Annotated in this window: 63 protein-coding genes, 1 tRNA gene and 1 pseudogene (2 of these 65 only partly in view); 31 read left to right on the top strand and 34 right to left on the bottom strand. The window is 62.6% G+C overall.

The annotated features are described in order from the left end of the window. From F7R90_RS06380 to F7R90_RS06330, 11 genes are all read left to right on the top strand, one after another. Nucleotides 1-355 carry the 3' portion of a carbohydrate ABC transporter permease gene (locus tag F7R90_RS06380; protein WP_158056424.1) on the top strand. It extends 632 nt beyond the left edge of the window, so only the last 355 of its 987 coding nucleotides appear in the window; the start codon falls outside the window, past its left edge; its stop codon occupies nucleotides 353-355. Between the two features lies 1 nt (nucleotide 356). Beyond that, complete coding sequence (locus F7R90_RS06375) at nucleotides 357-1268, top strand: carbohydrate ABC transporter permease (RefSeq protein WP_158056423.1); 912 nt, start codon at nucleotides 357-359, stop codon at nucleotides 1266-1268. Nucleotides 1269-1274: 6 nt separating this feature from the next. Next, nucleotides 1275-2462 (top strand): ABC transporter ATP-binding protein, encoded by a 1188-nt coding sequence (locus tag F7R90_RS06370; RefSeq protein WP_158056422.1) that lies wholly within the window; start codon nucleotides 1275-1277, stop codon nucleotides 2460-2462. A gap of 52 nt (nucleotides 2463-2514) precedes the next feature. Next, the gene (locus F7R90_RS06365; RefSeq protein WP_158056421.1) at nucleotides 2515-2718 is read left to right on the top strand and encodes a hypothetical protein; all 204 of its coding nucleotides are present in this window, start codon (nucleotides 2515-2517) and stop codon (nucleotides 2716-2718) included. Nucleotides 2719-2848: 130 nt separating this feature from the next. Continuing rightward, nucleotides 2849-3922: a Gfo/Idh/MocA family protein gene (locus F7R90_RS06360; RefSeq protein WP_158056420.1), complete on the top strand. Its 1074-nt coding sequence runs from the start codon at nucleotides 2849-2851 to the stop codon at nucleotides 3920-3922. A 625-nt stretch (nucleotides 3923-4547) separates the two neighbouring features. Next, a complete protein-coding gene (gene cyaB / locus F7R90_RS06355) occupies nucleotides 4548-5087 on the top strand; it encodes a class IV adenylate cyclase (protein WP_158056419.1) in 540 nt (179 codons plus the stop codon). A 112-nt stretch (nucleotides 5088-5199) separates the two neighbouring features. Next, complete coding sequence (locus tag F7R90_RS06350) at nucleotides 5200-6411, top strand: methionine adenosyltransferase (RefSeq protein ID WP_158056418.1); 1212 nt, start codon at nucleotides 5200-5202, stop codon at nucleotides 6409-6411. Nucleotides 6412-6633: 222 nt separating this feature from the next. Then, complete coding sequence (locus F7R90_RS06345; protein ID WP_158056417.1) at nucleotides 6634-7830, top strand: tRNA sulfurtransferase; 1197 nt, start codon at nucleotides 6634-6636, stop codon at nucleotides 7828-7830. A 61-nt stretch (nucleotides 7831-7891) separates the two neighbouring features. Then, complete coding sequence (locus tag F7R90_RS06340) at nucleotides 7892-9691, top strand: glycoside hydrolase family 71/99 protein (protein WP_158056416.1); 1800 nt, start codon at nucleotides 7892-7894, stop codon at nucleotides 9689-9691. A 59-nt stretch (nucleotides 9692-9750) separates the two neighbouring features. Then, nucleotides 9751-10332, top strand: coding sequence for a CHRD domain-containing protein (locus tag F7R90_RS06335; protein WP_158056415.1), 582 nt, complete (start codon nucleotides 9751-9753; stop codon nucleotides 10330-10332). A gap of 16 nt (nucleotides 10333-10348) precedes the next feature. Beyond that, the gene (locus tag F7R90_RS06330; RefSeq protein WP_158056414.1) at nucleotides 10349-10804 is read left to right on the top strand and encodes a DUF5804 family protein; all 456 of its coding nucleotides are present in this window, start codon (nucleotides 10349-10351) and stop codon (nucleotides 10802-10804) included. Here F7R90_RS06330 and F7R90_RS06325 read toward each other — a convergent pair. Continuing rightward, nucleotides 10801-11100 (bottom strand): hypothetical protein, encoded by a 300-nt coding sequence (locus F7R90_RS06325; RefSeq protein ID WP_158056413.1) that lies wholly within the window; start codon nucleotides 11098-11100, stop codon nucleotides 10801-10803. The genes F7R90_RS06330 and F7R90_RS06325 overlap by 4 nt on opposite strands. 64 nt (nucleotides 11101-11164) lie before the next feature. Here F7R90_RS06325 and F7R90_RS22510 point away from each other — a divergent pair, with 64 nt between their 5' ends. Together F7R90_RS22510 and F7R90_RS06320 are read left to right on the top strand one after the other, a co-directional pair. Beyond that, nucleotides 11165-11320 carry an alpha/beta fold hydrolase gene (locus F7R90_RS22510; RefSeq protein WP_225741277.1) on the top strand — a complete coding sequence of 52 codons (156 nt, stop codon included), beginning with the start codon at nucleotides 11165-11167 and terminating at the stop codon, nucleotides 11318-11320. Nucleotides 11321-11332: 12 nt separating this feature from the next. After that, nucleotides 11333-12019, top strand: a pseudogene (locus tag F7R90_RS06320) (alpha/beta fold hydrolase); the annotation flags it as partial. Here the strand turns inward: F7R90_RS06320 and F7R90_RS06315 are convergent. Next, complete coding sequence (locus F7R90_RS06315; protein ID WP_158056412.1) at nucleotides 12016-12993, bottom strand: PLP-dependent cysteine synthase family protein; 978 nt, start codon at nucleotides 12991-12993, stop codon at nucleotides 12016-12018. The pseudogene F7R90_RS06320 and the gene F7R90_RS06315 sit on opposite strands and share 4 nt — an antisense overlap. A gap of 127 nt (nucleotides 12994-13120) precedes the next feature. Here F7R90_RS06315 and F7R90_RS06310 point away from each other — a divergent pair, with 127 nt between their 5' ends. Further along, nucleotides 13121-13492, top strand: coding sequence for a thioredoxin family protein (locus F7R90_RS06310; RefSeq protein ID WP_158056411.1), 372 nt, complete (start codon nucleotides 13121-13123; stop codon nucleotides 13490-13492). A gap of 43 nt (nucleotides 13493-13535) precedes the next feature. Here F7R90_RS06310 and F7R90_RS06305 read toward each other — a convergent pair whose 3' ends face one another. From F7R90_RS06305 to F7R90_RS06290, 4 genes are all read right to left on the bottom strand, one after another. Beyond that, the gene (locus tag F7R90_RS06305; protein ID WP_158056410.1) at nucleotides 13536-15647 is read right to left on the bottom strand and encodes a CHAT domain-containing protein; all 2112 of its coding nucleotides are present in this window, start codon (nucleotides 15645-15647) and stop codon (nucleotides 13536-13538) included. A gap of 178 nt (nucleotides 15648-15825) precedes the next feature. Then, on the bottom strand, nucleotides 15826-16605 hold the full coding sequence (locus F7R90_RS06300; RefSeq protein WP_158056409.1) for a hypothetical protein: 780 nt from the start codon (nucleotides 16603-16605) through the stop codon (nucleotides 15826-15828). Beyond that, complete coding sequence (locus tag F7R90_RS06295; protein ID WP_158056408.1) at nucleotides 16602-17330, bottom strand: hypothetical protein; 729 nt, start codon at nucleotides 17328-17330, stop codon at nucleotides 16602-16604. Before F7R90_RS06295 ends, F7R90_RS06300 begins: the two co-directional genes overlap by 4 nt. Then, nucleotides 17317-18033, bottom strand: a complete 717-nt coding sequence (locus F7R90_RS06290) for an ABC transporter ATP-binding protein (protein WP_158056407.1) — start codon at nucleotides 18031-18033, stop codon at nucleotides 17317-17319. Before F7R90_RS06290 ends, F7R90_RS06295 begins: the two co-directional genes overlap by 14 nt. Before the next feature lie 89 nt (nucleotides 18034-18122). Here F7R90_RS06290 and F7R90_RS06285 point away from each other — a divergent pair, with 89 nt between their 5' ends. Continuing rightward, entirely contained in the window at nucleotides 18123-18704 is a 582-nt protein-coding gene (locus tag F7R90_RS06285) for a GbsR/MarR family transcriptional regulator (protein ID WP_158056406.1), read from the top strand. Between the two features lie 27 nt (nucleotides 18705-18731). Here F7R90_RS06285 and F7R90_RS06280 read toward each other — a convergent pair whose 3' ends face one another. Next, entirely contained in the window at nucleotides 18732-20834 is a 2103-nt protein-coding gene (locus F7R90_RS06280; protein WP_158056405.1) for a thioredoxin domain-containing protein, read from the bottom strand. Nucleotides 20835-21539: 705 nt separating this feature from the next. On the opposite strand from F7R90_RS06280, the gene F7R90_RS06275 reads away from it, so the two are divergent. The 4 genes from F7R90_RS06275 (at nucleotide 21540) to F7R90_RS06260 (ending at nucleotide 24735) form a co-directional block, all read left to right on the top strand. Further along, nucleotides 21540-21965 carry a DUF7522 family protein gene (locus tag F7R90_RS06275; protein WP_158056404.1) on the top strand — a complete coding sequence of 142 codons (426 nt, stop codon included), beginning with the start codon at nucleotides 21540-21542 and terminating at the stop codon, nucleotides 21963-21965. A 68-nt stretch (nucleotides 21966-22033) separates the two neighbouring features. After that, nucleotides 22034-22753, top strand: a complete 720-nt coding sequence (locus tag F7R90_RS06270) for a hypothetical protein (RefSeq protein ID WP_158056403.1) — start codon at nucleotides 22034-22036, stop codon at nucleotides 22751-22753. Between the two features lie 80 nt (nucleotides 22754-22833). Further along, nucleotides 22834-24126, top strand: coding sequence for a phosphoribosylamine--glycine ligase (gene purD / locus F7R90_RS06265; RefSeq protein WP_158056402.1), 1293 nt, complete (start codon nucleotides 22834-22836; stop codon nucleotides 24124-24126). A gap of 36 nt (nucleotides 24127-24162) precedes the next feature. After that, the gene (locus F7R90_RS06260) at nucleotides 24163-24735 is read left to right on the top strand and encodes an acyltransferase (protein WP_158056401.1); all 573 of its coding nucleotides are present in this window, start codon (nucleotides 24163-24165) and stop codon (nucleotides 24733-24735) included. Between the two features lie 23 nt (nucleotides 24736-24758). Here the strand turns inward: F7R90_RS06260 and F7R90_RS06255 are convergent, their stop codons facing one another. The 4 genes from F7R90_RS06255 to F7R90_RS06240 form a co-directional block, all read right to left on the bottom strand. After that, on the bottom strand, nucleotides 24759-25535 hold the full coding sequence (locus F7R90_RS06255; protein ID WP_158056400.1) for a mechanosensitive ion channel domain-containing protein: 777 nt from the start codon (nucleotides 25533-25535) through the stop codon (nucleotides 24759-24761). Next, nucleotides 25535-26347, bottom strand: coding sequence for a diadenylate cyclase DacZ (gene dacZ / locus F7R90_RS06250; RefSeq protein WP_158056399.1), 813 nt, complete (start codon nucleotides 26345-26347; stop codon nucleotides 25535-25537). The genes F7R90_RS06255 and dacZ overlap by 1 nt, the downstream gene beginning before the upstream one ends. Nucleotides 26348-26480: 133 nt before the next feature. Next, entirely contained in the window at nucleotides 26481-27044 is a 564-nt protein-coding gene (locus F7R90_RS06245) for a hypothetical protein (protein WP_158056398.1), read from the bottom strand. 347 nt (nucleotides 27045-27391) lie between these two features. Then, nucleotides 27392-27475, bottom strand: a tRNA-Leu gene (locus F7R90_RS06240). A gap of 84 nt (nucleotides 27476-27559) precedes the next feature. Here F7R90_RS06240 and F7R90_RS06235 point away from each other — a divergent pair. Then, nucleotides 27560-27883: a transcription initiation factor IIB family protein gene (locus F7R90_RS06235; protein ID WP_158056397.1), complete on the top strand. Its 324-nt coding sequence runs from the start codon at nucleotides 27560-27562 to the stop codon at nucleotides 27881-27883. Between the two features lie 4 nt (nucleotides 27884-27887). On the opposite strand, the gene F7R90_RS06230 is transcribed toward F7R90_RS06235, so the two are convergent. From F7R90_RS06230 to F7R90_RS06210, 5 genes are all read right to left on the bottom strand, one after another. After that, entirely contained in the window at nucleotides 27888-28379 is a 492-nt protein-coding gene (locus F7R90_RS06230) for a phosphopantetheine adenylyltransferase (RefSeq protein ID WP_158056396.1), read from the bottom strand. Between the two features lie 97 nt (nucleotides 28380-28476). Continuing rightward, nucleotides 28477-29160, bottom strand: a complete 684-nt coding sequence (locus F7R90_RS06225; RefSeq protein ID WP_225741276.1) for a winged helix-turn-helix domain-containing protein — start codon at nucleotides 29158-29160, stop codon at nucleotides 28477-28479. Nucleotides 29161-29205: 45 nt separating this feature from the next. After that, nucleotides 29206-30279, bottom strand: a complete 1074-nt coding sequence (locus F7R90_RS06220) for a glutamate--cysteine ligase (protein ID WP_158056395.1) — start codon at nucleotides 30277-30279, stop codon at nucleotides 29206-29208. Between the two features lie 85 nt (nucleotides 30280-30364). Continuing rightward, nucleotides 30365-31018, bottom strand: coding sequence for a fibrillarin-like rRNA/tRNA 2'-O-methyltransferase (locus F7R90_RS06215; protein WP_158056394.1), 654 nt, complete (start codon nucleotides 31016-31018; stop codon nucleotides 30365-30367). Beyond that, nucleotides 31015-31914, bottom strand: a complete 900-nt coding sequence (locus tag F7R90_RS06210; protein ID WP_158056393.1) for an NOP5/NOP56 family protein — start codon at nucleotides 31912-31914, stop codon at nucleotides 31015-31017. Before F7R90_RS06210 ends, F7R90_RS06215 begins: the two co-directional genes overlap by 4 nt. A 100-nt stretch (nucleotides 31915-32014) precedes the next feature. Between F7R90_RS06210 and F7R90_RS06205 the strand changes: the two genes are divergently transcribed. Next, nucleotides 32015-32407 carry an Hsp20/alpha crystallin family protein gene (locus F7R90_RS06205; RefSeq protein WP_192498419.1) on the top strand — a complete coding sequence of 131 codons (393 nt, stop codon included), beginning with the start codon at nucleotides 32015-32017 and terminating at the stop codon, nucleotides 32405-32407. Between the two features lie 60 nt (nucleotides 32408-32467). Then, on the top strand, nucleotides 32468-32860 hold the full coding sequence (locus F7R90_RS06200) for a methylated-DNA--[protein]-cysteine S-methyltransferase (protein WP_158056391.1): 393 nt from the start codon (nucleotides 32468-32470) through the stop codon (nucleotides 32858-32860). A gap of 320 nt (nucleotides 32861-33180) precedes the next feature. On the opposite strand, the gene paaE is transcribed toward F7R90_RS06200, so the two are convergent. The 5 genes from paaE to paaA form a co-directional block, all read right to left on the bottom strand. After that, nucleotides 33181-33354 carry a 1,2-phenylacetyl-CoA epoxidase subunit PaaE gene (gene paaE, locus F7R90_RS22090; protein WP_192498418.1) on the bottom strand — a complete coding sequence of 58 codons (174 nt, stop codon included), beginning with the start codon at nucleotides 33352-33354 and terminating at the stop codon, nucleotides 33181-33183. 2 nt (nucleotides 33355-33356) lie between these two features. After that, a complete protein-coding gene (gene paaD / locus F7R90_RS06195) occupies nucleotides 33357-33758 on the bottom strand; it encodes a 1,2-phenylacetyl-CoA epoxidase subunit PaaD (RefSeq protein WP_368408560.1) in 402 nt (133 codons plus the stop codon). Nucleotides 33759-33855: 97 nt separating this feature from the next. Beyond that, nucleotides 33856-34713, bottom strand: coding sequence for a 1,2-phenylacetyl-CoA epoxidase subunit PaaC (gene paaC, locus F7R90_RS06190; protein WP_158056389.1), 858 nt, complete (start codon nucleotides 34711-34713; stop codon nucleotides 33856-33858). Further along, complete coding sequence (paaB, locus tag F7R90_RS06185; protein ID WP_158056388.1) at nucleotides 34713-35045, bottom strand: 1,2-phenylacetyl-CoA epoxidase subunit PaaB; 333 nt, start codon at nucleotides 35043-35045, stop codon at nucleotides 34713-34715. Before paaB ends, paaC begins: the two co-directional genes overlap by 1 nt. Before the next feature lie 2 nt (nucleotides 35046-35047). Then, a complete protein-coding gene (gene paaA / locus F7R90_RS06180; protein ID WP_158056387.1) occupies nucleotides 35048-35989 on the bottom strand; it encodes a 1,2-phenylacetyl-CoA epoxidase subunit PaaA in 942 nt (313 codons plus the stop codon). A 321-nt stretch (nucleotides 35990-36310) separates the two neighbouring features. On the opposite strand from paaA, the gene F7R90_RS06175 reads away from it, so the two are divergent. After that, nucleotides 36311-36952, top strand: a complete 642-nt coding sequence (locus tag F7R90_RS06175) for a helix-turn-helix domain-containing protein (protein WP_158056386.1) — start codon at nucleotides 36311-36313, stop codon at nucleotides 36950-36952. A gap of 22 nt (nucleotides 36953-36974) precedes the next feature. Here the strand turns inward: F7R90_RS06175 and F7R90_RS06170 are convergent, their stop codons facing one another. From F7R90_RS06170 to F7R90_RS06160, 3 genes are read right to left on the bottom strand one after another with little or no spacing between them, the layout of a single operon-like run. Further along, the gene (locus F7R90_RS06170; RefSeq protein ID WP_158056385.1) at nucleotides 36975-37262 is read right to left on the bottom strand and encodes a CPCC family cysteine-rich protein; all 288 of its coding nucleotides are present in this window, start codon (nucleotides 37260-37262) and stop codon (nucleotides 36975-36977) included. Between the two features lie 15 nt (nucleotides 37263-37277). Continuing rightward, complete coding sequence (locus F7R90_RS06165) at nucleotides 37278-38615, bottom strand: bifunctional metallophosphatase/5'-nucleotidase (protein WP_158056384.1); 1338 nt, start codon at nucleotides 38613-38615, stop codon at nucleotides 37278-37280. A 24-nt stretch (nucleotides 38616-38639) separates the two neighbouring features. Then, nucleotides 38640-39023, bottom strand: a complete 384-nt coding sequence (locus F7R90_RS06160) for a PaaI family thioesterase (protein ID WP_158056383.1) — start codon at nucleotides 39021-39023, stop codon at nucleotides 38640-38642. A gap of 53 nt (nucleotides 39024-39076) precedes the next feature. Here F7R90_RS06160 and F7R90_RS06155 point away from each other — a divergent pair, with 53 nt between their 5' ends. The 3 genes from F7R90_RS06155 (at nucleotide 39077) to F7R90_RS22625 (ending at nucleotide 40725) form a co-directional block, all read left to right on the top strand. Further along, on the top strand, nucleotides 39077-39841 hold the full coding sequence (locus tag F7R90_RS06155) for an enoyl-CoA hydratase/isomerase family protein (protein ID WP_158056382.1): 765 nt from the start codon (nucleotides 39077-39079) through the stop codon (nucleotides 39839-39841). A 57-nt stretch (nucleotides 39842-39898) separates the two neighbouring features. Then, nucleotides 39899-40264: a hypothetical protein gene (locus tag F7R90_RS06150; protein ID WP_158056381.1), complete on the top strand. Its 366-nt coding sequence runs from the start codon at nucleotides 39899-39901 to the stop codon at nucleotides 40262-40264. 125 nt (nucleotides 40265-40389) lie between these two features. Further along, entirely contained in the window at nucleotides 40390-40725 is a 336-nt protein-coding gene (locus F7R90_RS22625) for a hypothetical protein (RefSeq protein ID WP_233752302.1), read from the top strand. Between the two features lie 114 nt (nucleotides 40726-40839). On the opposite strand, the gene F7R90_RS06140 is transcribed toward F7R90_RS22625, so the two are convergent. From F7R90_RS06140 to F7R90_RS06130, 3 genes are read right to left on the bottom strand one after another with little or no spacing between them, the layout of a single operon-like run. Then, nucleotides 40840-41565, bottom strand: a complete 726-nt coding sequence (locus F7R90_RS06140; RefSeq protein ID WP_158056379.1) for an SDR family NAD(P)-dependent oxidoreductase — start codon at nucleotides 41563-41565, stop codon at nucleotides 40840-40842. Between the two features lie 60 nt (nucleotides 41566-41625). Then, complete coding sequence (locus F7R90_RS06135; protein ID WP_192498417.1) at nucleotides 41626-42594, bottom strand: alpha/beta fold hydrolase; 969 nt, start codon at nucleotides 42592-42594, stop codon at nucleotides 41626-41628. Next, nucleotides 42591-43469 (bottom strand): amidohydrolase family protein, encoded by an 879-nt coding sequence (locus F7R90_RS06130; protein WP_158056377.1) that lies wholly within the window; start codon nucleotides 43467-43469, stop codon nucleotides 42591-42593. Before F7R90_RS06130 ends, F7R90_RS06135 begins: the two co-directional genes overlap by 4 nt. Nucleotides 43470-43561: 92 nt before the next feature. On the opposite strand from F7R90_RS06130, the gene F7R90_RS06125 reads away from it, so the two are divergent. After that, nucleotides 43562-44155: a LemA family protein gene (locus F7R90_RS06125; protein ID WP_158056376.1), complete on the top strand. Its 594-nt coding sequence runs from the start codon at nucleotides 43562-43564 to the stop codon at nucleotides 44153-44155. Continuing rightward, a complete protein-coding gene (locus F7R90_RS06120; protein ID WP_158056375.1) occupies nucleotides 44155-44907 on the top strand; it encodes a GIDE domain-containing protein in 753 nt (250 codons plus the stop codon). Before F7R90_RS06125 ends, F7R90_RS06120 begins: the two co-directional genes overlap by 1 nt. Here the strand turns inward: F7R90_RS06120 and F7R90_RS06115 are convergent. The 5 genes from F7R90_RS06115 to F7R90_RS06095 all read right to left on the bottom strand — a co-directional run bounded on the left by F7R90_RS06115 (nucleotide 44890) and on the right by F7R90_RS06095 (nucleotide 49886). Next, entirely contained in the window at nucleotides 44890-45867 is a 978-nt protein-coding gene (locus F7R90_RS06115; RefSeq protein WP_158056374.1) for a zinc metalloprotease, read from the bottom strand. The genes F7R90_RS06120 and F7R90_RS06115 overlap by 18 nt on opposite strands. Nucleotides 45868-46011: 144 nt before the next feature. Beyond that, entirely contained in the window at nucleotides 46012-46473 is a 462-nt protein-coding gene (locus F7R90_RS06110; protein WP_158056373.1) for a MaoC/PaaZ C-terminal domain-containing protein, read from the bottom strand. A 393-nt stretch (nucleotides 46474-46866) separates the two neighbouring features. Then, nucleotides 46867-47907 (bottom strand): glycosyltransferase family 4 protein, encoded by a 1041-nt coding sequence (locus F7R90_RS06105; RefSeq protein WP_158056372.1) that lies wholly within the window; start codon nucleotides 47905-47907, stop codon nucleotides 46867-46869. Nucleotides 47908-47943: 36 nt separating this feature from the next. After that, nucleotides 47944-49086 (bottom strand): glycosyltransferase, encoded by a 1143-nt coding sequence (locus F7R90_RS06100; RefSeq protein WP_158056371.1) that lies wholly within the window; start codon nucleotides 49084-49086, stop codon nucleotides 47944-47946. A gap of 152 nt (nucleotides 49087-49238) precedes the next feature. Next, nucleotides 49239-49886, bottom strand: coding sequence for an archaellin/type IV pilin N-terminal domain-containing protein (locus tag F7R90_RS06095; protein ID WP_158056370.1), 648 nt, complete (start codon nucleotides 49884-49886; stop codon nucleotides 49239-49241). 324 nt (nucleotides 49887-50210) lie between these two features. Between F7R90_RS06095 and aglJ the strand changes: the two genes are divergently transcribed. Continuing rightward, nucleotides 50211-51113: an S-layer glycoprotein N-glycosyltransferase AglJ gene (gene aglJ, locus F7R90_RS06090; RefSeq protein WP_158056369.1), complete on the top strand. Its 903-nt coding sequence runs from the start codon at nucleotides 50211-50213 to the stop codon at nucleotides 51111-51113. On the opposite strand, the gene F7R90_RS06085 is transcribed toward aglJ, so the two are convergent. After that, complete coding sequence (locus F7R90_RS06085; RefSeq protein ID WP_158056368.1) at nucleotides 51110-51436, bottom strand: hypothetical protein; 327 nt, start codon at nucleotides 51434-51436, stop codon at nucleotides 51110-51112. The genes aglJ and F7R90_RS06085 overlap by 4 nt on opposite strands. Nucleotides 51437-51551: 115 nt before the next feature. On the opposite strand from F7R90_RS06085, the gene F7R90_RS06080 reads away from it, so the two are divergent. Beyond that, entirely contained in the window at nucleotides 51552-52715 is a 1164-nt protein-coding gene (locus F7R90_RS06080; RefSeq protein ID WP_158056367.1) for a thiolase C-terminal domain-containing protein, read from the top strand. After that, a complete protein-coding gene (locus tag F7R90_RS06075; protein ID WP_158056366.1) occupies nucleotides 52712-53101 on the top strand; it encodes a Zn-ribbon domain-containing OB-fold protein in 390 nt (129 codons plus the stop codon). Before F7R90_RS06080 ends, F7R90_RS06075 begins: the two co-directional genes overlap by 4 nt. 270 nt (nucleotides 53102-53371) lie before the next feature. On the opposite strand, the gene F7R90_RS06070 is transcribed toward F7R90_RS06075, so the two are convergent. Then, nucleotides 53372-54186: the 3' portion of an alpha/beta fold hydrolase gene (locus tag F7R90_RS06070; protein ID WP_158056365.1), read on the bottom strand. 142 nt of this gene lie beyond the right edge of the window; the window shows 815 of its 957 coding nt (coding positions 143-957); the start codon falls outside the window, past its right edge — the gene reads right to left on this strand; the stop codon is at nucleotides 53372-53374.

Raw genomic sequence — 54186 nt, 5'->3', positions numbered from 1 at the left:
GCTCATCATCCTCGCCGGGTTGCAGAGCGTGGACCGAAGCCTCTACGACGTGGGTAAGGTCGCGGGCGCGACGAGATGGCAGCAGTTCCGCATGATTACGCTCCCGCTCGTGCTCCCGTCGGTGCTGGTCGCGATGCTGTTCCGCACCATCGGCGCGATGCGCGTCTACGGTATCATCGAGACGGTTGCGGGCTGTTCGACGGTGCCGTCGCTGTCGTGTCTGGTCGTCTCGACGTTCCGCGACTCCCGGATGTACGGGACGTCGGCCGCCGTGGCGTTCATCACGGCGGCGCTCATCGGCATCGTCGTCTCCGTCTACATCGTGAAGTACGCAGACACCGAGGGAGGTGCCTAAGATGGCTACAGATACGGACCAAGGACCGTTCTCCAGTTGGGTTAGCTCGTCCATCGAGAACCCGGAGAAGGTGTATCGAGCGATGTTCTACGTCGTCACCATCTTCTTCCTGGTAACGACGCTGTTCCCGTTCTACTGGTTGCTCGTGCTGGCGCTGACGCCGAACCAGGCCATCTCGGACATGGGACTCCTGCCGAAGGGGTTCAACCCCGGCGCGTTCGTGGAGGTGTTCACGACGGTACCGTTCCACGTCTACATGTTCAACAGCTTCGTGCTCGGCATCGCCACGACGGCCATCGTGTTGGTACTGGCGAGTCTCGCGGGCTACGTGTTCGGGCGACTGGAGTTCCCCGGCAAGGGACCGCTGATGCTCATCATCCTCGCCATCTCGTACTTCCCACCGGCGGCGTTCATCATCCCGCTGTTCCGGTTGTTCACCGGGAACGTCACGGTGTTGGGAATCCAGAGTCCGGAACTGTTCAACACGCCGTTCGGGATGATACTACCGTTCAGCGCGCTGTTCATGCCGCTGTCCATCTTCATCCTCTCGACGTTCTACGGCCAGATTCCGGACGGCTTGGAGGACGCCGCACGAATCGAGGGGACGACCCGACTCGGCGCGCTGTTCCGAGTCATCATGCCGCTGTCGGCACCCGGCGTGGCGACGGCGGGGGTGCTAACGTTTATCTCGGTGTACAACGAGTTCTTCTTCTCGTTCCTGATGACCACCGGGGAGGCGAGTCAGTGGGCACCTATCGTCTGGGGCATCCTCAGCTATCAGGGCCAGTACTCGGAACTGTACAACCTGATGGCGGCCGCGAGCATCATCGGCGTCCTGCCGGTGGCAATCATCGTCGTCGTCGCACAGGAGAAGATCGTCAGCGGACTGACCGCAGGAGCGCTCAAGGAGTGATACACAATGGGTGAAGTAATCTTAGACAGCGTGTACAAACGCTACGCAGACGTAACGGCAGTCGAAGACATGAACCTCGACATCAAGGACGGCGAGTTCGTCACGCTCGTCGGCCCGTCGGGGTGTGGGAAGTCCACGACCCTCGAAACGATTGCAGGGCTGACCAAGCCCTCCGAGGGAACCATCACCATCGCGGGGCGGGACGTGACGAACCTCCCGCCGAAAGACCGCGGGATTGCGATGGTGTTCCAGAACATCGCGCTGTTCCCGCACATGGACGTGTACGACAACATCAGCTTCGGCTTGCGTCTGCGCGACTACGAGAAAGACGAAATCGACCGTCGCGTCGATAGGGCGTCCGACATCGTCCAACTGGAAGGCATGCTCGACCGCATGCCCGACGAGATGTCCGGCGGGCAGCGCCAGCGCGTCGCCATCGCGCGAGCAATCGTCCGCGAACCCGAAGTGTTCCTGATGGACGAGCCGCTGGCGAACCTGGACGCGAAGCTCCGGGTCCACATGCGCACGGAGCTCCAGCGCCTGCACAAGGAACTGGACACGACCATCATCTACGTTACGCACGACCAAGCGGAGGCGATGACGATGTCCGACCGCATCGCCATCATCGACCACGGCGAACTCCAACAGATTGCGCCGCCGCTGGTCTGTTACAACGAACCGGAGAACCTGTTCGTCGCGGGCTTCATCGGGTCGCCGTCGATGAACTTCGTCGAAGGCGAGGTGACCTCGGCGGGGCTCTCGACGCCGGACTTCGACGTGGAGTTCGACCCCGGTCAAATCTCGGACATCGCTGAGGGCGACGCCGTGACGCTCGGGGTGCGCCCCGAAGACGTCTACCTTCGGGAGAAGAGCGAGAACGTCGCGAACCCGACCCAGTCGATTCAGGCGCGAACCGACGTGCTGGAACCGATGGGCGACGAAATCTTCGTCTACTTGCTGACCGGTGACGAGGAGGCCCGAATGGAAGCAGACCCCGACGCGCCGACGAACCAACTGCTGATGAGCGTGGACCCGTCCTCGGACATCACCGAAGAGGAGGAGGTAGAGGTCATCTTGGACCGCGAACGTGTCCACCTCTTCGACACGGACACCGGCGACGCCATCACACACGGCTTGGAGTTCGCCGCCGTCGAACCTGGCACGGCCGAGACCGAAGTGGAGGGCGACGACTGATGCTCGTAGCGCCCGGACAGAAGACACGGACTCCCCTCGGAGGTGAGTGCTGATGCCGACCTCGCTCGGTTGGCTCTACATCATCGGCGGGACAGTGTTGTTTTTCTTCTGGGCCTACGGCATCGTCTCGTTCGTCCGAGACACGAAGAACAAGTTCGTTCCTGCGGGCCGAAAGCTGCTGGCCTCGCGGCGAGAGGAGAAAGCCAAAGCCGAGCGCGACAAGGAGCGCGAAGAGAAAGAACAGCAACTGTACTGAGCGAGTTCGATGACGAAACGGACAAAATTTTCGGGCGGAACGTGTCGGGACGAGTCACCTGCTTACAGGTTGACGAACGAGCGAACAGAAAGACCTAACAACGCCTCACGGTTGCTCTAGACTAGTGCCTATGTCTGCTACGAATGAGCCGGTTCGTGTCGGGTTCGTCGGGTTGGGGAACATCGGTCACTATCACGCCGACAAGATAGTCGATATCTCGAACGTCGATATCGTCGGCGGAGTTGACATCAACCCCGATGCACGAGCGCGATTCGCCGAGAAGTACGGAGTGGAGTCGTTCGAGAGCTACGAGCGGTTGTACGACGCTGACATCGACTGCGTCATCGTCACCACGCCGAACAAGTTCCACGAGGAGTACGCGGTGGCCGCACTCCAGTCGGGACTCGACGTGCTGCTCGAAAAACCGCTCGCCCACTCCTTGGAGAGTGCCGAGCGCATCGCGGAAGCGGCGGCGAACGCCGAAGGCTTCTGCATGGTCGGGTTCCACAACCGCTTCCGGAACCCGGTGCAGGTCGTCAAGGGGTATCAGGACGACGGGCGACTCGGCACGGTCAGGCACGTCGAAGCGAACTTCATCCGACGGCGCGGCATTCCCGGCCGTGGCTCGTGGTTCACCAACCGCGACATCGCGGGCGGCGGCGCGCTCATCGACATCGGCGTCCACGCCATCGACCTCGCGCTGCACTTCCACGACTTCCCGAAGGTACAGGAAGTCTCGGGGACGATTCGCTCGCAGTTCGGCACCCGCGACGACTACGCCTACCTCGAAATGTGGGGCGACGACACCCAGTCGGGCGAGTTCACCGTAGACGACTCGGTGACGGCGATGCTCCGCTGTGAGGGTGGCAAGACTATCACGCTAGAGGTCGCGTGGGCGGCCAACCGCTCGCCCAACGAGGAGTTCATCGTCCGCGGGACCGAGGCAGGAGCCTGCTTCGACAAGGCCGACGACTCGCTGACTATCTACGAGACCGGTCGGCAGGGCACCGACCACTTCGCGGACACGGAGGTCCAGACCCGCCACGAGGACGCCCACAAGGCCGAACAGCGCGTCTTCTTCGAGGCGGTCCGGGACAACGTCCCACCGTCCATGAACACCGTCGAGCAGGCATTAGAGGTTCAGCGCGTTATCAACGCGATTTATCGCTCGCACGACGAACAGCGCGCGATTCAGCTAGAGTAGGGTTTTGGGTTCTTCGTAGTTCTCTGCGGTCTTCTTCGGTTTTTAGTGGTCTCGGGCGGTGGGTTCGAGATAATTGGTGGAGATGGAGTGAGAGTGAAGCTAGCTACTCCCGATACAAAGCCGTGCAAAGACCGAACAGCACCGCTACCCCGAGAGCCAAACGTTCGCGGCTCGGCCGCTCACCGTCCGAGGCCCGCTCTCCGCACAACCCGCGCGCCTCGCGTCCCTCCCCAACCGACTGCGTTTCTCAGTACGGAAAACGCGCCACGGCGCGTTTTCCGGGCCTGCGATACTCGTCCCTCGCGCGGAGTTTGGTCGCGGTCTTGCGTCCGCGACCAGCGCGCGCCGTGTGGTTGGTTAGTTCCCGTATCTCCACCGACGACTTGGCGCGCGAAGTCGCTCCCGGCAGGAGCGACCGTGCGAGGGATGAGCGAATCGAATAGGTCGGGGAGGTCGTGGTCGTTTCGGAACGGTCTTTCATAGGTACCGGGCGTAGCTAGCTTCTCGTTCACTTCTACCCGGCATCCACCAGTAGTCGTGTTCGTGTTACGCTAAACCGATTTCTGCGCTCGATGTCCCGAGAGCGAAATCAGCAAGAACCCACGACCAGAATCACCGACTAAGAATGTACGAGGTAGAGGTAAAGGTCCGTGCTGACCACGCCGCGGTCCGCGAGCAACTCGACGCCCAGAACGCCACCCCGGTAGACCACGTCACCCAAATCGACACCTACTACAGCGCACCCCACCGTGACTTCGCAGAAACGGACGAAGCCCTGCGAATCCGCGAGGAGACGCCCCGGGAGAGCAATTCGTTCACAGAGGTCACCTACAAAGGCCCGCTCGCAGACGCCAAGTCGAAGACGCGCCGCGAGATAGAGACTGTGGTCGAATGCGCCGACGACATGGGGGCGATTCTCGAAGCACTCGACTTCGAGCCGGCCGCCGAGGTCCGCAAGGAGCGCGAACGATTCGCACTCGACGGCTACACAGTCACGCTCGACAGCGTGGAGGGACTCGGCGAATTCGTGGAAGTCGAGACAGAGGCAGAGGACATCGACCCCGCACGCGAGGGTGCCTTCGACGTTCTCCGGAGTCTCGGACTCGACCCCGACGACCAGATTCAGACTTCGTATCTCGGACTCCTACTGGCGAGCGACGAGTGACGACCAGAAGTATCGGCAAAATTTGTCACAGTCTCAGATTACCGGAGGTAATCCCCGAAAGTCGGATTTGTTTTCGCAAGTTATAGATTACGCCGCGGGATATTCATGTGCAATGACCGAACGGAATATCCAAGTCGAACCTATCGACCGCGCGGCAGTAGAGGACCAAGAGATCGAAATCGTCGAGCGAAAAGGCCTCGGCCACCCCGACTCTATCTGCGACGGCATCGCCGAGAGCGTCTCCAGCGCGCTCGCTCGCGAGTACATCGACCGCGTCGGTAAGGTCCTCCACTACAACACCGACGAGACGCAACTCGTCGCCGGGCGCTCTGACCCACAGTTTGGCGGCGGCGAGATGCTCGAACCTATCTACCTTCTCATCGTCGGCCGCGCGACCAAAGAGTACGAAGGCAAGACCATCCCCACCGAGACCATCGCCCTCGAAGCCGCCCGCGACTATCTGGCAGAACACTTCCCGGAACTGGACTTCGGCACGGACATCGTCGTGGACGTGAAACTCGGCGAAGGCAGCGGTGACCTTCAAGAGGTGTTCGGCGAGGACGGAGCGACCGTTCCGATGGCCAACGACACGAGTTTCGGCGTCGGCCACGCGCCACTCAGCGAGACCGAACAAATCGTCCTGAACGCCGAGCGACGACTCAACGGCGAGTTCTCCGAGGACCACCCGGCACTCGGTACCGACGTGAAAATCATGGGCAAGCGCGAGCGCGACCGAATACACGTCACCGTCGCGGCGGCCATCATCGACCAGTACGTCGTGGACCGCGACGCCTACGAGGCCGAACTCGAAGCAGTCGAGGAGTTCGTCTACGACGTGGCCGCCGAGTACACCGACCGCAAGGTGTCCGTGGACGTGAACACCGCAGACGGTGACGGCGAGGGCGAGTCGAACGTCTACCTCACCACCACCGGCACGAGCGCGGAGATGGGCGACGACGGGTCCGTCGGCCGCGGTAACCGCTCGAACGGCCTCATCACGCCGAACCGCTCGATGAGCATGGAAGCGACCTCCGGCAAGAACCCCGTCAACCACATCGGGAAGATTTACAACCTGCTCAGCACGGAAATCGCCGAGCGGGTCGTCGCCGAGGTCGATGGCATCCGCGACCTTCGGATTCGCCTGCTCTCCCAAATCGGCCAGCCAATCGACCAACCGCACGTCGCCGACGCGCAGGTCGTCACCGAGGACGGCGTCCTGCTCTCGGACGTGCGCGAAGACATGGTCGCCATCGTAGACCGCGAACTCGCCGACGTGACCTCCATCACGCAACGCGTCATCGACGGCGAACTGAGTACGTTCTGACGGCGGGACAGGTCCGCAGTCGCTTTTTCGGAGGTTCGGTTCACGTACGTTCGGCGCGTCTGCATTGCTCACGGTTGCACCGCTCGCTGTTGCGAGATGCGGCGCGGGTTCCGCGTGCTCCGCGGCTTCGCCGCTTCGCCTCGCGGTTCCCCTCACTCCGTTCGGCGAACCGCGCATCTCGCAACCGAAGCCCGTTTATTCGCCTCGTGACTACCACCTGCTATGCGACCGCCGGGAGCCGACACTGTCCTCGTGCGCCACGCCGACATCGGTGTCAAGAGTGGGAAGGTCCAGACCGAGATGGAGCGACGGCTTCGGCGGAACATCGTCGCCGTCCTCGAAGACAGAGACATCGACGTGGAGGTCGAACGCCGCTGGTCTCGCATCCTGATTCACGCCGACGGCGACACTGTCGAGGCGGCCACCGACGCGGCCACCGACGCCTTCGGCGTCCAGTCGGCGAGTCCCGCCATCGTCCTCCCTGCGGAGAAAGACGCCATCGTAGACGCGCTCTCTCAGACTGCGCGACACCTCCAATCACCCGATTCGAACTACGACCTCGGCGAGACGTTCGCGGTGCGCGCCCGAAGAGCAGGGAACGCGGACGCCCACCCGTTCTCCAGCGAGGACTTGGAACGCGAGGGCGGGTCGGCCGTCTTCGAAGCCCTCGAAGACCCAGAGGTCGATTTAGAGGAGCCCGACACGACGTTCTCCGTCGAATGTCGGAGAGAGGAGGCGTTCGTCTTCGTCGAGAAGCGCGCGGGACCCGGCGGCCTCCCGCTCGGCAGTCAGGCGAAGGTCGTCGCGCTCGTCAGCGGCGGCATCGACTCACCGGTTGCGACGTGGGAAGTCATGAAACGCGGCGCGCCGGTCGTCCCAGTCTATCTCGAACTCGGCGATTTCGGCGGCCCGGACCACGAAGCGCGGGCCGTCGAGACGGTGCGGCGACTCGCCGAGTTCGCGCCGAACTACGACATGCGCGTCCGGAAAGTCCCGGCGGGCGAGATGATGCAGACGCTCAAAGACGAAGTCGGTCCCGCCAGAATGCTCTCTTACCGGCGGTTCATGTACCGCGTCGCCGAACATATCGCCGAGCAAGAGCAGGCCCACGGCATCGTCACCGGCGAAGCCATCGGCCAGAAGTCCTCTCAGACCGCGCGGAATTTGGGCGTGACGAGTCGAGCGACGAACTTGCCGATTCATCGGCCACTGCTCACGATGGACAAGTCCGAGATTACCCAGCGCGCTCGCCGAATCGGCACGTTCCACGATTCGACGATTCCGGCCGGGTGCAACCGCATCGCACCCGACTTCCCCGAGACGAACGCCACGCTGGAGATTGCAGAGAACGCGGACCCGGACGACATCTTCGAGCGCGCGAAGGACGCCGCCGAAAACGTCGAACTGGTCGAGTGGTGAGGACGCGCTTGGGCTATCAGTTGTTGAAAGCTTATAAGAGCCCGTTCCATCGCCGATAGTAATGGCAGGTTTCGAGACGAGCAGACGACGCTTTCTCGGGACGGCGAGTGCTGGGGTGTTACTCGGCACCCCCAAGGGTCAGGACCCGCGAACTCGGGGTGAGCAGTCGCCGAACGAACGGGAGCGCGCGATAGACTCGAATCTCGACCTCGGCGCGGTGTACATTCCGTTTCTCGGCACCAAGTGGGACGAGTGCATCGACCACCAACCCGCCGTCGGGCAGTACGACATCGAGGACTCGGGCGTCATCGATACGCAGATAGCGCAGATGAAACAGTGTGGCATCTCGACAGTGTTGTTCAACTACGGCGAGAACGAGCGGACCTTCGACCGGTTTCGCGCGTTCAAAGACGCCGACCGATTTGCCAACATCGACGTCGAAGCGTTCTGGGCTATCGGCCGAATCTTCGAGCGGAACCTCGATTTCGACCGCTTCGTGGAGTTCGTCGCCGAGGAGATGATTCCACTCCCGAACTACAAAACCATCGACGGTAGACCCGTCGTCACCTTCTGGTCGCCCGGCTATCTCGTCGCCAACGACGATGCGAAAGAGCAGATCCGAGACGAGTGGGGTGGACTCGAAGGTCTCTTCTCGACGATTCGAACAGAACTCACCGTCGATGGCACCGAACCGTTTCTGGTCGGCGACATCGGTGGCTGGGGAGTAGGTGGCTTCCCGAACGACATCGAAACTCTCGGCCGCCAGTTCGACGCGATTACCTCGTGGGTCGCCAGTCCCGACCCCGGTCTCAATCCGTGGGACGAACACCGCGAGGAGGTCGAAGAGAGTTTCCGGCGGTCGTTCTGGTTCGCGGTGGAGAACGACCTCGAATTCGTCCCGATGGTGTTTCCGGGGTTCAACGACGAACCGAACAGTTGCTGGGGCGACGACAGACACGTCCCGCGCTCCCCGTCGCATCTGGCCGAACTGTTCGACCTCGCGTTGAAGTACCGAACCACCGACCGGACGTACATCGCGACGTGGAACGGGTGGCCCGAAGGCCATCAGATAGAGCCGGGGACGTTCGACGGTCACGACTACGGAACTGCGTACCTCGACGTGGTGAAGGACGCCGCCACTCGAACGATGCCACCATTCAGAATCGAATCGTTCGTCCCGGTCACGCTCTCGTTCGACCGAACCGTCGAGGAGTCGGAAGTGAACCCGGATACGTCACCGGAAGCGAGTCGCGACCTCGCGTTCAGGTGTTCGGAGTTGGAACTACTGACCGCTGACGGCGACAGTGTCGCGGCGTACAACGTGGGTCGGCGGGAGGCGGAACCGCAGTTTACCGAGGGCGCGTACCACACTGCGCAGAACGACACGCGTAGCACGCGGTGGTTGGGCGGACCAACTTCCCAGACACGCTTGTACTTCCGGCGAGAGCGAATCGAGGAGGCGACCGAACTCCGCGTTCGAGGCGTCCCCATCGCCAACGGTATCGCCGCCGACGTACTCGTGGACGGCACTCGAACCGACAGCCTCGGATTCGAACGGGACGGTTGGCAGAACTACGTCGCCGACCTGCGAGCGACGACCACAGCGTCACCAGCGACTGCTCGGGCGACGACTACGACTCAGACGCGAGGTTCGGCGACCGAACCCGGAGCGACTACTGTCCCGCGAGAGAGCACGGGACGAACCGGAACGAGTTCGCGGGGGACGACACCGAAACCGAGGACCGACCCGGCCTCGTCTACCAGCGGAGACGTTCCCGGATTCGGCGCACTCACCGCTATCGCCAGCTTCGGAACGATGGCTTGCTTGCAGTACTGGAGATCGGACGGCGAAGCAGACTGAACTGCTCCGTGCAAACGACTAACTCGCCGGTACTCGTCACTCCGTCGGGGGAGAGATACATGACGACCGTTTCGAGGCGGCGCGTCCTCGCGTCGCTCGCTAGCGTCGCAGTCGGGGGAACTGCGTCCGGGCGAACCGCCGAGACTGCGGCAGGCGAATCGACGCAATCGACCGACGCCGAGCAGTTCGAACTGTACAGCGCGTTTCTCACAGGGTCTAATCAGGTCCCGCCAGTTGAGACGACTGCTCTGGGGACCGCGCTGTTCCGAGTGGACTTCGACCAGCAACGCGCGGACTACTGGCTGTTCGTGGCGAACGTCGAGAACGCGCGCGAATCGCACATCCACAAGGGACCGCCGGACCTGAACGGCAACGTCGTCGCCTACCTGTTCGGTCCGGTCGAAGAGCCAGTCTCGACCACGGGATTGTTGAGTTCGGGAACGCTACGCGGGGACGACCTCGTCTGGCCGCTGACGGACGTCGCGAGCCTGCGCGAGCAGATGGCGACCGAGAACGTCTACGTCAACGTCCACACGACGGACCACCCGTCCGGCGAAATACGCGGCCAGATTCGACCCCTCGAAGGCGTCGAAGCAGGCACGGGTGTCGAATCGGACGACCGAAATCGCTTTACGGCATAGATGCCCAAGGAACCATGTGACTCGGGTCTGTCTCGTCGGGGCGGACGGAATCGACCTGCGCTTGGAGTTGGGTTCGCGGGAGACCTCCCGCGAGGCGTTGGCGACCTACAGCCCCCAAGAGCCGTTCGTCAACTCGCTCGAAGTCGAGACCATCAGCCTCGGGTCGGCCATCGCGCTGTTGAACGACCTGAACTGGTATTTGGTCCGCTTCTCCCAAGACGAACTCGTGTTGGAACCGAGCGTCAGCGAGACGGAGTGGCTCTCCCGCGACATCGCAACGAAGATACGAGACGGTGAGATTTCGGCCGACGAGACCGACGAGTACCTGAAGGTGTACGGCGTCACCGACGAGGACGAACTCGTCGAGCCGATGTATCTGAGCCGTCGCGACGGCGAGATTCCGGAGTACGACCTGCGAGAGGTAGCCGACACGCTCGTCGTGCGCGTGACCGAATCGGAGTTCAGCGGTTAGAGTTCTCGCTCCCCGACGAACTCCGCGAGTTCGTTGACCTCCTCGCGGAGCGCAGATTTCTCGCTCTCGGACGAACCGAAGTAGAGCCACGTCCGGAACTCGCCTCGCTCGTGGCGCATTGGCCACCGCTTGCGCTGGAGGTCAGCAATCGGTGAGGCGTCCAGTTGACACTCCTCGATGCCCGTTTCGACCTCCACGAGACCGCGGAGTTGGGACGCGTCGCCGACGCTCGATTGCTGGATTTCGCAGGTTCGGCCCTTGTACTTCCATCGCTTCGCAGTTTGCCAGACTATCACACTGGCTACGACGAATCGAGAAACGTCAAGTACTTTCTGGTGAGTGGGCGACGAAGAGAACTCCATGCCCGAACGAAACCGCACCGTCAATCTGAGCGGCCTGCGCGTGAACTACGTCGTCGAAGGGTCGGGGCCACCGGTCGTTCTGCTCCACGGTGGCGGCCTCGACAGCGCGACACTCTCGTGGAAAGAGACCATTCCCACGCTCGCCGAGAACTGAACCGTCTACGCGCTCGACTGGCCGGGGTACGGAGAGAGCGACCCGCCGGACGGCGCGGTTTCTATCCCGTACTACGGCGATGTCGTCCGACGCTTTCTCGACTCGCTCGACCTCGAATCGGTTAGCCTCGTCGGCATCTCGATGGGCGGCGGTGCAGCGTTGGGATTCGCGCTCAACCACCCCGACCGCGTCGAGAAACTGGCGCTGGTCGATAGCTACGGCTTGGGCGAGAGGATACCGGGCGGTTCGCTCGGCAGTCTCCTCGGCGCGCTATTCGTCCGAACTCCGTGGCTTACGGGAGGAATCTGGGACGTGATGGGGTCGAGTCGAGAATTGGCGAGACTCGTCCTCACAGGCGTCGTCGGGGCGGGCAACCTCACCGACGAACTCGTGGACGACGTGTTCGCCGAACTTCAGCGACCGAACGCGGGCGAGGCGTGGCAACGCTTCCAGCGCAACGAAGTCGGGTTCTCGGGCCTGAAGACGAACTATCGCAGGCGACTCCCAGAGCTATCGGTGCCGACGTTGCTGGTTCACGGCGAGGACGACGCGCTGGTGCCCGTCGGGTGGGCAGTTCGAGCGGGGACGCTCGCACCGAGCGCGAGCGTGGAGGTGCTTCGAGATTGTGGACACTGGCCACCGCGGGAGAAATCAGAAAGATTCAATTCGGTCGTTCGGGAGTTCCTCGGAACCGCTTAGTCGAACATCCCTGTCGAGAGGTATCGCTCCCCGCTGTCGGGGAACACCGTGACGACCAGCGGGCAGTCGTCGTAACCATCTTTCGTTCCGCCATCCGAAGCCACCAACTCTTGCAAGTCGTCGGGAACCTCCGGACAGTTCAGGTCCGGTTGCGCGAGTCGCTCGGCGACTCGCTTGGCGGCCACGCTGGCCGCGCCGCTCGACTGGCCGACCAGAATACCTTCTTCGCGGGCAAGTCGGCGGGCTTCCACCTCGGCCTCGTCCAGCGCGACCGTCTCCACGCTGTCGAGCAGGTCTGTGTCGAGCAGTTCGCTGACGAAGCCCGGTCCCATGCCCTGATAGTCGTCCTCGCCAGATTCACCGGTCGAGAGAACTGCGTTCTCCTCGGGTTCGACCGCGACGACTTCCATGTCGGGGTACTCTTCGAGCAGACGCGTCGCAGTGCCGGTAATCGTCCCACCGGTGCCGACGCCCGCGACGAAGGCGTCGATTTCGCGGCCCTCGACCTGTTCGATGATCTCCTCGGCGGTGGTTCGGTAGTGCGCCTCGGCGTTCGCGGGGTTCTCGAACTGCCCCATCTGGACCGCGCCCTCCTGCTCGGTCAGTTCGTCGGCGCGCTCGCGGGCGTCCTCCATGTCCCCGTCCACGAGTTCGAGGTCCGCGCCGTAGGCCCGGAGGAGTTTTCGACGCTCTGGCGACTTCGAGGCAGGCATGACGATGGTGAGGTCGTAGCCGCGCGCGGCGGCCGCGACGGCCAACCCGATGCCGGTGTTGCCGCTCGTCGGTTCGACGAGTCGGTCACCGGGCGAGATGACGCCCTCGCGCTCGGCGGCGGCTATCATCGAGCGCGCGGGGCGGTCCTTCGCAGACCCGCCGGGGTTGAACGCCTCCAACTTGGCCGCGACGGTCGCGCCTTCGGGCGAGGAGACGCGAACGAGAGGAGACCCCACGGCCTCCAGGATGGAGTCTTTCATTGTTCCCATCTACGAAGTGCACGTATAAACGCATGGTGGGCGGCGGCAGGTAGTGCCGACTCCGACTGACTACCGGGAGTTTCGCCGCAGCCTAGGGGTTAAAGCCCCCGAACGACAATATTCGCGCATGGAGACGACCGAACCGAACCCGACGTGGGACGCCGACGCACACAGCGAAGTCGTGAGTGCCCTCGAATCCGCCGTGGGCGAAGTCACCTACAAAATCTGGGGTGCAGACTGGTGTGGCGACTGCCGGACCGTGATGCCGGACTTCTTCGCCGCACTCGACGCGGCGGGCGTTCCGGACGAAGAAATCGAGACGTACGAAGTAGACCAGAACAAGGACGGCGAACTGACCGACGAGTACGACGTGACGCTCATCCCGACCATCGTCCTCGAACAAGACGACGAGGAACTGTTCCGCTTCGAAGAGAGCGAAGACGTTCCGGTGGCGACGTACGTCGCCGACCGACTGCTAGACGCCGACGTGCTGGTGTGAGACGGGAACTCCTTCGAGTCTGACTGACCACCTATAACTATCGTCACTGCCGTTGTTCCGCCTCGCCGAAGGGCCAGCCTTCGCTCCAGCGTAATTCACCGTCGATAGCGTACAGCATTTCGTTCCCCTCGTAGATTCGTTCGAGTTGTCGAACTGACCAAGTGAAGGTACCAACGTGACCGGGAACGAGGTAGTACGTAGGGGTCTCGGTCGGTTCGAGTGGTGTCTTACCCACCGACCCCATGACGAACGATTGGGAGCAGTACACGCTCGACCGCACGTCTATCTCGTCGTCGCGTGAGGGTGGCCACGGCGCGTTTTCTTCTAAGTCAGAGATGAAGGGACCGCCGCCTTCGGGTTCCGTGGCCGCCGTATTCGGGTCCCCGAGGACCACGTACTGCCGACCGACTGTGGTGTACTCGCGCGCGACTTCGAGCGCACCGCCGACTGTGAATCCGTAGTCGAGCAACCGAGCGAACGTTTCGCCGACTTCGACCGCAGCCTCGTTCTCGACGTCGCTCAGGCTCACGATGGCTGCCTTGGCACCCGCTTCGACGAGTGCGACGCCTTGGTCGTGAGACCGACACGCGTTCAGCAGCACTGTCGTCGCCCCGGTCTCAGATACCGTCTCGGCGTCGAGGACGCCATCGGGACACTCTAATCCACGACCGTCGATGTGGCCGATGAAGTGAAAGAGGTCGGTGTCCTCAGCGAGCAGTGAGCGAACTTCGTCAGTCGAGACGCCGAATCGTGACTCTACGTCGAACCGAACGTGTTTGCGTGAGCCGTAGACCGCAGACACGGCGTCAAACTCCTCGTTCATCTCCTCGTCGTTACAGACGATAGTCACCTCGATGGTGCCGTCCCTCGGCTGCGGCTGTTCGTGGCGAAACGCTGCAGGAAGCAGTTTCGCCCCTCGGTCTGGCGTCTCCTCGCCGACCCACGCCCGCTCGATAGCGTCGTCGTCTGTCGGAAGCGGCATGTACTCGTTCGGACCGGGAACGCCAGTCTGGCGCTCGGAACTGCGTTTGAACGATTCGAGTGCCTGCTGCTTCTGTTCGCGTTCGGGGGAGAGCGCGTTCGCCTCGGAAGTGTGGACGCGGACGAGCGAAAGGTCGTCAGCGACGAACGGGAGCAGTTCGACGCTCTCGAAGTCGGGACGCATGTGGACGACGCGATTCCACGTCGGGACTGTCGATTCGACCGCCGAGAACGGCACCGAGAGGTACTCCCGCAACTGCTCGGCAAGCGACAGTTCGTACAGCGACTCGAAGTCGAGCGGCACCTCGGGACGTGGTTCGAGGGCTTTGCGTGCCTTCAATCGCATCTGATAGTAGCCTTCCGTCCGAGTGACGCAGTCGAGGAGGAACGTCTGTTTCAGCGTCCGAATCGCTTCGTCCTCGAAGCCGCGTTTGCTGTCGAGTCGATGGACGAATCCATCGTCGGTCGTTATCCGAGGCGATTCCCCGGGGACGACCGTCGCACCGAGGTAGTACGCGAGTGGCGCGACGGCAAAGATAGATTCGTACGCAGGAGGAACGTGAATCGTCACACCGGTGTCCGGCGGTTCCAACTCGTCTGGAATCTGCAGTTCGTCGCCGCGTTCGACCTGTGGTGGATGGCCGCGGAGACTGGGCCACGACCGTTCGCAACTGGTGGTCTTGAGAGCGGACCCGAACGTCGAGACGGCGTCCATGAGTGCCGTCGGGTCGTCGGGGACGGTGACCGTCGCTCCCGGCGAACTGTGGTTCGACCGGGCACCGATTCGAACGCGAGTCGGACCGTCGAACGCGATTCGAGCCGAATCGGGGTCGGCGTCGATAGTCAGGGCTGAGTCCGCACGAACGTACAGTTTGATGCGCGAACTGAAGTCGAGTAGATACGCTCCGGGTTCTAGCTCTCGTGTGTCGTTCCACTGCACCTCTTCGACGTAGTCACCCGTCGCCTCGCGGACGGAGAACCAGACCATACGAGGCAGCGACAACTCCTCGACGACTACCTCGCAGGCCGTCGAAACAGGAAAGTAAAACTCCTCGGTGTCTGCGGCAGTCGGCGAGACGGGGCAGTCGGTCTGAAAGACGAACCGAGAGTTCTCGATGGGGTCTACTACCTCTAGTCCCGGTTCCGAATTCAGCGAGTCGAATCGCGGTTGCATGTGGTTCGTGAGCCCCGTTTTCTCTAGGGTACGTCACCCGGGAAGACGCAATAAAAGTTTTTTCAGGCCGTTAAGGGGTGTGGCAGTCCTGGACAGTTCGAAAACGTTCGAGCGACAGTATCGACAGTCGTCCGGACGCCAAGGATAGTCGTCCGGACATCGACGACGGCTGCCAGAGTTACTCGACGATTGCTCGGTAGAACGCCCCGACAGCTACCACCGCAACGACCGCGAGGTACGCGAGTCCCCAGAGGAGCGGCGTCGCGTCGAATCCCGAACCGAGGGCGGCGTCCATCGCAGCCATGGTGGCAAAGTGCCCCGGCAAGAACGTCGCTCCGGCCGCCGAGTCGGTCGTCGTCGGATTCTGGAAGAGGAACACGTCTATCGTCGGACCGAATAGCATCGCGTAGACGCCAGCGAGGCGGCCGAGGACGGTGCCCACGAGCGCACCGACGAGTGCGTAGGTGAGCGCGGCGAGTCCGGTCGCGACCGCGAACCAGCCGACGTGATTCGGAACGGAACTGACCGCCAGCACGCTCAGGACGACCACCGAAAGAACGGCGCAGACGACGCCGAGAAGTCCGATGCGGGCTCCCACGACCTCCGTCGGTCGGTAGCCTGCGAGGACGAGTCGAGCGTCGGCCTCGCGCGTCGAGCGCATGACGAACAGCCCCGCGATGCCGCCGACGAGCGCGGCCGCTAGTGGTGCCGCGAGCGTCGCGTACAGGTCGTTCATCGCGATTCGAACCGATTCGCCGCCGACTTCGACCGGAATCGTCGCGCTCGGCGTCGCGTAGCCGACGACGCCGACGAAGTACACGGGCAGGACGACCAAGAGTGCGAGCAGGACCGGCGTCCGAACGTACTCGCGGATACCCATCCGCAAGGCGAGTCCCACGCGGCCGCCCACTCGCCCGCTCGTTTGCCCGTCCGTCCGCCCGCCGGTTCGTCCACTCATTCGCCGACTCCTCCCGTCGTCCACAGATACGCACCAAGCGCGATGACGAGCAGGACGGCGACAGTCGCGAAGATACCTCTGACGTGTCCACTGGACACGGAACCGTCCAGGACCGCCGACTGGAGCGCGTGGTGTGGATGGTACAGCGGGAAGAACTTCGCCACCGGGACGTCGGCGTCTAACAGTCCGCTCGACAGGAAGTCGTCCATGTCGGCGAGGAACACCAGCACTAGCGAGCCTTCGAGTTCCTTGGGAACCAGCGTCCCGACGAGAACTCCGACCAAACTGTAGACGACGCCCGCGGCCGCCAAGACGCCGAACGCGACGAACGGTTCGGCGACGTCCACGCTGTAGGTCAGCGCGAGCGTCGCGAGCGCGGCGACCACCGTGGCGACGACTAAGACAGTCGCTAATCGACTCACCAGCAGCGTCGCACGCGGGAAGCCACAAATCGCCAATCGATTGTCCGCGTCTCTGGCGCTGATTACCTGAAACAGGCCGAGTAGGCCCGCGAGGAACGCGGTGGCGAACAGCGCACCGCTGATGCGTCCGGCCGTCTCGGGTGGGGCTTCCATGAACGGGAGCGTGGGAAACGACGCCATCGCCGCACCGTACAGTTCGATAGCGACTAGCGGGAGGACGACGAGCAACGCCACGGTCAGCGGTTCGCGGAAGAACGACAGGGTGCCCGCTTTGACGCCGGTGGCGAGCCTACGCGCTTCCATGGTTGTGCTCCGTGTCTCCTCCTTCAGGTGGTTCGGTTTCGACCAGTTCGCCCTCCCGCAACTCGTAGATGCGGTCGAATCGCTCGCGCTCGTTGATGAGGTGCGAGATGATGCAGATTCCGGTGCCGCGCTCGACTAACTCTTCGGTGAGGTCCCAGAACGCGAGGTACGTCTCCCAGTCGAAGCCGGTGTACGGTTCGTCCAAGAACAGCACGTCCGGGTCGCAGAGGAGCGCGACGGCCAGATTGACCTTCTGTCGGTTGCCGCCGCTCAGATTCTCGACGCGGTAGTCGCGGAATCGCTCGAAATCGAGTCGGTCGGCCAGTCTGTCGAGCGCCGACTCGATTTCCTCGTCTGCGAGACCGTACGCCGACCCGAACAGTCGAAACGTCTCCTCGACGGTCAACCGGTCGTACAACAGTGGTTCCTGTGGGCACCAGCCGACTGTGCCTTCCCGCGACACACCGCCCGCGTCCGCGTCGAGCGCGCCGACGAGAATCTTCATCAGCGTGGACTTCCCGCTCCCGTTCTCGCCGACGATGCCGACGATTTCGCCGCTCGACAGCGTGAAGCTCGCGTCCGTCAGGACTTCGACGGACCGTCCGAACGGAAGCCGCGATTCGTACGTCTTCTCGACGCCCTCAGCGCGCAGAACGAGACTGGACTCCTCGGCCGACTGCCGCCTATTTTCTAAATTCGGCATTTACCGAATATTCTGAACACAACGATTTAATGCTTTCCCTGCCGAGTGTCTGGCACGAAGATGGCGAGGCGCAATATTGAGCGGAGCGAATGGGGGGAACGAGCGTGAGCGAGGAAGAGGCCGACGGCTCAGACGAGACCACGGACGCAGGCGACCGCGCCCGCGAGCGGGTCATGGAAGCGATGGAGCGGAGCGCGGAGGTGTACGGTCTCAACAGGAGTTACGGACGGCTCTACGGAGTCCTCTACTTCGCCGACGAAGCACTGTCGTTAGACGACCTCGTAGCAGAGAGCGGCTACGCGAAATCGACGGTCAGCAACGCCATGAGCACGCTCGAAGGGATGCACATGGTCCACCGACGGAGCAAACCCGGCGAAGGAAAGCGCGTGTTCTTCGAGGCCGAGCGGGACTTCTGGCGGATTCTCCAGGACTTCCTCCGCCAGCAGGTCCGTCGCGAGGCGGACATCATGGGTCGGGCACTGACCGACGCCGAAGAACTGCTCGAAGCCGCGCCGGACACCGAGCGAAACCAGCGGGACCTACAGCGCGTCCGCCAACTGCGTCGCCTCTTCGAGCGGAGCGAGTCGGTCTTGGACTTCCTCACTCGGCTTCCAGTGGACCGACTGCGCTCGATAGTGGCGGGGTTCGCCGACCAGACGAGCGACGAGTAAGCAGTCTCGTCGAAACGCGACGACTCCTCAGTTCTCCAGCCAGTCCAGTCCTTCGTCCACGTCGGTCACGGGCGGCGAGCAGGTGAAGTTCCGACAGACGTACAGCGTCGGAACGCCGTCGGTCTGTTCGCGGTCGGCCCAGATCGGTGGCGCGTCTTCGAGGCAGAGTTTGTCCAGCCAGTCCGCGAGTTCGTCGTCATCTGATGGCCGCCGCGACAGCAGTCGCATCGGGAGGTACGTCCCGGCGAGTCGGTCGCGCCACGACTCGGGGAGTTCGTCGGCGACGACGGTCAGTTCGACCGAGCCACTCGCGTAGCGGTCGGCCGCCAGCACGAGGGAGGTGTACTGCAACGGACTCGACTCGCACTGTTGGCTCCGGCGGGAGAGGACTGCCTCGGCGATGTTTTGGAAGGCGTCGTCTGGGGTAAAGTGGGAGAGCGATAGGAGCGTCTCCGTCGCAACGCCGAGACTCGACGGCGTGGACTGGTCGTACGGTTCCTGCGGTCGCGCGACCAGTTCCTCGCCGCGCTCGGGCGTGAAGTAGATGGTTCCAGCTTCTGGGTCCCAGAACTGGGCTTCGATGGCCCGCGCGAGGTCCAGCGCGAACGCGAGGTGCTCGACGTGGTCGGTCGCCTCGTACAGGTTCAGCGCGCCGCGAGCGAGGAAGGCGTAGTCTTCGAGGTAGCCCTCGATTGCCACGTCTCCGTCTTTGAACCGACGGAACAGCTTCCCTTCGTCTTCGCGCCAGAGCGTCTCCTTCACGAATTCGAGCGCGTCGGTCGCCATCTCGGCGTACTGCTCGCCGCCGTCAAGTACCAGCGCGCCCTCCGCGAGTGCGGAAATCATCAGGCCGTTCCAGCCTGCTAGAACTTTCTCGTCACGCCGCGGGCGGACTCGTTCTGCTCTCGCTTCGAAGACTTGCTGGCGGGCGTCTTCGAGTGTGTCCTCGACAACCGCTTCGTCCATCTGGTAGTCCTCGGCGAGCGATTCGACGGACTCTGAAATCGTGAGGACCGTCTTGCCCTCGAAGTTACCCTTCTCGGTCACGCCGAAGCGGTCGCAGAAGAGGTCCGCGGCCGTCTCGTCCTCGACAGCGTCGTGAATCTGCTCGGGCGTCCAGACGTAGAACTTGCCCTCTTCGCCGTCGCTCTGGGCGTCGAGCGTGCTGAAGAACCCTCCTCGTTCGTGAGTCATCTCGCGCGCCACGAACTCGAAGCTCTGGCGGATTGCGGTCTCGTATCGCTCGTCGCCCGTGACCTGATAGCCTGCGAGCATCGCCCTGCTGATTTCGGCGTTGTCGTACAGCATCTTCTCGAAGTGCGGGACGACCCACTCGCGGTCCACGGTGTAGCGGTGGAACCCGCCGCCGACGTGGTCGAAGAGGCCGCCCTCCGCCATCGCGGTGAGCGCGTCAGTGGCGACTTGCTTGTAGCTCTCGCCGTCCACGCGGTGGTAGGCGCGCAGGAGGAGATTGATGCGGGACGCTTGGGGGAACTTCTGACCGGTGCCGAAGCCGCCATGCTCCTCGTCGGCCGAGCGACTGGCGGCCCGTGAAGCCGTTTCGAGCAGGTCTTCGTCGGGTTCTTCGCCCGGTTCTGGCACCGATTCGAGTTCGCCTTCGATGGCGTCGGTCCACTGGTCTGCCCGGCGTTTCATCTCGCGGCGACCCTCCTCGTCGCTCCACGAGTTGCGGATGTTGTCGAGCAAGTCGAGGAAGCCGGGTTGGTTGCGCTTGGCGTGCTTGGGGAAGTACGTACCCACGTAGAAGGGCCTGCCGTCGGGCGTAAGCCACACCGAGAGTGGCCATCCGCCGCCACCGGTGACGGCCTGACAGATGGTCTGGTAGATGCTGTCGATGTCGGGACGCTCCTCGCGGTCCACCTTGATTGGGACGAAGTTCTCGTTGAGGACTTCCGCGACTTCCTCGTCCTCGAAGCTCTCTTCCTCCATCACGTGACACCAGTGGCAGGCGGAGTAGCCGATAGAGAGGAAGATGGGGACCTCGCGCTCTGCGGCGGCGTCGAGCGCGGCGTCGTCCCACGGTTGCCAGTTGACCGGGTTGTCGGCGTGCTGACGGAGATACGGGCTTTGCTCTTCTCCGAGACGGTTTCGCGCGGTGGGGTCGGTCATACACGAAGAAACGAGTTCGTTGGAGGTAAAGGCGGGGTTTTGGAGATTTCGTGTTCGTACTCGAAGTGCTTGGGTCTCCGAGAGGGAGTTTCGGAAGGAGTCTCCGACAAGGAGTTTCGAAAGAAGCCTGTGAGAGGGAGTGTGAGGAAGAGTCCCCGAGAAGAGATTTCAGACCGAGAGAGCTAGCTACTCCCGATACATAGAAGACCGCACAGCACCGCCAAGGCCCACACCTCCCCAACCGATTCGTTTCGCTCCTTACAGTCGCTTCACTCATCCCTCGCGCGACGGTCGGCGCGACCACGAGGGTCGCGCCAGCGCGCGCCGTAACTCCAAATGCATTTTCACAAACCACCCGGCGCGTGCGGTCGGGGCAGTCGCGCAAAGTGCGCGACTGACCTAACGAACCGCGTGAGAGACGAGGACTGCAAGCCCGAAAGACGCGACACGTCGCGTCTTTCGTACTGAAGCCCGCAGTCGGGTGGGGAGGGTGTGGCCGTTGCGGTGGCGGTGCGGTCTCTCCTAGGTTTCGGCGATAGTGCGGTTCATAGCCTCAATTGCGTTTGCAGATAGTGCTGTTCATAGCCGCAGTTGAGTTTGCAGAGCCGTTCGCTTCCGAAGTGATGCACAGAGTTCGGCGACTCCAACATAGTGTCCGAAATCACAAGCGAGATTGAAGCCCTTCCGAGTCGTATCAGACCCGCCATGACAGAGACAGGCATCTCCGAGGAGTTCGCGGACCAACTCGCCAGCACCTGCCGAACCGCAGTCGGCGACTCGCTGCGGAGCGTCGTCTACTTCACGCCCGACGCGTTCGACCTCATCTACCTCCGGAGCGACCTCTACGAGGGCGACCACGAGCGAGCGCGCGAAGCCAAGCAGACGCTGGTCGAGAACGAGCGCCTCGGATTCGACTCCGCTGAAACCTACAACAAGACAGCGAAGGCGGGTTTCGAACCCGACATCGGTGAGTACGAGTTCACCATTCGAGTGTTCTCGAAGGGGTTCGTCAATCGCGTCATCGTCGGTGACCACGGCGTCCTCCTGACGACCAACGAACTCCGCATCACCGAGTTCGAAGAACTCGCCGTCGCGCTCCGCAAGCAACTCGCGGACCACGAACCGACCTGAGTGGCCGAAATACTTCTTTTCGAAGTAGTCGCGGAACATACAAGTCATTTCGTACTCACGAGCGGAGCATGGACCTCCCCGTCTCTCGCTCGACGCTGAAAATCGCGTTGGGCGTCCTCCTGCTTCTCAACCCCCTCTACATCGATGCCTTCGGTGTGGCTCATCCCAACTCCTACCGCTACGAGGCGACGGAAGTAACGTACAACCAGTCGGACGGCATCGACTACGACATCCATGCTCGCGGTATCGACAGCGACATCGCTTGTCTCGGCAACCCGCTCCCGTCCCGCAGTTGTACGCTCGAATACGCTATTTATCAGCGAGGGAACCTCACAGCAAACGTCTCGTGGGCAGGCCACGTCGAGAATTACGGCCCGAACAGCTACCAGTACGCCTACGTCGATGGCTCGTTCTACGAAGTCGAGTCCGAAGAAGTGGCCTACGACACTGGAACTGTACGGCTGACGCTGAACCGAGCGCCTGCTCGCCGAGCGATGCGATACGCTTCGACGCCCATCTCTCGGGTCAGTCACCCGGTTCGACGAGCAATCGAAACTGGGTCGGCGAAGACGCACTATGCCGTAGACGGCGCGAACGAACTCGTCCGGAAGAACGGGGACTACTACGTGGTGTACCGAGTCGAAGCCCACATCACAGATAACGAGGCGTACGAACGAGGAGAAGAACGGGACAGTTCCCGCGAAACCGGACTGACGCTTCTCGGCATCGGCGTCGGTCTCGGCTTCGTCCTGAGCGGCCAGCGCGAGCGCGTCGAAGCCGAGAAATAGGAAATGAATACTCACATTCGTGAATACTTCCACTGCGCACAAGAGCAACCTTTACACTCCTTTGCCCACTTCTCCCAGATATGAGCGAGACAGTCCTGTTAGTCGGCGGCGGCGGGCGCGAACACGCCATCGCTCGTGCGCTGAGCGACAGTTCGGCCGACCTCTACGCTTGCGCTGGCAACCGAAACCCGGGTATCGCGGCCATCGCGGAAGGCTTCGAGACGCTCGACACGGAGAACCCCACTGCGGTCGTCTCCTACGCGGAGGACGTGGGTGCGACCCTCGCCGTCGTCGGTCCCGAGGGACCGCTCGCGGCAGGCGTCGCCGACGCGCTGGACGACGCCGGAATTTACGCCTTCGGACCGGAGGCCGACGAGGCCCGCATCGAGACCGACAAGGCGTTCCAGCGGCGGTTCATGCGCCAGCACGACGTACCGGGTTGTCCGGATTTCGAGACGTTCGACGACATGGAGGCCGCCTGCGAGTACATCGACGACTACGACGGCGACCTCGCGGTGAAGCCAGCAGGGTTGACTGGCGGGAAAGGTGTGCGAGTCACCGGCGACCAGATTACCAAGGAGGAAGCGAAAGAGTACCTCCAAGACGCCGACTACGAGCGAGTCGTCCTCGAAGAGCGACTCGTCGGCGAGGAGTTTACTGTACAGGCGTTCGTCGCCAACGGCGACCTGCGAGTCACGCCCGCCGTGCAGGACCACAAGCGTGCCTACGAGGGCGACGAGGGACCTAACACGGGCGGCATGGGAAGCTACAGCGACGCCGGACTCGCACTGCCGTTCATGACCGACGAGGACTACCACGACGCCGTGAGTGTACTCGAAGCGACTGTCGAGGCGCTCGACGGCTACAAGGGCGTCCTCTACGGCCAGTTCATGCTCACTACCGAGGGCGTCAAGGTCGTGGAGTTCAACGCGCGCTTCGGCGACCCCGAGGCGATGAACACGCTTCCGGTGCTGAACACCGACTTCCTCGACGTGCTGACGAGGGCCCGCGAGGGCGACTCCCTGCCGGAACTGTCCTTCTCCCCAAAGGCGACGGTCTGTAAGTACGCCGTGCCGGAAGGCTACCCCGAGAACCCGAAAGCTGGCGCGAAGGTGGAAGTAGACGAGGAGAGCGCGGGGGACGCCATCCTCTTCTACGCCAGCGTGGACGACCGAGAGGATGGGATTTACACCACGACTTCGCGGGCCTTCGCCGTCGTGGGTGTCGCCGACTCGATTTCTGAGGCCGAGACGATTGCCGAGGACGCCCTCGCGGTTGCCGGTGAGGACGGACTGGACGTTCGCCACGACATCGGGAAGTCGGACCTCGTTCAGCGGCGCATCGACCACATGGCGGAACTCCGGGGCGAATAGACTACTTTCAAGCCTCGGCAGTGTGAACACGTTTTCGTGACCGACGAGAGCGACGAGTCCGACTCCCAAGCCCCACCTGACGACACGCCGCGCCACGACCGCATCACCCACCACGCCACGCCCGGCCCGTTCAACTCCCTGCAGTCGTGGCCCAAGGCGAAGAGTCCCCTCACCGTCGCTATCAACTACGCCGTCATCGTCCTCGCGCGTATCTCGCCGAGCCTCAAACTCAAGAATCTCCTGCTCAGTTCCATCGGCGTCACCGTCGGCGAGGGCGTCTCGTGGGGCCTCGAATCGACGCCCGACGTGTTCTGGCCCGAACTCGTCACCGTCGAGGACCACGCGATAATTGGGTACGATGCAACCCTCCTTTGCCACGAATTCCTACAGGACGAGTATCGCACGGGTGAAGTTGTCGTCGGCGAGCGCGCGATGATAGGCGCGGGAGCCATCGTCCTGCCCGGCGTCGAAATCGGCGCGGGCGCGAGCGTCGCCGCGAACTCGCTGGTGACGAGGGACGTTCCACCGGGCGCGACGGTGGCGGGCGTGCCTGCGGAACCGATGGGAAGCGAGGAGTCACCAGACGGCGGCGACGAATCCACGGAGTAGCGGCGAAAATAGCTCGTTCGCTTTCAGTCCCGAATCCGAACGAAGCCTTGCTTGAACACGCGACTGTTCGGGATGACGTGTTCTTCGCCCTCGCTCTCGATGTGGGTGACGAACACGTCCACTTCTTGGACGATGCCTCGTTCGTCGCCGACGCGAACTTTGTCGCCGATGCCGTACGGTTGATTGAGGAGGAGGTAGACGCCCGCCGCGCTCGACCGCAGGAGGTCCCAGAACGCCACCGCGCCAAAGACGATGATGGCGAGGGCGTAGACGGTGAGCAGGATGAGCAGTGCCGTCGTGGCGACGCCGACCTGTCCGAGCGCGATGAGTGCCGCCAGATAGACGATGGTGTACTTGACGACCTTCGGGATGATGCCGACCTCCGGCAACTTGACCGAGCGCAGTCGCTCGCCGACGATGAGTTCGGCCTTGTCGGCGACGACGAAGCCGATGATGAACACCAGCACCGCGACGAACAGGTCCGGGATGAACGAGAGGACGCCCTCCCAGAAGAGGCGGGCGTTCAACAGGTCCGCGATGTTCAGCGCGATGAGGATGACGACGCCGTAGATGAACCACGAACTCAGACGCGCGACGAGCGAGACGGTGTCGGTGCCGAGACTCTGGGCCGTTCGCTCGAACGGCGTGCGCTCGACTGCTTCGGGCACTCCGGCGGCGTCGAGCAGTCGCTTGTTCAGTCGGCCGATGACGTAGCCCCCGAGTCCGCCAACGAGGAGGACGAGCAACGCGAGGATGTACTGGAACTCCTCTCGGAGGAGCAGTTGCCAGTCCACTTGCATCAGTACTCCTCCGGGTCCAGTTCGAGTATCAACTCGCCGCTCTTGAACGCTCGAACCATCCCGTCACTCTCCGAGAGGACGATGGCCGTCGCGTTCGTCTCGCGGGTGACCGCACCCGCCGCCATGTGGCGTGCACCGAGGCCCTTCGGGATATCGACGCCCTCCGCAGAAGGTTCGAGGTAGCGATATGCGGAGACTATCTTCCCGGAGTCGCTGATGACGAACGCGCCGTCGAGTCGGGAGAACTCCTTCAGCATCACGTTGACGATGGGGTCGCCGACGTGGACGTGAGACTTCTCGAAGGGGTTGTAACTCAGCGGGCGGGACTTGTTCATCACTTTGCCCGCGTCGCCGACGACGAACAGCGCGCCGACGGGTTTGCCCTTCTGGCCTTTCTTCCCGAGTTCGATTGCGACTTCGAACACGTCGCGGATGACACCGGGGTCCGCCCGCGAGTTTGCGAAGAGGTCGTAGACCCCAGAGCGCATCGAGTCGCTCGCTCGCGCTCGCGTGACGGTGTCGGTTCCACCTTCGAACATGCTCACCGCGCAGACGACCACGTCGCCGTCTTCGAGATACCCCTGTTCCATGCCGCCTTCGATTCCGAATCGAATCCGTTCGTGGACGTTCTCGAACTCCAAGGGGAGTTCGACGAACTCGTCCGCGCCGACCGAGTTCTCGGGACCGACGACGACGAGTTCGACGCCGTCTAAGTCCTCGAACTGGTCGTAGTAGGACCCGCTCGGGGAGAACAAGAATGCGGCGTCGGCGTCGGCGACGAGGTCCCCCAACAGTTCGCTCAAACCAGCCATTACCCGCACTGACTCAGCGACCGGAGAAAAGGTTTGTGGAGAGAGTTATTTGCGTCCCGTCAATTTCGTAAGGTATCGGCAGGACGGCAGGCTATCGCTCGTGGTCAGTCAATGGATACTCCCCTGAGGCCGTTTACTCGTCGAAGAACTCCAAGTCGTCGTCCTCGTCGCCGCCGTCGGTTCCGACGTGTGTGGTAGTCGCCGTGTCCGCCTGCTCAGCGGGACGAGTTCCGACGACGCCGCTGACGGAGGCCGTCGAGTCGTTCTCGGCCGACGCGCCGCGAGCGGGTGCGACAGAGCCGTCAGCGGTGACGACAGCCCAGAGGACGACGACTGCGCCGACGACGTAGGCGGCGATGGCTCCGAGCGGAACGGCCGCGAACGTCGTCGCCTCTACCGCCCAGAAGAGTGCGAGGCCGCCGGTGGCGACGATAGCGCCGAGCGCCGCGACGGCACGACGTCGGCCAGTCGCCGCCCGTGCGGCGAGCGTGGCGTAAAGTGCGAGCAGGGTCGCTCCTGCGAATAGCACTCCGGAATCGACTGCTGTGGCGGGCGAGGTACCGAATCCCGCGACGACGCTGGCGGCCGCGGCCGCGAGTCCAGCGGCCGCGACGAAGCCACCGACGAAGAGGAGAGATGCCCACAAGAGGGTGGACTGGCGGCCGCCAGTGTCGTATGTGTCCGCCAGTCCTGACATACGAACGCCAACATGTCGAGAGTATAAAAAGGTGCGTCAAACCGACTCACGAGTTTGTGAATTGTTAGCAAGGTGTTGGGTTCGTATTCCGACACGAATCCAACTTGTTTCGCCCATCCTCTCCTAGGACCAGGGTAGCATTCGCAAGCGAGCGGTTCGAAGAACCCGAGCGCCGCGATTCACCGCGAGTGAGGCGAGGTTCCGGAGGAATCTCGCCGAACCGAGCGCGTCCGAGGAACCCTCGAAGGAGGCCGCGAAGCCGCCTCCGTAGGGGGTGACGACGTGATTTTGGTCCAGATTTTTATCGAGCGTTTGCCGGAGGCAAACGCTCGCAATAAAAAGGTGGATGCGCGGGACCCGATTTGAACGGGCGGACTCCTACGAGACAGCGTCCTAAGCGCTGCGCCGTTTCCTGGCTTGGCTACCCGCGCTCGCATCCCCATTTTCCCGCGAGGGCGACAAGAATGTATCGTTATCTGCGAGCGTTTATGTGGGATGGAGCCGTATTGAATTTCGTGTACCGGGCACGCGACCAAATCGAGAACAAGCGGTGGCTCGCCGACCTCCAACAGACTGCAGACCGCCTCGAGCTCGACGCTGACGCTCGCTCGCGGGCGACCGACCTCTTCCTCTCGACGGTCTCGGAGTGGGACGACGACACCAGTCCCGACTCGAAGAAAGCAGTCGTCGCCGCGAGTCTGTACGCTGGGTCGCTCATCGAAGGCGACCAGCGGTCCCAAGGCGTCGTCGCAGAAGCCGCAGGCGTCTCTCGACTGACGATTCAGCAACGGTGGAAGGAACTGCTCGAATCGGCGGGCTTAGAAGCGCCGTCGTGGTAGCAGACTACTCTCGTTTCGGCGCGCGACCGTCTCTGTCGGGGGTGAGGTTGCCGTGTTCGTCTATCTCGCCGTTGACTATGCGAGTGCTAGAGATGATGTCGCCGTCCTCGGCGATGACGTGGTCCACGACTTCGATTTGCAGGGGGTCGAGTCCCCGCTCTTCGCGGATGTCGTTGACGCGACGGCCGCCGTCTTTCGTCTCCGGCGAGACGATGAGCACGTCGAAGCCCGGTTCGGTCGCGATGCCCGTCGGCTCGTCTAGCGTGCGGACCTCGAACTCGCGGTCGTACTGCTCGGCGATGTCCGAAAGCACGGCTTCGAGGTCCTGTTTTCGCTCCTCGAACGGGCGGACGTACCGGTCCACGTGTCTCGTCTTCGGCGCGAGTTCGTCGCTCGTCAAGCCGACCGTCACGTCGCCGAGTTCGAACGCGCGCTCGAACAGCGCGCGATGACCGTCGTGGACTGGGTCGAAGGTCCCGCCCAGGGCAACCCTCATACCCCCGCGGAAGGTTCCCCGCGGCTTAGGACCTTCGGAATACGCGCCGAAAACGGAGTAATTTAGTGGGACGTCCGGTCAAAAGGTAGCGTGAGTGTTACGACTCGTCCGAATCGTCAGATGTGTCGTCTACCGTCTCGGTGTCCGCCGACTCGTCGTCGCTCTCCAACTCGTCTGAGTCGCTCTCTTCGACCTGAATGCTAACGGGGCGACTGGGTTCGGTTTCGGTGTCGGCGTCGCCGCGTTCGAGGTGGTCGTCCAAGTTGAACACTGTGTTCAGTTCGTCCTGAATCTGTCCGACGATACCGCCGACGAGTTCGCTCGGCGCGATGGCGGTGTACTCGTAGGGGTTGTTGCCCGCGCCCTCGCTCTCGCGCTTGCGACGGACGACTTTCTCCTCGGTGTGGAGTTCCGCGAGCGATTCGCGGACGGTACTCGGATAGAGACCAGTTCCCTCCGCGATTTCCTCGCTCGTGCTGTAGGGGTGCTGTCGGAGGTAGACGAAGATTCGCGCTCGCGTCTCGGTGTCGAGGACCCACGACAGCAGGTCTACGATGCCTTGGTCGAACTGGCCTACTGCTTTGTCGGCCTCCTCTTCGAGGCGGTCGCGACCCTTGCTCAGTCGCTTCTGCGCGTCTTCCCCCTCGGCGCTCCCCTCCTCGATGCCGTCGGTATCGACTGGAATCTCGTCGCTCGCGTCGTCTGCCTCGGTCGCGCCGCTCGCGTTCTCCTCGTCCGTAAACTCCTCTGGGTTGTCCTCGCGTTCGTTTTCGTCGGACATGTCCTTTCTACGAGGACAAAAGCCTCCGGCCAGTAAAAACCTTACCTACAGAACGAGCGACTCGTACAGCGCCTCGACGCCCGCTTCGTCGCGGAGTCGGCGCTGGCGAGTCGCGCCGCTCTCCTCGTCGTAGATGTCTGCAATTCCGGAGACGCCGAGGCGGTCACACTCCCGCTCGACGACTTCGCCGAGGCCGATTTTACCCTCTAAGTCGCGCCGGATGAACGAGGCGTCGTGGCCGTACCGGAGCGCGCGCCACTTGTTCTCGTCCAGTAGTTCGCGGCGGTGCCTATAACCGCTCTCGCCGTCTTCGTACCGCTCGGCCAAATCAAGGACCAGCGCGTGGGCGTACTCAACGAACGCCAGTACGCGCTCGGGGTCGGCCTGTCCGTCGGGCGTCCGAACCTCGACGGTACCCAGTTCCGTGTGCGGTCGCACGTCGTACCAGAGTTCCCCGCGGTCGTTGATAGAGTCCGACCGAAGCATCGTCCGCTCGAAGGCGTCGAACTCCTCGTAGGAGCCGAAGTCCGTCGGCATTCCGGTGTTCGGTAACCCCTCGAAAATTTTCGCCCGTGCCGACTGAAGCCCGGTGTCGTAGCCGTTCCAATACGGCGAGTTCGCAGACAGCGCGAGCATCACCGGGAGGTACCAGCGAATCTCGTTAGCGACCCAGACCGCTTTGTCGGCGTCGTCCACGCCGACGTGAATGTGCAGGCCCGCGGTCGTGTTTCTGTGCTGGGGGTACTGGATACGGTCGAGTTGCGCCCGATAGCGTTCTTTCGTGGCGTGTTGGAGTTCGCGCCACTTCGCGCCCGGATGGAGCCCCGCCGCCGCGATGCGGAAGCCGCCCGCTTCGGCGTGGTCCACCAGCGCCTGCCGAACGTCGAGCAGTGGCTCTCTGGCATCTTCGAGACGGTCGATTTTCGGCGTTTGAGTCTCGATGACGCACTTGAACAGTTCGTGGTCGAGTCGCCCGTCGAGTATTTCGGGCGGGTCGCGCTCGTAGACGAGTTCGTCAGTTCCTGCCGTCGGAACGCCGTCGTCGTCCACGACGAAGAACTCCTCTTCGATTCCCAACGTACCCATCTCTGCGAAATTTGCAGCCGAACCGGAGTCCATCCTTCGATAGTTCACGATGCGGATTATAAATAGTTCCGGCACCGGCCAATCAGGTCGAAGCGCGGGTGAACGGGTCAGACAGAACTCAGAGCGGCCGTGCGACGATACCGAGATGGTCGTCGTGATACGGGTCGAGGCGCTCGGTCTCCAGTATCTCGTACTCCGCACGAAGCGTGTCTAACGACTCTTCGAACACCGAATTGGGGTCCCGAGTCACGTCTTCGCTCCGGGCCTTGATGGCCACCAGCAAGCGCCCCTGCCCATCGTCACGGAGGAATTCTCGATTCTCGATTGCGACTCGCGCTTGCCCACGAGTCGCAACGTCCTGCACGATTGCGTCCACGTTCGACTCCACGACGTGGGCGTACGTGTCGGGTTTTCGGGCGTCCTTGAGGAGCGGGAAGAGATTCGGACGGCCCTCTGCGACGCCGACCAAATCTCGAACCGGTCGCGGCGCGAACTCGACGGCGTAGGTCGGTCCCGCGAAGTCCGCGACGTGTGAAACCGTCGTGCCGCTTGCCGCGCCGAGATAGAGAACTGCGTCCTCCCCAGCGAGTCCGGTTTCCATGCCAAGTTCGACCATCGCGCCGAGTTTCGACCGTCCGGCGTCCCAGAGTCGCCAGTCCTCGTCGGTCGGTTCGCCGTACACCGGTTCACCCTGGGTCACAAGTCGGTCACGGCCGTCGAATTGGCGGCGTTCGACGCCCGCCGGAAGTCTCGACTGTTCGTTCGCTGTCATTCGTCGTCACCACGAGTTTCTGGGGATTCGTCGTCCGTGTCTGCGTCGGGACTGTCACTTCGAATCTGGTCGATTCGGGCTTCGAGTTCCGCGTCCAGTTCGGGCTTGCGCTCGCCGGAGTAGTAATCGACGCGAGCGGCGATTGCCAGTTTGCCCGAGAGCGTTCGGGCGGCCGACCCGCGCTTTTCCGGTCGCGTGCCGCGGACGTACTCGTGGGTGAAGATGACGCCGTGCTTCGGCGAGGGTGCGTGGCCGCGCAAGTGAGCGAACAGCGAGTCCTCCGCACCCAAGACCTGCACCGTTCCCGCAGGCTTCTTCGCCAGTGATTCGAGTCCGCCAGCGAGCGAGACGAGTCGAGCGGCCAGAATCGGCCCGGCCATCGCAGACAGATTGGGCGCGACTTCCGACGTCTCACGTTCGAGGAACGCCCGCATCGACTCGCTCTCGTCGTCGAGGTCGGCGACTCGCTGGGCCAGCGAGACGAGTCGCTCGTCTACCGGCGACTCGGGGTCGCGTTCGGCGAGTTCGAGCGCGTAGTCGATACCGGTTCCGGCGTCGGGATACCGGCTTCCGGCCCACTCGGCGACTCGCTCGGCGAGTTCGTTCGCCTCTGCCGCGAGGTCGTCCATCGCCCGCACGGCGTGGACGAGTTGCTGGTCGTCAGCGCGTTCGCGCTCGGCCGCGGCCTCCCGTGCGGCCTCGACTGCCGCGGCGTGAAGCTTCGCGTAGTAGTCGCCCTCGTCCGCCGCGAATCCGGACTCGATGGCCTGTCGTGGCCAGTCGTCGGGGGCGTCTGCGCTCCCGTCCCGGATGCGGGCCGCGCCTGCGGCGGTGTCGTCGGGTGCGACGCCTTCGAACCACCCCGCGTCGCGGTCTGCAACTCGGTCCTCGGTCATACCCGACGATTGCGCGTCATCGCGTTTAAACCCACGCAAGTCGCTCGAAACGTGGCCGAGCGTTTATGCTCGCTTGCGTCGTCACGGCGTCCGGGGGAGCATGCTACGAAGAAACAAACCGCCGAAGCGACGCAGACTACCGTTCCGAGGACCACCAGACCAGGCCGCGATTCCAGTGGACGTGCGAGAGGTGGCGGAAGAGTACGTCGTCACTGCCGACGTGCCGGGGATCCGGAAGCAGGACATCGACGTCAAAGTGAAGAAGAATCGCGTGCAGATAGTCGTCGCGCCCGAGGAGCGAGGAGAGGAGGGAGAGCAGTCCCGCAGAGAAGGACCATTTGCCCAGCGGGCGCGCGAACAACAGCCGGTGAGTCGTACCATTCGCCTCCCGGAGTGGATCGACGAGAAGCGAACGAACGCGGAGTACCTCGACGGGGCGCTCCGGATTACCCTGCCGAAGCGCGAGCATCGCCATCGCGTGGAAGTGGAGTAGAGCCGAAAGAATAAGGCGACGACCGCAACTGCAAAGCCGACTCGCTGCCTCTCTCCACCGATGGAACTCAGCGTCTTCGACCAAGGACTCTCGATAGCCGACTCGCACGTCGCGGAGTCACCCGAGGAAGTTCGCGGGCAAGTCCGTGAGTACGAAAGTGGGGAGCGCGACACGTTCGACCTGACGATTACGCCGCTGGAAGGATTCTCCGGCGACGTGATGGAGGCGATGGCGGCGATTCCGTACGGCGAGACCCGAACCTACGGCGAACTGGCCGACGAACTCGACACCGCTGCCGTCGCCGTCGGACAGGCCTGTAGCCGGAATCCCGTGCCGCTAGTCGTCCCCTGTCACCGCGTCGTCGGCGCAAACGGCGCGCTGTGTGGGTACTCGGCCGACGGCGGTCTCGAACTGAAAGAGCGATTGCTACAGTTCGAAGGCGCGCTCGACTGAGCGGTCCGTTCGATTTCGACAGTTGTCCCTCGTCAGACGGTTGTCTGACATAGGAACTTTCGCAACCGATTCAGCAAGAAACGCACTGGCTAGACAGGGTTGAGGTAATACTTTTCAAACTACGGCCATAAAAATTATCTACTTACTATATCATGAGTCAATTGCGGGTTGCGCCGCGCCGTCATCCATGACTGACGTACCGCCCGTTGGTCCTCGAAGTTCGGCGTTCGCGTCTCATCCGGACGCACACGTCGGGCCGTCGAGTTCCTACCTCCACTTTCAGCTCTCGTACACTGACTGACGGGTCGAACGAGTACCACTCACTCGAACTTCTCGAACGGCTGTTCACACGCGTTGCAGTAGTGCATCGACCGGCAGAGCGACGGCCCTTTCGGGTGTTCGCGTTCGGTCTCGGTCGAACCGCAGTAGGGGCACTCAGCGCCGCTGTCTTCACCGGTCGTATCGACGCTGGGGTCTAAGCTTCCTCGTCGCATGGTTACACGCTCAGTCCGAACTCTCGCAAGTCGTCTTTCCCCTGTTCGGTGACCATCTCGATGGACCACTCGGGACTCCAGACGAGTCGGAGGTCCACCGACTCGACGCCCTCGGTGTCGGCGACTGCCTGCTCGATTTCTTCCGTGAGCATCTTTCGGGCCGGACAGCCAGTGTAGGTGAGCGTCATCTCCACGTCGGCGTGGCCTTCTCGGTCAACTTCGACGCCGTAAATCAGCCCGAGGTTCACGATGGAGACGGGCATCTCTGGGTCGTCGATGTCGTAGAGGGCGTCCCAGACGCGGCGCTCGACGCCCGACGAGCCCTCGCCAGTCGCGGGGAGGTCTTCGGGGTCTTTCCCCGCTTTCGAGTAGTCGGTGTACGCGCAGGCCGACGGCTCGTCCATCGGGTCGATGTCCTCGATGTCCTCGCAGTCGTCGGCCGCTGTGTCGAGGTCTGGGTTAAATTCTGTGTCGTAGCTCATGGTGGATGTAGTCCTCTAATTACGCCGCGTCGTCCGGGTCGGGCATTATCTTGTGCGCCTCGGTGCGACCCAACTCGCGGTAGGTGTGGGTCATGTCGTCGTAGAGGTCGAACCACGCGTCGGTGTGGTCACCGTCCCGGCCGAGATTCTCGGGCAGGAAGCTCTCGTAGTCTTCACGCAGTCCCTCGGGCGTCTCCAAGTCGAGCGTGCGCAGGAACGGAATCACGGTGTCGAGCCACTGTTCGCGCATCGCATCGAGCGATTCGGTTCGGATTCCGAGGTCCGCGACTCGCTCTTCCATTTCGTCGTCGCCCTCGAACAGCGTCAACGCGGCCGGGAGCAGGCGGTCCACGGCGTCCTGCAGCTTGGCGTGGCTCTCCTCGTCGTCGGCGAGTCGTTCCATCCAGTTCTGGGCGTGTTCGCGGTGGTAGTCCTCCTCGCCCAGTACCTTGCCGATGCGGTCGGCGATGCGCGGGTAGGAGGTGTCTTCGAGTGCCTGCAATCGCAGGTGTTCGGCCATGTCGTAGAGGTACGACCGGACGATTGGGTCGGCCCAGTCACCCGACTCGAAGGGCAGTTCGACGAGGCTCGCGTGGCGGAAGTCCGCCGGGTCGCGCTCGAAGACGAGGTCGGCCTCGCTGTAGCCGAAGTCCTCCAGCAGGTCGTACCAGAGTCGTGCGTGGCCGTACTCGTCCTGTGCGATGTTCGCCAGCGCGAGGTCGGATTCGAGCGTGGGTGCGCGAACTTGCCACTCGGTGTATCTCTCACCGATGACCAGTTCGTCGTCGGCGAGTCGGTAGAGCAGGTACTCGACCGCTTCCTGTTCCTCTTCATCCAGTTCGTTCGGGCCACCAAGCTGTGATTGCTCGACTGCCATCAGTCGTCACTCTCCTGTGCGGCCTTGGTTCGTGCGTCTGCTTCCTGCTCACTCTCGGAGTCCGCAATCTCCTGTGCGAACGCGGCGTCTAAGTCCTTGTAGCCCATGACCCAGCGGTAGGACTTGTCGGTCGTACCGCCGAACTTCGCGTCTTCCGTATCGACTTCGCCGATTTCGTCTTTCGGAACGACCCAGATGCTGTTGGTCGGCTTGCGCCGCCCGTGCTGAATCTGGGCGAACAGCTTTGCCATCTCGCGGTCCGGTGCGTGGACGTTCCCGCAGTGGGTGTGGTACTTGCCCGCTTCCTCCTGTCGGAACACTTCCCAAATCATGGTTAGTCAGCCGCCTGCGGGGTCTGACCCGCGCCTTTCGCTTCCCAGTCGTCCAAACTCTCGCGGACCCACTCGACCGCTTCTTGAGTGCGCTCGCGCTTGCCGATCTGCTCGTGACTGCCCGGTGCGTCGTTCTTGGCGATGGTGAAGAACTCGTCCCAGTCGAGGTCTTCTTCGACGACTTCGTACGTGCCGTCGTCGTTCTCCTCGAAGCGGGGATGCTCCGGGATTTCGAGTCCGTACTTCTTGGCCTTCGGGACGTAAGCGTTGAAGAACGCGTTTCGCAGTTCGTCGTTGGTCATCGTCTTCAGCCCCACGGCCGCCGAGAAGTCGTGGTGCGTGGACTTGTCGTTGGTCGGACCGAAGAACTGGATGATGCGGGGCCACCACTGCTCGAAGGCGTCCTGGAGCATCTCCTGTTCTTTCTTCGAACCGGTCGCCAACTCACGCATGATGTCCTCGCCGTGTTTGACGTGGAAGCCCTCCTCGAAGCATACTTTGTCCATGGCGTGGGCGTAGGGTTCCCAACTCGTGCGCTTCAGCGTGGCTTGGCGGCGCATCGCCGCGCCGTCTACGAAGAAGGCGATCATCGGCACTTCCGCCCACGACTCCATCGGGTAGTGGAAGCAGTTGAGGAACTTGCCTTCGCCGTTGGCCAACTCGTCCAGCATCTGCTCGCGGGTCTTGATGCCGAGCGACTCTGCGGCGCGGTAGAGCAGTTGCCCGTGGCCGATTTCGTCCTGTACCTTCGCGGAGAACGCCAGCTTTCGGTCGAGGCTCGGGGCCTGTCGGATGAACGGGCGTTCGAGGTACGCGCCCATGATTTCGCTGTTCGCGTGGAACTGAATCATCCGCGTGGCCGCCTTCCGGTACTCCTCCGGCATGTCGTCGTGCGGACTGAATTCGCGCGGTCCGGCGCGCTCTTTGACTTGCTCGATATCCATACCAGAACCTTGAATCCCGCCCACCATACTAATTGACCCGCCTATAGACTGGGTTTAAATACTATGCGCGCGAATATGAACTATGGAGAGGTATCGATGGCTAACTTTTAATCAGCGACGACCGGTGAGACGTTCACTATCGGGCGGGACTGAAAGGGGCCGGTCGCTCGCGTCCGGAGGACGTGGTCGTTCAGCGACCTCTATCCGCGCGGTTTGCGGATATGTCGCTGAACGACCGCGAGCGGGCGGGGGCTTTCGAAGAAGCAGAAGTAGTGGTGTTCGCTTCGAGCGAGCGACCGGGGACCTTCGAAGAGGTGGAAAATGATAGACGAATGCCTCGTCGTCGAGTTCAGCGTCACCGGAGACGACTGCCCGCTCGCAGACGCCACCAGAAAAACAAACACCACCGTAGACGCACGCCCCCCACAACTTCGGCACGACGACAACGCCCTGCTCCGATTCAGCGCGAGCAAAGGAGCCGAAGAACTCGCCGAAACCCTCGACACAGACGACCGGATTCGGTACCTCCACACCTCCAGCACCGACAGTCGGACCAATTTCCGGTGTCTCTCGAAACACCCCTGCGTCGTCCACGAACTGACCGACGCTGGGTTCATGGCCGAGACGCTCCAGTACCGGGAAGGCGTCGAGCGCCACACCGGCGCGGTCGTCGGTCACGACGTGTTACAGGGCGTCCTCGCGGCGGCCGCCGAAACCGTCGGGGTCTCCCTCGAACGGGTCTTCCCACTCGGGAGCGAGGACGACGAGGCAGTGGCTCAGCGGTGGGACGTGACGCCTGCACAGGAGTCGGCGCTTCGGAAAGCACTGGACATGGGCTACTTCGCGGTGCCGAAGAAAGTGACTGCTTCGGAGGTTGCGGAGGAGTTGGGCATCAGCAAGTCAGCGTTTCTGGAACGCCTTCGTCGCGGGCAAGCAGTGCTGTTCGAGCAGGTGTTCGGGTAGGAGGGTCATCGAATCTGGCGTGCTATCGTTCGTACGGCCAATTCGGGTCGCGGCCCTCCTCTGCGGTCGGTTCACGCGTGGACGCTATCAATTCCCGGTGACAGGCTCCGAACTCCCGAAAGTTCTCTCTGGCTTCTCGAAGTGAGACCGGATTTGCACCGTCCCCTGAGAGGGGATTTTCGAGTTGGATCAAATCATCTTCCCAGCAGCAAACGTCACAGACCGAAAAGCGCGTTTGGCGTGGATACCGGGGCAAGGTTCGATACCCACAAACCGGACAGAATCCACGGTGGTCAGTCCCTTCAGACATCCGTCTCGCTTGGAGTTACGATTCGACCACGATTCTCCCGTCCAACTCCGCAACCACGCCGACCTCTCTCGCGTACTCGACCAGCGCGTCGTACTGGACGCCCCAACTCGATTCGCGGTCGTCCCAACTCAGTGCCGGGAACTCGTCGGCGATGAGAACGTAGCCAGTCGTCGCCAGTGTGTAGGTCGCTTCCGAGTCGAGCGGGTCGCCGCCGATGCGAATCTCTCGTATCTCTTTTTCGTCGCGGTCCCAGACGAGGGTCAGTCCCGCGAAATGACCCCACCACATCACCTCCGTATCGTGGCGTGCGGCGCGCTCGTCGGTCGCGATAGACTGGTCGATGAGTTCCCGAAGCGTTCCGCCCGAGACGGACGCTGTGCGGAGGTGGGCCTCGAACGGTGCCAATCCTCGCAAATCAGCCACTGTCATCTCGCCAACGAACGGGTCGCCTTCTCTGAGCATACCGGTGTCGAAGAAGCTCAGGTCGGCGTCGGTCGCCCACAGATAGGCGTCGGCGACGAAGTTCTTGATTCGGGTCTCTCCGGCGAAGTTCTGCTCACGGTCGCGGGGAAGCGGTTCGGGGGCGCGCCCGACGACTTCCGCGAGACCGGTCTGTTCCATTCGCTCGCGCAACTGCTCGGCGACCGACTCGTCCAGCGGCGCGTCGGGGACTTCGTGACGCGTGGCCGATATCTGCTCGCCTAATTCCACTTCCCAGACGATTCGGCCGTTCGCGCCGGGTCGGACGACGAGCGTGCCGTCGCTTCGCTCGCGTTGCTCTCTGTGGATGTGCCCCGCCAAAATCACGTCTACGTCGGTTTCGGTGAGCCTTTCTAACTGTTCGTCGCCGACGTGTGCCAGCGCGACGACCCAGTCAACGCCCGCCTCACGGAGTTCCGCTGTGGCTTCTCGAACTGCCAGTTTGGGGTCCGAGACGGTGAGTGAGTCCGGAACCGACGAACCTGGGTCGGTCACGCCGACGAAGCCGACGGTTTCTCCGTCGCGCTCGACGATGGCGGTAGAGGTTGTGTCAGGAGCTACTTCCTCGCCATCCTCGATATTTGCGCTGACCCACGTCTGGGGCGACTCCGCGACAACCCGGCGCGTCGCTTCCAACTCGAAGTCGAAGTCGTGGTTGCCGAGCGTCTCGACAGTCGGTTCGACGGCACGGAAGAAGTCCAACGACTGGCGGCCGTCGGTCTCCATCGCCAGCACGCCCGGCCCGACGTTGTCGCCGGTTCCGACGACGACGGTACTGTCGTCGCGCTCGGACTGGAGAAGACCAGCCAAGCGGCCGATGCGCTCCGGGCGGTCGTAGGCGTTCTCTACGTCGGAGTAGTGCAGTAGTCGCATGGGTGGAGGGCGGGAAACGTTTCGCTATCCGGTTTTGTAGACGCCACGGGCGTCCGCGACTTTGGTGCCGTCTTCGGCGAACACGTCAACGTCTACGACGCCCACGTCGCCGCCGTACCGGACTACGTCGGCCTCGGCGTTGAGGTCGCCGGTTCCGGCTTCCAGATAGTCGATTCGCATGTCGATGGTGGGAACTGGCTGGTCGGCCAGCGAGACGAGTGCCGCGCCGCCGACGGTATCGGCGAGCGTGAAGGTGACGCCGCCGTGGGCCATCATCCGGTCGGCGTTCCACGACAGTTCCTCGCGCATCTCGATTCGGCCCTCCGCGTGGCCGTCTTCGACTTCCGTTACCTCGACGCCGAGCAAGTCGGCGAACGGCATCTCCTCGAAGAACTTCTCCGGGTCCATACCTGATGTCGCACGAGCGAGCAATTAAATGTGCAGGAAGCCACGTCCGAGATATGCACGTCACCGACGACGACGGCGTTCGGACGATTACGTTCGACCGCCCCGAAGTGATGAACGCCTTCACGACCGAGACGGCAGAAGAGTTGGCCGACGAACTGGCCAAGGTAAGTCCCGACGACCACGACGCGGTCGTATTGACAGGCGACGGCGACGCCTTCAGCGCGGGCGGCGACATCCAGTCGATGGCCCAGCGCGAGGAGAACACCGCCGAAGCCTACGAGCGAGTGACCGAGACGTTCGGCCGCGTCGTCGAAGAAGCACTCTCCGCGCGCGTTCCAATCGTCGCCAAGGTCAACGGCGACGCCGTCGGCGCGGGACTCGCGCTCGCGGCGGTCAGCGACTTCGCATACGCCGTCGAGGACGCGACGTTCGGGTGTGCGTTCGTCCGCGTCGGCCTGATTCCGGACACGGGCGGCACCTTCCTCCTGCCCAGACTCGTCGGCCTTCGGACTGCGAAGCAACTAGCGTTCACTGGCGAGTTCTTCGGTGCCCGCGAAGCCGCCGAGATGGACTTGGTCAACGAGGCAGTTCCCGCCGACGAGTTAGACGAGACGGTCGAAGACCTGCTCGACACGCTCCGGAAGCGCCCGACAACGACTATCGGCCTCGCAAAGCGCGCTATCCACCAGAACATGGGTAAGGGTTGGCGCGAGGCGGCCGACTACGAGAACGTCGTCCAATCGCAAGCGTACGACACGCCCGAACACGCGGAGGGCGTCGATGCATTTCTGGAAGGACGGGACCCCGACTTCAACTGATATGGCCCTTCGAGCGATGGGACTACACTCAAGAGGGCAGGGCGACTATTCACAGTCGTGTCCGATTCTTTCGACGGAGTAGACGACCCCACCGAGCCAGAGGACTTCGACGCACCGACCGTTACTTGCACGCGTTGTGACTGCGAGTGGGACCTCAGCAAGGAGTTCGAGGAATTAGGCGTCGGCAACCACGCCGTCGAACAGTTCGCACTCGACCACAATCGCCACACCGGTCACTTCCCCGACGACATTACGACGTGGCGGGCGGCCTGTCGGCACTGCCCCGAAGAAGTCGAGCGACTCGCGCAAGACGCCGTCACTCGCTGGGCGGAGACCCACGCTCGACATACGCGCCACAGTATCGAGATACGACACGCCCGTAGCGACGAGGTAACCGTCGTCGATTCGTCGTCCAGTAACTGACGCGACGAAGTAATTCACAAAGATGTTTCTGCTATATTTTATTGTAGGAAAGTTATTTAATACTATAGATTAGATATGAATGCAGGTGTTCGGTGTGAAAACTGAATACCGAGAGAGAATTCCGCATGAAAGTCACAACGAAACTGCTGTTCACCACGGCTGTACTGCTCGCAGGGTTCGGTCTCGCGACGGCACCAGTAATGGCCGCCGACGCCCCGATTACTGCGGACGAACCAATTACGGTAAGCGGGCCAATCACTGCTGACGCTCCGATTACTGCGAGTGCGCCTATCACGAACAGTCCGATTACGGCCGACGCTCCGATTACGGCGAGCGCCCCGATTACGGTTAGCTCCCCAATTACGGCCGACGCGCCTATCACCGCGAGTGCACCGATTACGGTCAGTTCCCCGATTACGGCGGACTCGCCAATCACGGCCGCCTCGCCAATCACGGCGTAGCGACGCTCGTATCGCCCTTCGAAACACACCGATAGTTCAGTATCGGCCGTTGCATTCCGTGTCGGCCGCTGAATTCGGGACGCGCAATTTTTCGCCGTCGTCGTGTCGAGACCCTCAGTCGAACATCCGCCGAAAGACTACGTCTGGCATCGCATCCAATAGCAACGCGACCGCTCGCCACCGCCGGGGAACGTAGGCGTGGCGTTGCTTCTTCCGAATCGCCCGCAGAATTCCGCGTGCCGCAACGTCGGCCGACACTTCCCAGAACCGGCCTTCGTTGGTCGCCATCTCGGTGTCCACGTAGCCCGGTCGCACGTCGGTAACGGCTATGTCGGCGTCGAGTCGGCCCGCCCGATAGCGCAGTCCGTCGAGATAGTTCGAGACGAACGCCTTCGACGCGCTGTAGGCTGGGACCGCGCCGTTGCCGAACGCCGCCGCGACTGACGAGACGCCGACGAGGTGGCCTGCGCCGCGTTCCTCGAAGTGGTGGACGGCGACGTTCGCCATCGCGGCGAATCCGCGAACGTTCACGTCGATAGTCTGGCGTTCCGGTTCCCAGTCGAGGGCTTCGTTTGCGAGGCCGACTCCGGCGTTGAGGACGACGAGGTCTACGCCGCCCATCGCGTCGATGAGTTTTCCGAGGCGCTCCATCGCCGGTTCGGTCTCGGTCACGTCGATTTTGGCGACGTAGCTCTTCGTCGAGAGTTGCTCGCCGAGCGTCTCTAGACGGTCCAGTCGTCGCGCGACGAGTCCGACTTCGTAGCCTTCGTCTGCGAGTTCGCGGGCCAGCGCCGCGCCGATGCCCGACGAGGCACCGACCACGATTGCGCGTTCGGTCATACTCGCACTGTCAGCGCGAAGATGCTAAGCGTTGGCTACTGCGAAGACGCCGAGCATCGACTACTGCGCGAGGAATCGTCGAATCGAGTCGTCGAAAACCTCGTGGTCGCTGACGACCGCTTCGTGACCGACGCCCTCTAAGAGCGAGAGCGACCCGTCGGGGAGTCGTGCCGCGGTGCTACGGAACTGTTCGGCGTCGAAGAAGGGGTCGGCCGTCCCGCCGACGACGAGCGTCGGAACTGTCATCTCGGGCAGTCGTGCCCATCCGTCGTGGTCGAGGCAGGCCTCTGCGGAGACGCGAAAGTCCGCTGGCGCACGAGGACCGTCGGAGAGTTCGACGTGTCCGCGAGCGCCGAGTCGGCCGAGTCGGCGCACGGTGCCGGTCGCCACGAGGTCGGCGGCTTCCAACTCGATAGCCAGCCACCGGCCGGTGTCTGCGTAGCGTTGCCACCGCCGGACGAGCGCCGTGCCGCGGTCGGCCAGCGCGTGCGCGGCGAGGCCGAGGACGGCGCGATTGACGCGCTCGGGAGAGTCGGCCGCGAGGTGCTGGACGACGAAGCCACCCATCGAGAGGCCGAGGAGGTCTACTGGTTCGTCTGGGGCAATCGTATCGAGGACGTCGGCGTAGTCTGTGGCCATCTCGCGCGTCGTCAGCTTTTTCGGTAATCTGGGCGGTCGGCTGATAGCGTACACCGAACGGTCTTCGGCGAATCGGCGGCAGAACGCCACGAGGAGCGCGTCGAACCACCAGTGTTCGCCTGCACGAGCGAGGGGGTCGTTCAACCCGGGCACGACGACGAGCGGTGGGTGTCGGTGACGGCGCTCGCTGTCGCTCGCGCCGTCCTCACTCTCGGTCGTATTGACTCCGACGTAGGGGTGGCCTGCGACTTCGCCGGAGTCCCAGAGCGGATTCGACAGTGGGTTCTGGAACTGGTCCGGTACTCGCTCTCGTAGCCACTCCGGCGACCCCTCCCGTGATTGGGGCAACCGCTCTCGCAACCACTTGCGCAGGCGTTCGAGTGTCTTCACAGGCCGAGGAACTCCTCGGCGTTCTCCCAGAGGATCTTGCGTTGTACGTCCTCGGGGAAGCCCAACTCTTCGAACTGGTCGAGCCAGACGCCGGGTTTCAGCATCGGGTAGTCGGTGCCGAACATCACCGTGTCGGAGAGCAGACTCTTCGCGTAGTGGAGCACTTGGTCGTCGATGTAACGAGGCATCCACCCCGAGAGGTCCATCGTGACGTTACCCTTCTGCTGGCAGATGGCCAGTTGCTCTTTCTCCCACGGGAACGCCGGGTGCGCGATGAGAATCGGGAGTTCAGGATGTTCGGCCGCCACGTCGTCGATGAGCATCGGGTTGCCGTACTTGATTTTCAAGCCGCGTCCGCCGGGGGCACACGCGCCGAGCGTGGAGTTGCCGCCGTGGAAGACGACGGGCTTGCCGAGGTCTTCGAGCGTGTCGAACAGCGCCTCGTGTTCGGGGTCGCTCGGGTCGAAGCCTTGGGCAATCTGCTGGAACTTGAACCCGGAGAGGTCGAGGTCCTCGACACAGCGGATGGCCTCCTCGACGCAATCGTCTTTCAAGGGGTCAACACTCCCGAAGCCGACGAAGAAGTCGTCGTAGTCGTCGCGCACCTCCGCGACGTAGTCGTTGGGCACCGGCGGGTTGCCGGTGTTCGTCTCGGCGTCCCACCCGAGCAAGACGGCGGTTCCGATACCGCACTCGTGGTACTCCTCGATGAGCGACTCGTAGGTGTCGGTTTCGATGCTGGTGCCGAACTTGTTCGCGGCGTCCTGCATCATCTGGCCACCGGCGTCATGGAGGAATTCTTCGGTCGGCTGGTGGCAGTGCGTGTCGATGATGGGGTAGTCGTCGTCGTGGTCGGCGACTACGTCGAGTGTCATAGTAGTGGTTGCGAGACGAGACAACAAAAGTCCCTGCGAATCGGTCGGCGTCGGGGAGGATTCAAGTATCGAGAGTCAAATGTGTCCGAAACATGAGCGTATTTCCCGCAGTGGTAGCCGGCTTTGCGGTCCTGTTGGTCGGGTATAGTCTCGTTCGCTACCTCGGTGCAGCACACAACAACCTCGTCGATGCCCGTGAACGGTGCAACAAGACCTGGAGCGACGTCGACGTACTGTTAGAACGACGTGCTGAGGAAGTCGGTAATCTCGTAGACGTTACCCGCGAACACGTCGCGCACGATCGTGAGGTCCTCCAGGACGTGATGGACGCTCGAAACCGCGTCGTCGAGGCCCAACGACCGAACGAAGCGGCCGACGTCAACGTCGAACTACAGAACACCCTGGAGGAGGTGTACGAACTCTCCGAGGAGTTTCCCGAACTCCGTTCCAGTGACCGGTTCGACGAGTTGACGGATAGCGTTCGGACCATCGAGCAGCGAATCGAAACTCGCAGAGAGCAGTACAACGACGCGGTAAGTACCTACAACGCACGTCTCGACCGCGTCCCGGAACGCTACGTCGCAGACCAACGCGGATTCGAGCGGCGCGTTCCGTTCGTCGCTACGGCGGACGCACGGGATGGCATCGACGTCGGTGACCGCCTCGGCATCTCCGGCGACGACTGATGGTGTTCGGGTACGTCCTCTATCTGGGACTGATCGGCGGGTCGTTGCTCGCCGTCGCGTACGGTCTGTTCTCGATAACAGACGGGTTCCGTCGATGGCAGGAGTTCAACGCCCTCGTAGACGTCCCGATATCATCTCTCGGTGCCGTTTCCGTCGGGGAAACTGCAGTCTCGGGATCCATCGAGACGTCCGCACCGACCACTGTCCCGGTGGGAGCGGAGCGTTGCGTCTGTTACGACCTCACAGTGAACGACAGTACGGATGCAACGGCGGTGCACGAAGAGCGTGAAAGCGTCACGTTCTTCGTCAACGACGGGACCGGTCGGGTCCGTATCGACCCTACTGAGTTCGAACTCGACATTTCCGAAGCCCGTACGGAGTCGTTCTCGTTCAAGAGCTACGACGAGGTACCGGCTCGCGCAGAGGCGTTCCACGACAGCCGAGACCTCCCCGAGCGTGGACTGCGTCGGGACCGGACCATCGAATACGTCTATCTTCGACGCGGTGACGAGGTGTATGCTTACGGTGACGTTCGTCCGGACGCCGACCACGATGGTGAGACAGACGAGAAAACAGTCGTCTTGCAGTCTGGTAGCCGCGGATTCCTCGCAGATAGGTCCCGCGACGAGTTACGACGCGAGCGGCGATACTCGCTCGTGAAGTCCGTCGTCAGTGGCACGCTCGTGGCGACGCTCGGTCTTGGTAGCGTCCTCTGGCTGACCGGATTCGCACAGCTATTTCTCGGCGGCTAATCCGTCGCGGACACCAGTGACCGTCCCGGCGAGAAGTCCACCGAAGATACCGGTGAGTATCGCGTGAACGACGTACGCGATGGGAAGACCCGCGACGACGATAGCCCACATCGCAACGTCGGAGGTCGCGCCACCTGTCGCACTCTCGTAGCCAGTCAGTCCGACGCCGACGACTGCGAGGAAGACGGCGAAGTAGGTGAGAACCAGCCACCAGAAACTAATCGTTCGGTACGACTCGTGGACAAATGCACGGACCGACCGCGGCACCGAGACGCTCGGCGAACTCGGTAGCCAGTCCCATAGCCGCCACACGCCGTCTACGACCATACCGAGAGCGAACAGTGGGTACTCCGTGAGACGGATGTCGCCCTTAGACCAACGAATCGCCGTCTCCATCTCTTCTGCTCCCTGAGTCAGGACTTGCCACTGTGGAGGCTCCGGTGCGGTCTCCTCGCGCCGCAATCGGTCGGCGCAGTCCCGACAGAAATCGTTCGGTCGGTCGTCGAGTTCGTCGAGCGTGTCCACACCATCCATAACGCAGCGTTTGTGACTTCGAAACTCGAACAACTGACCCGCACAGTGCCGCGTGACGTTTTCGATGCGTTCGCGTTTGGTCGTCTCACTTGGGCCGTCCTCGTGGAGCGCCCCCGTCGAGACAAGACTGTATCCTTCGTCCCACGACACGAGTCCGAAGATAGAGTTCCGCTCTCTGTAGTAGAGTTTCTCGTCCGTGACGCCGATTACGAAGTCCAGCTCTGGAGTCTCTTCAAGCGCGAAGAGTACGTCGGCACTATCGCGCTGACCGGACTGGTCGTCTAGCGGTATCGTCTCCCCGACGGTGACGGGGACTTCGAATTCGGCTTCGTACGTCTCTGCGACGACCTGCACGGAACCGGGGTCGGGGTCACCGACGCCGACGACTCGAACGGTCGGTACCTCGTCGTGCGGAAATATCGACATGATACATAGATGTCAAAGTCACCCCTTTGGTGTTTCGGGCGGTATCACTAGTGAGAATCAGGACGCTTCGACGTTCGGAGCACAGAGACCGAACGTTGGCACGTTCGTTCGTCTACCGCGTGGCGGTGGAGGCGATTGGGGTTGCTACTCGCTCTTCTTTATCATGAACTTCATGTCGCCTTCGAAGACGATGGTGTCCTCCTGGTTGGTCATCGTCGTGTCGATGACGACCAGTCCGGCGTCGTCCCGACTGCTCAGATCCTTCGTCTCGACGACTTCCATGTCCAGTGAGACGGTGTCGTCCATGTGGACCGGAGCGGGGATGTCCATGTAGTTCATGCCGAGGAACGCCAGCACGGTGCGTTCGAGGAAGCCACAGCGGTAGACGAACCCGGTCGCCAGCGAGAACGTCATCGGGCCGTGGGCGACTCGCTCGCCGAAGTACTCGTCTTCGGCGTACTCCTTGTTGGTGTGGAGTTCGGTCCAGTCGCCAGTGAACGCCGAGTGCTGGACGAAGTCGTACTCGGTGACGGTGCGACCGACGCTCTCGAACGTCTGGCCTTCCTCGAAGTCCTCGAAGTGGTGCGGCTGATAGCTGTAGGGCATGGTGGTAAGTTTTGCACTCTGGGTCAAAGTTCTATGGTATCTGGTGTGGGGCCTTGCTGGTGAGAAAGATAGGGAATTGACGGTCTGATCGAGTCGAACCGCATTATTGGTAGGTCCCTGCCATCGAGACCAACCGCACTCTGCTCAAGCAAACAGAGTCGAGACGAACCGCACTTTCTCCGAAACCAAGGAGAGACAACACCGCAACCGCACCGCGAGAACCACGTCCTCCCCACCCGACTGCGGGCTTCAGGACGAAAGACGCGCAGTTGCGCGTCTTTCGGGCTTGCAGTCCTCATCCCTCGCGCGACATTTGGTCGCGGTCTGACACCCGCGACCAGCGCGCGCCGGTTCTTCGTCAAAATTCACGACACAGAGCCCGACTCCAACTCTTCACTCGTACACTTCCAAAACACGCTCCGTAACGTCGTCCCACGTCGGGAGCGCGGTGGCAGGTGCGTCAAGTTCGACAGCTTCAGCGACCCCACGAGCGACGGTCTCGGGGGCGACGTCTTCGACCCCCACACAATCCTCGCGGTCGGCCCAATCCACCAGGGCGCCCGCCTCGCGGACGACGCAGGGCGTGCCAGCGGCGAGCGCCTCCGCGACGGTCATCCCGTAGGATTCGAACTCCGAGAGCGTGAGGTAGGCGTCTGCGCCAGCGTACAGGCCGGGCAGGCGCTCGTCGGCGACGAAACCGAGGAACTCTACGCGCGACTCGACGCCCGCTTCTTTGGCGGTTCGCTCCAACTGGTCGCGGTAGTCGCCAGAGCCTGCGACGAGCAGGTCGTAGTTGGGCAGTTCAGCGAGCGCCCGAATCGCGTGCTGGACGCCCTTGTACTCCTCCAGTCGGCCGACGCAGAGCAGATAGGGGTTGTCGCGTTCTTCGGGAGTTGCGTCGGCAAATAGCTCTGTTTCCAGCCCGTTTGGAATCACCGTCGCTTCGACGCCGAAGTCGGCTTGCAACTGGTCGCGCTCCCACTCGCTCACCGCGATGCGGGCGTCTGCCTTTCGGACTGCCCATCCGCCGAGCGGGCGATACAACGAGAGCAATTTGTCGCGGAAGTCGTCTGCACTCGCGCCGTGGTAGTGAGCGGTTACGACGAATCGGGCGTCAGAAGACCGACCCAGTGCCGCGAAGAAGACTGGAAGCGAGTGGTAGTTGTGGGCGTGAACTACGTCTGGATTTGCCCCGCGGACTGCGCGCGCGATGCTGGGAGCGATGTGAAACGCTCCGCCCGGTGCGAAGCCACGGAATCGCCGGACGACCACGCCGTTTCGCGTCTCCCGCCGTTCGACATCCTCGCCCGCGTCGGCACTGACGACCATCACGTCGTGGCCGCGTTCGACCATCCGTTCGGCGAGTTCCTGCACGTGCGTTTCGACACCACCAGTGTGGGGCGGATAGCGCGGTGTAACCTGTAGAATTCGCATGAATGGATTTTCAGTCGAAAGTTCTCTCTTCGGTCCTCAGTCGAACGCTTCGCGCAGTTCCTCGTCCACTTCCCACGTGCCGTCGCCCTCGCCGCGCAGGAGTGCGATTGCACCCGCGAGCAGTGACACCTGCGAGTCGAAGATTGCGTAGACGGCTTGCAGCGGACCGAGAAGGTCCTTCTGCCCGAGCCAGACGAACGCCCCGAATGCGACGGGAGCGGCGAGGCCGACCGGTCCTGCAACTGCTATCGCGGCCGCCGTAACTGCCACCACGTCCAGCGCGACCAACCACGGCGAAATCACCATGAACCACCAGTTGAACGGGAGGACCACTTTGCCGTAGTTACCGTACTTGCCCAGCGCGTCGCGGTGCTGAGCGAGCAGGCGAATCAGTCCCATCCCGCGTCGGTCCTTCTGCAATCGACGCTTTCCGAAGTCCGAGTGGGAGGCCTCCTTGTACCGAACTGCGGGGTCGAAGATGACTCGGTCGCCACCCCGGCGAATCTTCAGCGCGAGTTCCGTGTCGTCGGCCAGCGAGTTCGGGTCGATAGGGACGATGGCGTCGTTCTCGAAGGCGGAGAACGGCCCGTGGAAGATGAGCGTCGAGTCTAGATGCGATTCGAGCGTCTGGATGTGTGCCTGCACGCCGCGGTAGCCCGCTTCGACTTCGCTCCCACCGAGGACTTCCGCGTTCTGTCCCGTGACGGCCGCGACTTCGGGGTCTGCGAGGTTCGCGGCGGCCTGCCGGAGGGCGTCCTCGGCGACGTAAGAGTCGCAGTCGGTCTTGACGACCATCTCGTTTTTCGCGGCCGCGTAGGCGTCGTTGAGCGCAGGTGCGAGTCCGCGGCGTTCCTGCTCTCGGATGAGGTTCAGTTCGGGGTACTCGCGGTCGGCGAAGTACTCCTCGATTAGCTCGGGCGTCTCGTCCTCGGAGGAATCGACCACGACGAGTTCGACCTTCTCCATCGGGTAGTCGAGCGCGAGAACGTCGTCTAGTTTCTTCTCGATAATGCCCGACTCGTTGTACGTCGGGAGGATGATGCTGGTCGTGGGCTCGGCGTCGCGCTTGTCAGCCGGTGAGCCACTTGGCCGGACCAACGCGTAGAGAGCCACGTAGGCGATGTACGGCAGGGCCGTCACTGCCACGAGGGCACCTGCGGCGGCCACGAAGGGATTCATACAGACGCCTACGGAGAGGGGTTATAATTTAGTGTTGCTTAGCGAGCCACGAACGAGTGGCTCTGTGTCACGAGTACTGAAAAATGAAGCCCCGAATCCCCGTTGGACAGGGCGAAAACGTTGAGAGGAAGGTTAGTTTGTAGGCGCTACGTTTAGACCGTCACCGCGCTCTCTTGGGAGAGCGACTGCGGAATGTTCGCGCGGTAGATGGTGACTGCACCGTACTGGGTGGTGAGCTTGAGTTCGACGGTCTGGCCTTCGGAGAGACGCTGGCCGCTAATCGCCGTCGAGTTCAGCGAAATCTTAAAGCGGTCGTCTTGCTCGTCGAGGACCGGAACCGAGTCGTCCGGGTCCTTGATGGACTTGACCGTGAAGTTGGCAGTCTCGCCGGGGTTAGATTTCGAATTTCCACCGAGGTTGTATGCGTTCATGTCGTCCTCACTACCGCTCACGAGCGTCTTGGCTTCGTTCGGGCCAAGCCACTCGATGGTAGCTGACGAGAGGTTGATGTCGTCGGAACCGGAGCCACGCATGACCGTGAGGTTGATGTAGTTGACTTCCTCGTTGGCGACGTTACCGAAGCCGGAGACGACCTGCACGCGGTTGGACACCTGTGCGGACGACTCTTGACCGGTCTGTTCGGACTTCGTCTGCAGGAAGCCAGCCGTGTTGATGAGAACCCCCGCCGCGATTGCTGCGACGAGCACCATCGCGATGAAGACGATGAGGGTGCCGATACCCACCTGACCGCGGTCGGCGGTCAGCCGTTGTTTAAACTGAGAGAGATAATTCCGTGTCATTTTTCGAATGGTCTCTGTGTTCGGGAACTTTCCCATCGATGACGTACCACCCCTATTATATATATCATTCGTCTATTTTCATCGCTGATAACTCGCCGTCGTCGCGGGTTTTCGTGGCGCGCGGACGGGGTGATCGAGTAGTTCGACGGCGACGGACCTCGTACTAGCAAACTGGGAAATCTTCGAACAATCAGTACAGAAAAACTTGGAACGACTATATAAACTAGTTATTTAAATGTGTCTATGTGTGACCATCCCGATTGGAACGTCCACGGGCCACCCGAGAAGTAAGGCTTTTGCGCAAGTGGGGACCACTGCCATCCAATGGCCGACCGCGAGGACGTCTGCGTACTCATCCCGACGCTGAACGAAGCCGAGACTATCGGCGAGGTGATAGACGGCTTCACGAGCCGTGGCTTCGACAACGTCCTCGTCGCCGACGGTAACTCCACCGACGACACGCAAGCAGTCGCCAAAGAGCATGGCGCACGCGTCGTCACGCAAACTGGGACTGGCAAGGGACAAGCGGTTCGTGAGGCCCTCGACTACATCGACGCCGAGTACGTGTTGATGCTCGACGGCGACGGCACGTATCGGGCGGAAGACGCAGACGCGATGCTCGAACCCCTGTTAGCTGGGAGTGCGGAACACGTCATCGGCGACCGGTTCGCCGACATGGAAGACGGCGCGATGACGAAGCTCAACCAGTGGGGCAACGCGATGTTCAACTGGGTGTTTCGCCACATCCACGGCAAGAACTTTCAGGACATCCTCAGCGGCTATCGGGCGTTTACCCGCGAGTCAGTGGAGAACTTCTATCTCGACGCAGACGGCTTCGGCGTCGAGACGGAGATGGCCGTCGAGTGTGTCAAGCAGGGCGTCCCGACCACGGTCGTGCCGATTCGCTACGAGGCACGCCCGGACGACTCGGACACGAACCTTCACCCGATTCACGACGGCGGCGTCATTCTGCTGACCCTCTACCAACTGGCGAAGACGAACAACCCACTGTTCTACTTCGGGAGCATCGGCGTGATGAGTTCGCTGTTCGGCGTGGGTCTCGGTGCGTACGTCGGCATCGAGTGGGTCACGCAGCGCATCTCTCACGAGGTGCTCGCTGTCGTCGCCGCGTTCGCCATCCTGTTCGGCGTGCAGTTGCTGATGTTTGGCGTCCTCTCGGACATGATAGTGACGCTGCACCGCGAACAGATGCGCCGGATGGATTAGTACGGCAACATCGCGCGCATCCGCTCGACGAGACTCGGCGAGCGCGTCGTTCGATACTCCTCGAAGACGGGGTGAAGTTCGTTCAGCAACTGGCGTTGACTCTCGAAGTGGTCGCTGTCGGCCTCCGCGAGCGCGTCGGCGAGTGCGACGGCGTGGCCGTTCGCGTCGTAGTCGATGCGCGGATTCTCCGTCGCGCGGACGATTTCCTCGCCGGTCGCTGGAAACGACGCGTCTGCCCGGTCGAGTTCCGCGGCGAGTTCGGCGATACCGAACTCGATGGCCTCGGTTCCCCCAGAGTCCGATGTTGGTGGCCTCACGCCCATAGGAAATCCATACGACTCGTTCCTTGAAAAACTACGTCCCGTGTGGTAATTTGGTGACGTATCACACGCTAGAAAACCGGTGGCTTTCTTAACTGTCCATCACGTACGACCATTTATGACAGGTGTTCGAGTTGCGGGGGTCGGACTGACCCACTTCGGGAGCCATCCCGAGCGGACTGGCCGGGACCTCTTCGCAGAAGCGAGCGCGACTGCGCTCGACGACGCGGGCATCGACCGCTCGCTGGTCGAGCAGTTGAACTACGGCAACTTCATGGGCGAACTGAGCGAGCATCAGGGCCACCAAGGGCCGCTGATGGCCGAAGCAGCGGGATTAGACGCGCCTGCGACGCGCTACGAGAGTGCGTGTGCCTCTAGCGGCGTCGCAGTACGCGAAGCCGTCAAAGACGTGCGCAACGGCGAGGCGGACGTCGTTCTGGTCGGTGGCGCAGAGCGCATGAACAACCTCGGCACTGCGAAGACGACCGAGGCGCTCGCAATCGCGGCCGACGACCTCTACGAGGTGCGGGCTGGGATGACGTTCCCGGCCGCGTACGCCCTGATGGCACAAGCGTACTTCGAGCAGTACGGTGGCTCTCGAGAGGACCTCGCCGAAATCGCGGTGAAGAACCACGACAACGCGCTCGGCAACGAGTTCGCGCAGTTCCAGCGCGAGATTTCGGTCGAAGACGCCCTCGACGCGCCGATGGTCGCCGACCCGCTCGGGTTGTACGACGCGTGCCCAATCACCGACGGCGCGAGCGCAATCGTCCTCGTCAGCGACGAATTTGCGGAGCAACACGACCTCGACGCGCCGGTCTCGATTACCGGCACCGGACAGGGCGGCGACAAGATGGCCTTGCAGGACCGTGAGTATCTGGCTCGCACGCCAGCTGCCGAGAAGGCCGCCGAAGAAGCGTACGACGACGCGGGCATCGACGCGACGGACGTGTCCGTCGCAGAGGTCCACGACTGCTTCACCATCGCAGAAGTGCTGGCACTCGAAGCACTCGACTTCTACGCGCAGGGCGAAGCCATCGGTGCGGCGGCGCGCGGCGAGACGACCCGCGACGGCGGCCTGCCGATAAATCTGTCCGGTGGACTGAAAGCCAAGGGCCACCCGGTCGGTGCAACCGGCACCAGCCAAATTACCGAACTCACGCGCCTGCTCCGCGGCGACCATCACAACAGCGACGCCGTGGACGGCGACGTGGGTGTCGCGCACAACGCGGGTGGCACGGTTGCGAGTACGACGGTTCACGTGCTGGAGGTAAACCAATGAAGCGACACGACGCACGCGACGACGGCTTCGACGACTTCCTCGACGCAATCGAGTCGGGTGAAGGGTTCTATCTCGAATGCGAGAACGGCCACGGGTCGCTCCCGCCGCGACGACTCTGCCCGCACTGCGGTTCGGACGAGTTGGCGGAGGTTGCGCTACCTGAAACAGGGACAATCGAGACGTTCACCGTGGTTCGGGTAGCCGCGCCAGAGTTCGAAGCCGACACGCCCTACGTGACTGCTGTCGTAGACTTCGGCGGCGTTCGCGCGACGGGACAGATGCGTGGTGTCGAGGTAGACGCGGTCGAAACCGGCATGGAAGTCGAAGCAGGAATCGGCGAGACGGAGACGACGGGCGAGCGGATTCTCGTCTTCCACCCGCGCTAGAAAATTATCGCTTTTCGTGTCGTCGTTGCAGTTGTCGTCGCTTCGAGAGCGACTAGTGTAGTGCGAGGTCGGACGACGCTACGCTAGCTACTGCCGGTGCAACGCCGTGCAAACTCCGCAGACGGTCTGGTTCGCGTCACTCACCAGACCTACCGCAGTCCCCAAACCTCCCCGCGAACGGCGCCCGCCGTTCGCGTCCTGTGGGCTAGGTTCTCCTGCCGATTCTCGTGGACCGTGAAACTCTGAGAAGCGACACCGAAGTTCGGAGCGTTACGGTTCGGCTTCCCTCTCGCGCTCCGGTCGCTCGGTCAACTCGTCCAGCAGGACTTCGAGGAACGGACCCGGATGCTCGGCGTGTGGGAGCAGTCTCGCCTCGTCGAAGACCACCAGTTTCGTGTCGGCCGCCTCGGCCAATTTCTCTCCTTCTTCCAGCGGCGTCACGGTGGCGTCCCGACCCCAGACGATGGTAACGGGGACGTCCACTCTGGCCAGTTCCGCGCCGAGGTCCACGTCTGGGTCGAGATAGCCCGAGACGAACGAGGCAGGTGCGTAGCGTGCGCCGGGTTGATGGCTGGTCTCCCACTGGAAGTCCACGTCGCGCTCGGTGTAGCCCGCTTCGTCGGAGTAGGCGTCTCGATTGTCGAACCAGTGGAGCGACCGCTTGCTTGTCAGAAGGTTGAATAGCGTCTGACCGACGAGCGGCGAACGCATCACCGACCGAAGCCAGAGTCGGCGCGTGCCCGTGTCGGCCGTCGGGCAGACCAGAACCAATCGGGAGAACACCTCGGACTGTTGCTGAGCGAGCGCGGCGTACGACCCCGCTAGCGAGGAGGCGACGCAGGCGGCGTCGTCAGTCAGGTCCTCCGCGAAGTCGGTGACGAAGGCGGTGTACAGCGACGCCGAGTAGGTCAGCGGCGGCCGGTCCGAGCGGCCGAACCCTGGAAGGTCGGGCGCGATGACGTGGTGGGTCTTGCTGAGTTGTCTGAAAATCTGGTCGAACTCCTTGTTCGACGCCGCGGCGTGAACGCCGTGCAGGAGTAACAGGTCGGGGTCGTCTGGGTCGCCAGCCTCGGTGTACGCGATGT

Origin of the sequence: Halorussus halophilus (assembly GCF_008831545.1) — an archaeon.
GTDB lineage: Archaea > Halobacteriota > Halobacteria > Halobacteriales > Haladaptataceae > Halorussus > Halorussus halophilus.
Note: the sequence above shows the minus strand (reverse complement) of the source record. Positions and strands in the feature narration are given on the sequence as shown.

Coding starts and splice junctions, on each gene's coding strand:
- F7R90_RS06220 (WP_158056395.1), bottom strand. CDS start 30,279: ATGGACTCCGGTTCGGCTGCAAATTTCGCAGAGATGGGTACGTTGGGA.
- paaB (WP_158056388.1), bottom strand. CDS start 35,045: ATGATTTGGGAAGTGTTCCGACAGGAGGAAGCGGGCAAGTACCACACC.
- F7R90_RS06215 (WP_158056394.1), bottom strand. CDS start 31,018: ATGACAGCGAACGAACAGTCGAGACTTCCGGCGGGCGTCGAACGCCGC.
- F7R90_RS06335 (WP_158056415.1), top strand. CDS start 9,751: ATGACGACCGTTTCGAGGCGGCGCGTCCTCGCGTCGCTCGCTAGCGTC.
- F7R90_RS06140 (WP_158056379.1), bottom strand. CDS start 41,565: ATGACCGAACGCGCAATCGTGGTCGGTGCCTCGTCGGGCATCGGCGCG.
- cyaB (WP_158056419.1), top strand. CDS start 4,548: ATGTACGAGGTAGAGGTAAAGGTCCGTGCTGACCACGCCGCGGTCCGC.
- F7R90_RS06100 (WP_158056371.1), bottom strand. CDS start 49,086: ATGAATCCCTTCGTGGCCGCCGCAGGTGCCCTCGTGGCAGTGACGGCC.
- F7R90_RS06200 (WP_158056391.1), top strand. CDS start 32,468: ATGGAACTCAGCGTCTTCGACCAAGGACTCTCGATAGCCGACTCGCAC.
- aglJ (WP_158056369.1), top strand. CDS start 50,211: ATGGCCGACCGCGAGGACGTCTGCGTACTCATCCCGACGCTGAACGAA.
- F7R90_RS06210 (WP_158056393.1), bottom strand. CDS start 31,914: ATGACCGAGGACCGAGTTGCAGACCGCGACGCGGGGTGGTTCGAAGGC.
- F7R90_RS06360 (WP_158056420.1), top strand. CDS start 2,849: ATGTCTGCTACGAATGAGCCGGTTCGTGTCGGGTTCGTCGGGTTGGGG.
- F7R90_RS06290 (WP_158056407.1), bottom strand. CDS start 18,033: ATGCCGAATTTAGAAAATAGGCGGCAGTCGGCCGAGGAGTCCAGTCTC.
- F7R90_RS06270 (WP_158056403.1), top strand. CDS start 22,034: ATGGACCTCCCCGTCTCTCGCTCGACGCTGAAAATCGCGTTGGGCGTC.
- F7R90_RS06120 (WP_158056375.1), top strand. CDS start 44,155: ATGGTGTTCGGGTACGTCCTCTATCTGGGACTGATCGGCGGGTCGTTG.
- F7R90_RS06230 (WP_158056396.1), bottom strand. CDS start 28,379: ATGAGGGTTGCCCTGGGCGGGACCTTCGACCCAGTCCACGACGGTCAT.
- F7R90_RS06280 (WP_158056405.1), bottom strand. CDS start 20,834: ATGACCGACCCCACCGCGCGAAACCGTCTCGGAGAAGAGCAAAGCCCG.
- F7R90_RS06375 (WP_158056423.1), top strand. CDS start 357: ATGGCTACAGATACGGACCAAGGACCGTTCTCCAGTTGGGTTAGCTCG.
- F7R90_RS06095 (WP_158056370.1), bottom strand. CDS start 49,886: ATGACACGGAATTATCTCTCTCAGTTTAAACAACGGCTGACCGCCGAC.
- paaE (WP_192498418.1), bottom strand. CDS start 33,354: ATGCGACGAGGAAGCTTAGACCCCAGCGTCGATACGACCGGTGAAGAC.
- F7R90_RS06170 (WP_158056385.1), bottom strand. CDS start 37,262: ATGTCTGAAGGGACTGACCACCGTGGATTCTGTCCGGTTTGTGGGTAT.
- F7R90_RS06160 (WP_158056383.1), bottom strand. CDS start 39,023: ATGGACCCGGAGAAGTTCTTCGAGGAGATGCCGTTCGCCGACTTGCTC.
- F7R90_RS06105 (WP_158056372.1), bottom strand. CDS start 47,907: ATGCGAATTCTACAGGTTACACCGCGCTATCCGCCCCACACTGGTGGT.
- paaC (WP_158056389.1), bottom strand. CDS start 34,713: ATGGCAGTCGAGCAATCACAGCTTGGTGGCCCGAACGAACTGGATGAA.
- F7R90_RS22625 (WP_233752302.1), top strand. CDS start 40,390: ATGAAAGTCACAACGAAACTGCTGTTCACCACGGCTGTACTGCTCGCA.
- F7R90_RS06295 (WP_158056408.1), bottom strand. CDS start 17,330: ATGGAAGCGCGTAGGCTCGCCACCGGCGTCAAAGCGGGCACCCTGTCG.
- F7R90_RS06340 (WP_158056416.1), top strand. CDS start 7,892: ATGGCAGGTTTCGAGACGAGCAGACGACGCTTTCTCGGGACGGCGAGT.
- F7R90_RS06225 (WP_225741276.1), bottom strand. CDS start 29,160: ATGTCCGACGAAAACGAACGCGAGGACAACCCAGAGGAGTTTACGGAC.
- F7R90_RS06370 (WP_158056422.1), top strand. CDS start 1,275: ATGGGTGAAGTAATCTTAGACAGCGTGTACAAACGCTACGCAGACGTA.
- F7R90_RS06175 (WP_158056386.1), top strand. CDS start 36,311: ATGATAGACGAATGCCTCGTCGTCGAGTTCAGCGTCACCGGAGACGAC.
- F7R90_RS06365 (WP_158056421.1), top strand. CDS start 2,515: ATGCCGACCTCGCTCGGTTGGCTCTACATCATCGGCGGGACAGTGTTG.
- F7R90_RS06125 (WP_158056376.1), top strand. CDS start 43,562: ATGAGCGTATTTCCCGCAGTGGTAGCCGGCTTTGCGGTCCTGTTGGTC.
- paaD (WP_368408560.1), bottom strand. CDS start 33,758: ATGGACGAGCCGTCGGCCTGCGCGTACACCGACTACTCGAAAGCGGGG.
- F7R90_RS06080 (WP_158056367.1), top strand. CDS start 51,552: ATGACAGGTGTTCGAGTTGCGGGGGTCGGACTGACCCACTTCGGGAGC.
- F7R90_RS06115 (WP_158056374.1), bottom strand. CDS start 45,867: ATGTCGATATTTCCGCACGACGAGGTACCGACCGTTCGAGTCGTCGGC.
- F7R90_RS06110 (WP_158056373.1), bottom strand. CDS start 46,473: ATGCCCTACAGCTATCAGCCGCACCACTTCGAGGACTTCGAGGAAGGC.
- F7R90_RS06300 (WP_158056409.1), bottom strand. CDS start 16,605: ATGAGTGGACGAACCGGCGGGCGGACGGACGGGCAAACGAGCGGGCGA.
- F7R90_RS06165 (WP_158056384.1), bottom strand. CDS start 38,615: ATGCGACTACTGCACTACTCCGACGTAGAGAACGCCTACGACCGCCCG.
- F7R90_RS06350 (WP_158056418.1), top strand. CDS start 5,200: ATGACCGAACGGAATATCCAAGTCGAACCTATCGACCGCGCGGCAGTA.
- F7R90_RS22510 (WP_225741277.1), top strand. CDS start 11,165: ATGCCCGAACGAAACCGCACCGTCAATCTGAGCGGCCTGCGCGTGAAC.
- dacZ (WP_158056399.1), bottom strand. CDS start 26,347: ATGGCTGGTTTGAGCGAACTGTTGGGGGACCTCGTCGCCGACGCCGAC.
- F7R90_RS06345 (WP_158056417.1), top strand. CDS start 6,634: ATGCGACCGCCGGGAGCCGACACTGTCCTCGTGCGCCACGCCGACATC.
- F7R90_RS06285 (WP_158056406.1), top strand. CDS start 18,123: ATGGGGGGAACGAGCGTGAGCGAGGAAGAGGCCGACGGCTCAGACGAG.
- purD (WP_158056402.1), top strand. CDS start 22,834: ATGAGCGAGACAGTCCTGTTAGTCGGCGGCGGCGGGCGCGAACACGCC.
- F7R90_RS06255 (WP_158056400.1), bottom strand. CDS start 25,535: ATGCAAGTGGACTGGCAACTGCTCCTCCGAGAGGAGTTCCAGTACATC.
- F7R90_RS06310 (WP_158056411.1), top strand. CDS start 13,121: ATGGAGACGACCGAACCGAACCCGACGTGGGACGCCGACGCACACAGC.
- F7R90_RS06155 (WP_158056382.1), top strand. CDS start 39,077: ATGCACGTCACCGACGACGACGGCGTTCGGACGATTACGTTCGACCGC.
- F7R90_RS06305 (WP_158056410.1), bottom strand. CDS start 15,647: ATGCAACCGCGATTCGACTCGCTGAATTCGGAACCGGGACTAGAGGTA.
- F7R90_RS06085 (WP_158056368.1), bottom strand. CDS start 51,436: ATGGGCGTGAGGCCACCAACATCGGACTCTGGGGGAACCGAGGCCATC.
- F7R90_RS06245 (WP_158056398.1), bottom strand. CDS start 27,044: ATGTCAGGACTGGCGGACACATACGACACTGGCGGCCGCCAGTCCACC.
- paaA (WP_158056387.1), bottom strand. CDS start 35,989: ATGGATATCGAGCAAGTCAAAGAGCGCGCCGGACCGCGCGAATTCAGT.
- F7R90_RS06075 (WP_158056366.1), top strand. CDS start 52,712: ATGAAGCGACACGACGCACGCGACGACGGCTTCGACGACTTCCTCGAC.
- F7R90_RS06275 (WP_158056404.1), top strand. CDS start 21,540: ATGACAGAGACAGGCATCTCCGAGGAGTTCGCGGACCAACTCGCCAGC.
- F7R90_RS06315 (WP_158056412.1), bottom strand. CDS start 12,993: ATGAAAGACTCCATCCTGGAGGCCGTGGGGTCTCCTCTCGTTCGCGTC.
- F7R90_RS06130 (WP_158056377.1), bottom strand. CDS start 43,469: ATGACACTCGACGTAGTCGCCGACCACGACGACGACTACCCCATCATC.
- F7R90_RS06205 (WP_192498419.1), top strand. CDS start 32,015: ATGCTACGAAGAAACAAACCGCCGAAGCGACGCAGACTACCGTTCCGA.